The sequence below is a fragment of the Lentzea sp. NPDC058436 genome (assembly GCF_042721515.1).
Taxonomy (GTDB): domain Bacteria; phylum Actinomycetota; class Actinomycetes; order Mycobacteriales; family Pseudonocardiaceae; genus Lentzea.
In genome coordinates this window covers 1-56277 of record NZ_JBHXLF010000024.1, presented here as the reverse complement: position 1 = coordinate 56277, position 56277 = coordinate 1, and the positions used below count along the sequence as shown (strand labels likewise).

The 56277-nt window shown below is 68.9% G+C and carries 57 protein-coding genes and 1 pseudogene (1 of these 58 only partly in view); 16 read left to right on the top strand and 42 right to left on the bottom strand.

Going from position 1 to position 56277, the window contains the following annotated elements:
- The 4 genes from ACFWN2_RS40705 to ACFWN2_RS40690 form a co-directional block, all read right to left on the bottom strand.
- On the bottom strand, positions 1-485 hold the 5' portion of the coding sequence (locus ACFWN2_RS40705) for an ESX secretion-associated protein EspG (protein ID WP_382435919.1). The gene continues 322 nt to the left of window position 1, outside the view; the window shows 485 of its 807 coding nt (coding positions 1-485); it begins with the start codon at positions 483-485; its stop codon lies off the left edge, out of view.
- Positions 482-1747, bottom strand: coding sequence for a PPE domain-containing protein (locus ACFWN2_RS40700; protein ID WP_382435918.1), 1266 nt, complete (start codon positions 1745-1747; stop codon positions 482-484). The genes ACFWN2_RS40705 and ACFWN2_RS40700 overlap by 4 nt, the downstream gene beginning before the upstream one ends.
- Before the next feature lie 15 nt (positions 1748-1762).
- Entirely contained in the window at positions 1763-2134 is a 372-nt protein-coding gene (locus ACFWN2_RS40695; RefSeq protein WP_382435917.1) for a transcriptional regulator, read from the bottom strand.
- Positions 2135-2257: 123 nt separating this feature from the next.
- Positions 2258-2851, bottom strand: coding sequence for a DUF3558 domain-containing protein (locus ACFWN2_RS40690; protein WP_382435916.1), 594 nt, complete (start codon positions 2849-2851; stop codon positions 2258-2260).
- Positions 2852-3001: 150 nt separating this feature from the next.
- Between ACFWN2_RS40690 and ACFWN2_RS40685 the strand changes: the two genes are divergently transcribed.
- On the top strand, positions 3002-5641 hold the full coding sequence (locus ACFWN2_RS40685; RefSeq protein ID WP_382435914.1) for a glycoside hydrolase family 2 TIM barrel-domain containing protein: 2640 nt from the start codon (positions 3002-3004) through the stop codon (positions 5639-5641).
- Here the strand turns inward: ACFWN2_RS40685 and ACFWN2_RS40680 are convergent.
- The 3 genes from ACFWN2_RS40680 to ACFWN2_RS40670 are packed head-to-tail and all read right to left on the bottom strand — an operon-like array spanning position 5638 to position 10496.
- A complete protein-coding gene (locus tag ACFWN2_RS40680; protein ID WP_382435913.1) occupies positions 5638-7434 on the bottom strand; it encodes a glycoside hydrolase family 15 protein in 1797 nt (598 codons plus the stop codon). The genes ACFWN2_RS40685 and ACFWN2_RS40680 overlap by 4 nt on opposite strands.
- 20 nt (positions 7435-7454) lie before the next feature.
- Positions 7455-9620 carry a putative bifunctional diguanylate cyclase/phosphodiesterase gene (locus ACFWN2_RS40675; protein ID WP_382435912.1) on the bottom strand — a complete coding sequence of 722 codons (2166 nt, stop codon included), beginning with the start codon at positions 9618-9620 and terminating at the stop codon, positions 7455-7457.
- A gap of 60 nt (positions 9621-9680) precedes the next feature.
- Entirely contained in the window at positions 9681-10496 is an 816-nt protein-coding gene (locus ACFWN2_RS40670; RefSeq protein WP_382435911.1) for an SAM-dependent methyltransferase, read from the bottom strand.
- A gap of 73 nt (positions 10497-10569) precedes the next feature.
- Between ACFWN2_RS40670 and ACFWN2_RS40665 the strand changes: the two genes are divergently transcribed.
- Together ACFWN2_RS40665 and ACFWN2_RS40660 are read left to right on the top strand one after the other, a co-directional pair.
- Positions 10570-11442 (top strand): pentapeptide repeat-containing protein, encoded by an 873-nt coding sequence (locus ACFWN2_RS40665; RefSeq protein ID WP_382435910.1) that lies wholly within the window; start codon positions 10570-10572, stop codon positions 11440-11442.
- Positions 11443-11698: 256 nt separating this feature from the next.
- A pseudogene (locus tag ACFWN2_RS40660) lies at positions 11699-12151 on the top strand (hypothetical protein); the annotation flags it as partial.
- Positions 12152-12301: 150 nt separating this feature from the next.
- Here the strand turns inward: ACFWN2_RS40660 and ACFWN2_RS40655 are convergent.
- Complete coding sequence (locus ACFWN2_RS40655) at positions 12302-13201, bottom strand: LysR substrate-binding domain-containing protein (protein WP_382435909.1); 900 nt, start codon at positions 13199-13201, stop codon at positions 12302-12304.
- Positions 13202-13276: 75 nt separating this feature from the next.
- Here ACFWN2_RS40655 and ACFWN2_RS40650 point away from each other — a divergent pair, with 75 nt between their 5' ends.
- Positions 13277-14116, top strand: coding sequence for an aldo/keto reductase (locus tag ACFWN2_RS40650; RefSeq protein ID WP_382435908.1), 840 nt, complete (start codon positions 13277-13279; stop codon positions 14114-14116).
- A 35-nt stretch (positions 14117-14151) separates the two neighbouring features.
- Here the strand turns inward: ACFWN2_RS40650 and ACFWN2_RS40645 are convergent, their stop codons facing one another.
- Entirely contained in the window at positions 14152-14274 is a 123-nt protein-coding gene (locus ACFWN2_RS40645; RefSeq protein ID WP_382435983.1) for a hypothetical protein, read from the bottom strand.
- Between ACFWN2_RS40645 and ACFWN2_RS40640 the strand changes: the two genes are divergently transcribed.
- The gene (locus tag ACFWN2_RS40640; RefSeq protein ID WP_382435978.1) at positions 14228-14947 is read left to right on the top strand and encodes a lysozyme; all 720 of its coding nucleotides are present in this window, start codon (positions 14228-14230) and stop codon (positions 14945-14947) included. The genes ACFWN2_RS40645 and ACFWN2_RS40640 overlap by 47 nt on opposite strands.
- Before the next feature lie 35 nt (positions 14948-14982).
- Here the strand turns inward: ACFWN2_RS40640 and purL are convergent, their stop codons facing one another.
- The 4 genes from purL to ACFWN2_RS40620 form a co-directional block, all read right to left on the bottom strand.
- Positions 14983-17241, bottom strand: a complete 2259-nt coding sequence (gene purL / locus ACFWN2_RS40635; RefSeq protein WP_382435907.1) for a phosphoribosylformylglycinamidine synthase subunit PurL — start codon at positions 17239-17241, stop codon at positions 14983-14985.
- Positions 17238-17909: a phosphoribosylformylglycinamidine synthase subunit PurQ gene (gene purQ / locus ACFWN2_RS40630; protein ID WP_382435906.1), complete on the bottom strand. Its 672-nt coding sequence runs from the start codon at positions 17907-17909 to the stop codon at positions 17238-17240. The genes purL and purQ overlap by 4 nt, the downstream gene beginning before the upstream one ends.
- Positions 17906-18145 carry a phosphoribosylformylglycinamidine synthase subunit PurS gene (purS, locus tag ACFWN2_RS40625; protein ID WP_382435905.1) on the bottom strand — a complete coding sequence of 80 codons (240 nt, stop codon included), beginning with the start codon at positions 18143-18145 and terminating at the stop codon, positions 17906-17908. Before purS ends, purQ begins: the two co-directional genes overlap by 4 nt.
- Positions 18146-18376: 231 nt before the next feature.
- Positions 18377-18604: a hypothetical protein gene (locus ACFWN2_RS40620; RefSeq protein ID WP_382435904.1), complete on the bottom strand. Its 228-nt coding sequence runs from the start codon at positions 18602-18604 to the stop codon at positions 18377-18379.
- A gap of 355 nt (positions 18605-18959) precedes the next feature.
- On the opposite strand from ACFWN2_RS40620, the gene ACFWN2_RS40615 reads away from it, so the two are divergent.
- Positions 18960-19940 carry an NAD-dependent epimerase/dehydratase family protein gene (locus tag ACFWN2_RS40615; protein ID WP_382435903.1) on the top strand — a complete coding sequence of 327 codons (981 nt, stop codon included), beginning with the start codon at positions 18960-18962 and terminating at the stop codon, positions 19938-19940.
- Here ACFWN2_RS40615 and ACFWN2_RS40610 read toward each other — a convergent pair.
- On the bottom strand, positions 19924-20877 hold the full coding sequence (locus tag ACFWN2_RS40610; RefSeq protein ID WP_382435902.1) for a trypsin-like serine peptidase: 954 nt from the start codon (positions 20875-20877) through the stop codon (positions 19924-19926). The two genes, ACFWN2_RS40615 and ACFWN2_RS40610, sit on opposite strands and share 17 nt — an antisense overlap.
- Positions 20878-21114: 237 nt before the next feature.
- Between ACFWN2_RS40610 and ACFWN2_RS40605 the strand changes: the two genes are divergently transcribed.
- Complete coding sequence (locus ACFWN2_RS40605; protein ID WP_382435901.1) at positions 21115-21738, top strand: MBL fold metallo-hydrolase; 624 nt, start codon at positions 21115-21117, stop codon at positions 21736-21738.
- Here ACFWN2_RS40605 and ACFWN2_RS40600 read toward each other — a convergent pair.
- Together ACFWN2_RS40600 and ACFWN2_RS40595 are read right to left on the bottom strand one after the other, a co-directional pair.
- The gene (locus ACFWN2_RS40600; protein ID WP_382435900.1) at positions 21701-22336 is read right to left on the bottom strand and encodes a DUF2334 domain-containing protein; all 636 of its coding nucleotides are present in this window, start codon (positions 22334-22336) and stop codon (positions 21701-21703) included. The genes ACFWN2_RS40605 and ACFWN2_RS40600 overlap by 38 nt on opposite strands.
- Before the next feature lie 65 nt (positions 22337-22401).
- Positions 22402-23277 (bottom strand): phosphoribosylaminoimidazolesuccinocarboxamide synthase, encoded by an 876-nt coding sequence (locus tag ACFWN2_RS40595; protein WP_382435899.1) that lies wholly within the window; start codon positions 23275-23277, stop codon positions 22402-22404.
- 88 nt (positions 23278-23365) lie between these two features.
- On the opposite strand from ACFWN2_RS40595, the gene ACFWN2_RS40590 reads away from it, so the two are divergent.
- Positions 23366-23809, top strand: coding sequence for a hypothetical protein (locus ACFWN2_RS40590; RefSeq protein ID WP_382435897.1), 444 nt, complete (start codon positions 23366-23368; stop codon positions 23807-23809).
- On the opposite strand, the gene ACFWN2_RS40585 is transcribed toward ACFWN2_RS40590, so the two are convergent.
- From ACFWN2_RS40585 to ACFWN2_RS40555, 7 genes are read right to left on the bottom strand one after another with little or no spacing between them, the layout of a single operon-like run.
- Positions 23806-24591 carry an MOSC domain-containing protein gene (locus ACFWN2_RS40585; RefSeq protein WP_382435896.1) on the bottom strand — a complete coding sequence of 262 codons (786 nt, stop codon included), beginning with the start codon at positions 24589-24591 and terminating at the stop codon, positions 23806-23808. The two genes, ACFWN2_RS40590 and ACFWN2_RS40585, sit on opposite strands and share 4 nt — an antisense overlap.
- A gap of 2 nt (positions 24592-24593) precedes the next feature.
- Positions 24594-26012, bottom strand: a complete 1419-nt coding sequence (gene purB, locus ACFWN2_RS40580) for an adenylosuccinate lyase (RefSeq protein ID WP_382435895.1) — start codon at positions 26010-26012, stop codon at positions 24594-24596.
- Positions 26013-26037: 25 nt separating this feature from the next.
- Entirely contained in the window at positions 26038-26805 is a 768-nt protein-coding gene (locus ACFWN2_RS40575; protein WP_382435894.1) for a hypothetical protein, read from the bottom strand.
- Positions 26802-27335, bottom strand: coding sequence for a SigE family RNA polymerase sigma factor (locus ACFWN2_RS40570; RefSeq protein WP_089918696.1), 534 nt, complete (start codon positions 27333-27335; stop codon positions 26802-26804). Before ACFWN2_RS40570 ends, ACFWN2_RS40575 begins: the two co-directional genes overlap by 4 nt.
- A gap of 57 nt (positions 27336-27392) precedes the next feature.
- Positions 27393-27974 carry a TetR/AcrR family transcriptional regulator gene (locus tag ACFWN2_RS40565; RefSeq protein WP_382435892.1) on the bottom strand — a complete coding sequence of 194 codons (582 nt, stop codon included), beginning with the start codon at positions 27972-27974 and terminating at the stop codon, positions 27393-27395.
- A 27-nt stretch (positions 27975-28001) separates the two neighbouring features.
- Positions 28002-28694, bottom strand: a complete 693-nt coding sequence (locus ACFWN2_RS40560) for a hypothetical protein (protein WP_382435891.1) — start codon at positions 28692-28694, stop codon at positions 28002-28004.
- Positions 28695-28714: 20 nt separating this feature from the next.
- Positions 28715-29233: a SigE family RNA polymerase sigma factor gene (locus tag ACFWN2_RS40555; RefSeq protein ID WP_382435890.1), complete on the bottom strand. Its 519-nt coding sequence runs from the start codon at positions 29231-29233 to the stop codon at positions 28715-28717.
- 182 nt (positions 29234-29415) lie between these two features.
- Here ACFWN2_RS40555 and ACFWN2_RS40550 point away from each other — a divergent pair, with 182 nt between their 5' ends.
- Complete coding sequence (locus ACFWN2_RS40550; RefSeq protein WP_382435977.1) at positions 29416-30357, top strand: threonine aldolase family protein; 942 nt, start codon at positions 29416-29418, stop codon at positions 30355-30357.
- Entirely contained in the window at positions 30357-30953 is a 597-nt protein-coding gene (locus ACFWN2_RS40545) for an HAD-IA family hydrolase (RefSeq protein ID WP_382435888.1), read from the top strand. The genes ACFWN2_RS40550 and ACFWN2_RS40545 overlap by 1 nt, the downstream gene beginning before the upstream one ends.
- Here the strand turns inward: ACFWN2_RS40545 and ACFWN2_RS40540 are convergent.
- The 9 genes from ACFWN2_RS40540 to ACFWN2_RS40500 form a co-directional block, all read right to left on the bottom strand.
- Positions 30897-31622: a potassium channel family protein gene (locus ACFWN2_RS40540; RefSeq protein ID WP_382435887.1), complete on the bottom strand. Its 726-nt coding sequence runs from the start codon at positions 31620-31622 to the stop codon at positions 30897-30899. The two genes, ACFWN2_RS40545 and ACFWN2_RS40540, sit on opposite strands and share 57 nt — an antisense overlap.
- A gap of 39 nt (positions 31623-31661) precedes the next feature.
- Entirely contained in the window at positions 31662-31811 is a 150-nt protein-coding gene (locus ACFWN2_RS40535; RefSeq protein ID WP_030465871.1) for a hypothetical protein, read from the bottom strand.
- 53 nt (positions 31812-31864) lie between these two features.
- Positions 31865-32995, bottom strand: a complete 1131-nt coding sequence (locus tag ACFWN2_RS40530; RefSeq protein ID WP_382435885.1) for a pyridoxal phosphate-dependent aminotransferase — start codon at positions 32993-32995, stop codon at positions 31865-31867.
- A gap of 9 nt (positions 32996-33004) precedes the next feature.
- Entirely contained in the window at positions 33005-34174 is a 1170-nt protein-coding gene (locus ACFWN2_RS40525) for a transglycosylase SLT domain-containing protein (protein WP_382435884.1), read from the bottom strand.
- Between the two features lie 10 nt (positions 34175-34184).
- On the bottom strand, positions 34185-34439 hold the full coding sequence (locus ACFWN2_RS40520; RefSeq protein ID WP_382435883.1) for a hypothetical protein: 255 nt from the start codon (positions 34437-34439) through the stop codon (positions 34185-34187).
- Between the two features lie 185 nt (positions 34440-34624).
- A complete protein-coding gene (locus ACFWN2_RS40515; protein ID WP_382435882.1) occupies positions 34625-35380 on the bottom strand; it encodes an ESX secretion-associated protein EspG in 756 nt (251 codons plus the stop codon).
- Positions 35381-35385: 5 nt separating this feature from the next.
- Entirely contained in the window at positions 35386-36513 is a 1128-nt protein-coding gene (locus tag ACFWN2_RS40510; protein ID WP_382435881.1) for a hypothetical protein, read from the bottom strand.
- Between the two features lie 168 nt (positions 36514-36681).
- On the bottom strand, positions 36682-37281 hold the full coding sequence (locus ACFWN2_RS40505) for a DUF3558 domain-containing protein (protein ID WP_382435879.1): 600 nt from the start codon (positions 37279-37281) through the stop codon (positions 36682-36684).
- Positions 37278-37685 carry a hypothetical protein gene (locus tag ACFWN2_RS40500; RefSeq protein ID WP_382435878.1) on the bottom strand — a complete coding sequence of 136 codons (408 nt, stop codon included), beginning with the start codon at positions 37683-37685 and terminating at the stop codon, positions 37278-37280. Before ACFWN2_RS40500 ends, ACFWN2_RS40505 begins: the two co-directional genes overlap by 4 nt.
- A 364-nt stretch (positions 37686-38049) precedes the next feature.
- On the opposite strand from ACFWN2_RS40500, the gene ACFWN2_RS40495 reads away from it, so the two are divergent.
- Positions 38050-39243, top strand: coding sequence for a hypothetical protein (locus tag ACFWN2_RS40495; protein ID WP_382435877.1), 1194 nt, complete (start codon positions 38050-38052; stop codon positions 39241-39243).
- Between the two features lie 49 nt (positions 39244-39292).
- Positions 39293-40141, top strand: a complete 849-nt coding sequence (locus ACFWN2_RS40490) for a GyrI-like domain-containing protein (protein WP_382435876.1) — start codon at positions 39293-39295, stop codon at positions 40139-40141.
- Here the strand turns inward: ACFWN2_RS40490 and ACFWN2_RS40485 are convergent.
- Genes ACFWN2_RS40485 through ACFWN2_RS40470 form a run of 4 tightly spaced genes read right to left on the bottom strand, consistent with a single transcriptional unit; the run spans position 40131 to position 45165 of the window.
- A complete protein-coding gene (locus ACFWN2_RS40485) occupies positions 40131-41039 on the bottom strand; it encodes an ADP-ribosylglycohydrolase family protein (protein ID WP_382435875.1) in 909 nt (302 codons plus the stop codon). The genes ACFWN2_RS40490 and ACFWN2_RS40485 overlap by 11 nt on opposite strands.
- A complete protein-coding gene (gene purD, locus ACFWN2_RS40480) occupies positions 41036-42292 on the bottom strand; it encodes a phosphoribosylamine--glycine ligase (protein WP_382435874.1) in 1257 nt (418 codons plus the stop codon). Before purD ends, ACFWN2_RS40485 begins: the two co-directional genes overlap by 4 nt.
- Before the next feature lie 16 nt (positions 42293-42308).
- Positions 42309-43289, bottom strand: coding sequence for a TAXI family TRAP transporter solute-binding subunit (locus tag ACFWN2_RS40475; protein WP_382435873.1), 981 nt, complete (start codon positions 43287-43289; stop codon positions 42309-42311).
- A complete protein-coding gene (locus ACFWN2_RS40470; RefSeq protein WP_382435976.1) occupies positions 43276-45165 on the bottom strand; it encodes a TRAP transporter permease in 1890 nt (629 codons plus the stop codon). The genes ACFWN2_RS40475 and ACFWN2_RS40470 overlap by 14 nt, the downstream gene beginning before the upstream one ends.
- Positions 45166-45384: 219 nt before the next feature.
- On the opposite strand from ACFWN2_RS40470, the gene ACFWN2_RS40465 reads away from it, so the two are divergent.
- Both ACFWN2_RS40465 and ACFWN2_RS40460 read left to right on the top strand, forming a co-directional pair.
- Positions 45385-46932: a Na+/H+ antiporter gene (locus ACFWN2_RS40465; RefSeq protein ID WP_382435872.1), complete on the top strand. Its 1548-nt coding sequence runs from the start codon at positions 45385-45387 to the stop codon at positions 46930-46932.
- A 66-nt stretch (positions 46933-46998) separates the two neighbouring features.
- A complete protein-coding gene (locus ACFWN2_RS40460; protein WP_382435871.1) occupies positions 46999-48081 on the top strand; it encodes a glycerophosphodiester phosphodiesterase in 1083 nt (360 codons plus the stop codon).
- Here ACFWN2_RS40460 and ACFWN2_RS40455 read toward each other — a convergent pair.
- The 5 genes from ACFWN2_RS40455 to ACFWN2_RS40435 all read right to left on the bottom strand — a co-directional run bounded on the left by ACFWN2_RS40455 (position 48071) and on the right by ACFWN2_RS40435 (position 53063).
- Positions 48071-49195 carry an LLM class flavin-dependent oxidoreductase gene (locus ACFWN2_RS40455; protein ID WP_382435870.1) on the bottom strand — a complete coding sequence of 375 codons (1125 nt, stop codon included), beginning with the start codon at positions 49193-49195 and terminating at the stop codon, positions 48071-48073. The two genes, ACFWN2_RS40460 and ACFWN2_RS40455, sit on opposite strands and share 11 nt — an antisense overlap.
- The gene (locus ACFWN2_RS40450; protein ID WP_382435975.1) at positions 49192-50157 is read right to left on the bottom strand and encodes an ABC transporter substrate-binding protein; all 966 of its coding nucleotides are present in this window, start codon (positions 50155-50157) and stop codon (positions 49192-49194) included. The genes ACFWN2_RS40455 and ACFWN2_RS40450 overlap by 4 nt, the downstream gene beginning before the upstream one ends.
- A complete protein-coding gene (locus ACFWN2_RS40445; RefSeq protein ID WP_382435869.1) occupies positions 50150-50851 on the bottom strand; it encodes an ABC transporter ATP-binding protein in 702 nt (233 codons plus the stop codon). The genes ACFWN2_RS40450 and ACFWN2_RS40445 overlap by 8 nt, the downstream gene beginning before the upstream one ends.
- On the bottom strand, positions 50836-51645 hold the full coding sequence (locus tag ACFWN2_RS40440) for an ABC transporter permease (RefSeq protein WP_382435868.1): 810 nt from the start codon (positions 51643-51645) through the stop codon (positions 50836-50838). Before ACFWN2_RS40440 ends, ACFWN2_RS40445 begins: the two co-directional genes overlap by 16 nt.
- Before the next feature lie 128 nt (positions 51646-51773).
- Positions 51774-53063, bottom strand: coding sequence for an adenylosuccinate synthase (locus ACFWN2_RS40435; RefSeq protein WP_382435867.1), 1290 nt, complete (start codon positions 53061-53063; stop codon positions 51774-51776).
- 110 nt (positions 53064-53173) lie between these two features.
- Between ACFWN2_RS40435 and ACFWN2_RS40430 the strand changes: the two genes are divergently transcribed.
- Positions 53174-53782: a hypothetical protein gene (locus ACFWN2_RS40430; protein WP_382435866.1), complete on the top strand. Its 609-nt coding sequence runs from the start codon at positions 53174-53176 to the stop codon at positions 53780-53782.
- Between the two features lie 104 nt (positions 53783-53886).
- Positions 53887-54516: an HNH endonuclease family protein gene (locus tag ACFWN2_RS40425; RefSeq protein WP_382435865.1), complete on the top strand. Its 630-nt coding sequence runs from the start codon at positions 53887-53889 to the stop codon at positions 54514-54516.
- 159 nt (positions 54517-54675) lie between these two features.
- Here ACFWN2_RS40425 and ACFWN2_RS40420 read toward each other — a convergent pair whose 3' ends face one another.
- A complete protein-coding gene (locus ACFWN2_RS40420) occupies positions 54676-55836 on the bottom strand; it encodes an aromatic acid exporter family protein (RefSeq protein WP_382435863.1) in 1161 nt (386 codons plus the stop codon).
- Positions 55837-56277: the final 441 nt, after the last annotated feature.

The window sequence follows — 56277 nt, the reverse complement described above, 5'->3', positions numbered from 1 at the left end:
GTCCGCGCGATCGCCTTCTCGATGTCCTCGCTCGGCAGCGTCACGGAGATGCCCGTGCCGGCGGGGTGCGCGGGCAGCATCGACAGCACCGCCGAGGCGAGCCCTGAGCCCGCCCACGGCTGGAACGTCAGCTGGTCGTCCCGCAACGTCGCCAGCGCGCCGTGGTCGCCGTTGCCGACGGCCAGGACGCGCAGGCTGTGGCCGAGCCAGAGACGGCCGTCCGCCTCCCGCTCGGGCTTCACGAACATGCGCAGGAGCCCGTCCAGTGCGGACGAGAGCCCACGCGAGTTGCCCAGGCGCCGGTGGTCCAACTGCTGGTAGACGCGGTTCTCGAGCTGGATGCGCTCGTCCCGCGTCCTGCCGGGGGTGGGAACCTTCAGCACGAGCGGCATGGGGCCGACGTTCATCCGTTCCCACAGCACGTCGAACTCCTCGGCGGAGAGAGTGATCGGCTCTCTCTCCGCCGGAGCGCCGAACAGGCTCACTCTGACGCGCCGCCGATGACCGGCGGAGCGACCATGCGCTCGTCGCCGAACACGTCGTCGGTCTCGACCAGGTAGTCGGCCGCCTTGTGCTCGATGTCGTCCTCGCCCTCGCCCTTCTGGCCGTGGGCACCGCCGCCGCCCATGCCGGCACCGGCAGCGCCGCCCTTGCCCGCGCCCGCACCGGAGCCCATGGCACCGCCGCGCATCGCGTCAGGACCGGAGCCCATCGCGCCGGACAGACCGCCGGGCATGCCGCCGGGCTTCATCGCGCCCTGCTGGCCCGCCGCGCCGAGCGAGCCGGACATCGGCCCGAACGCCTTGCCGCCGCCGGCGCCACCGACCTGACCACCGCGAACACCACTCGTTCCGCCGGGACCACCGAGACCGGTGTTGCCGGGCCGGGTGAACACCGGGCCACCGGGGGTGACCGTCGGGTTGTGGGTCTGGCCGGGGTTCGGCAGCGTCGTGGGAGGCGGGGTGTGCGTGGGAGGCGGCGTCGTCGTCGGAGGCTGCGTCCACGAGGTGTGCGTGGTGTCGGTCGGCGGAGGCGTCCAGCCGGTCGAGACCTGCTGCTGCGGCGTCGTCGAGACCGGCGTGGCCCACGACGGCGTGGTCGTGCCGTGGCTCGACGGGCCGGGCGCACCGGTCGACGAGTAACCGACGCGCGAACTGCCGGTGCCCGTGTCGGCGGGCGGCGGCGTGTCGATCACGACCTGCGGCGGCGTCGGGAACTCGCCGAGCGTGGAGGAGTTCCAGCGGCTGTCCGACTGGTAGTCCTCCATGACCTGGACGGCCTTCGCGGCGGCGTTGTCCGCGGCGGCTTCCTGGCGCTCGTGGTCCTGCTGCTGGCCGATCACGTGCGCCATGCCGACCGGACCGGTCAGCGCGCCCGCGGCGATGTCGAGGAAGCCGGGCTTCTCGGTCGTGATCGGAACGACCTCGGGCATCTTCTTGCGCGCGTCGGCGATGTACTCGCCCTGCAGGCGCGCGGAGGACTCCATGGTCGTCGCGCCGGTCTCGGCGAAGCCGGCCCACTCGGCCAGCGGCGACAGCGCGCTCTGGGCGGTGTCGGAGGCGTCGGACTCCCAGTCCGCGCCCATCTTCGCCAGACCGGTGTGCAGGTCGGCGTCGATCTGCGCGAGCGTCGCGGCGATGGTCTTCCAGCCCTGCTCCACCGGGATGGAGGCGGAGACGCCGGGACCGGAGTTGATCATCTTGTACAGCTCGGGGTGTCCGTACCCCTGGAAGCGGTGGTCAGTCATCGGTCAGTCCCCCTCTCAGCCCTGGTCCCGCAGGTGCTTGCCCCACATGGCCGCGTTGTCGCCCTCGGTCAGGATGTACTGCTGCTCAATGGCCTTGAGCTGGTCGATCACGCCGACGAGCTGCTTCTTGTAGAAGGTCAGCGCGGCGAGCGCCTTCTCGGAGGTCTGGTCGTTGAACGCCTTCGAGGTCTCACTGGAGATCGGGTCTTCCGCCCACGGCCTGGTGGGCAGGTCGCGCACGGAGCTCTCGATCTTGCCCTCGAACTCCGCCAGCGCCTGTTCGAAGGCCTTCCTCGCCTGAGGAATGGCTGACGGGTCCACCTTCAGCTTGCGCTGACCGAACTCGGGGGGCGACGAAGCGCCACCTCCACCATCCGCGAGAAACACGGCACACCCTCCTCAGTACGGCCCGCGGGAGATGGGCCGTGTGTGCATTTGGGACGACTTTAGCTCTGATGCATTACGCGAGTGAGCGGTTCCCGGTATAAGGCGGGTACTTCTACTCAACTCTCACTTGGCCGCCAGCACGGCGCCGACAGCCCCTGCGATCGCCTTGGCCCGCTCGCACGCGCCGTCCGGGGTCGCCTTGTCCTCGCCGAGACCACCGAAGGCGTCTACCAGCAACAACTGGCCGTCGTTGGCGTCGAGGTAGACCTCGCAGCCTCCGGCAGACCCTGGCGATTCCCTCGGCGTGAGGTAGGAGGGATAACCCGCTACCTGGAGGGAGGTGAGCTTCGACTCACCCGTTGTCCTCTTCAGCCTGTCCGCACCGCCGTTGACCAGCGTGTGAATGGTTCCGAGATACGTGCGGTCCTCGTAGGCCAGATTGCACCGCTTGCTCCCCTCCCCGTAGTCGGGCAGCGGGGTACCCGCATTCGCGGTCTTCAAACCCAATGCGGTCTTCTGTTCCGGCGTGATCAGCGCGCAGGGGTCGATCGTCTTCAGGTCGACGGCCTTCGGCCTGTTCACCGGGGCGTTCCCGGCCGAAGATCCGGTCGTCGGCGCGGAGCCCGTCTGGTTCCCCGCGGAGGGCGTGCCGGGCTCTGTCGAAGAACACCCGGTCAGGACCGCTGCCAGCAGGAACGGGACGGCAAGTCGACGCATGACGGCCAAGCTATCGGATCACCGGGCACGCAGTGTGGCTATTGATGTGGCCCGCGTCACCCGGAAGGCGCATTGCCGCCGACCTCACTAAAAGGAAACCTTCTTTACGATACCCCGAAGCGCCGCCGCCCCGATGCGTCGAGGAGCGACATGCTGCGCAACCGACCACTACCGACACTGGTCGTGGCGGCGGTGGGTCTGGCCCTGCTGGTGCCAGGCGCCTCAGCCAACGCGGGCCCGGTGCCCGGCACCGGAGCGGCGCTGAAGGCGGCCGCCGTCCCCGGACAGACCTCCACCGTCCCCGACTGGCGCATGCAGAGCAGCGCCGCGGCCCCGCAGGCCGGCAGCGTGATCTCCGGGCCCGCCTACTCCGACGTCGGCTGGCTGACCGTGCCGGCTCGTTCGACCGTGATGGCCGGGCTGATCGCCAACAACAAGTACGGCGACGTCGGCTACTCGGAGAACCTGAAGCGGGCGAACGTCAACGACTTCAAGGTGCCGTGGTGGTACCGCAAGGTCTTCCAGGCCGACCCGCAGCCGGGCGTCAACACGTTCCTCAAGCTCAACGGCGGCGTGATCTCGCGCGGTGAGGTGTGGCTGAACGGCACGAAGGTCGCCGGCACGGACACGGTCATCGGCGCGTACCCGACGTTCGAGTTCAACGTCACCGCCCTGCTGCGCAAGGGTGACAACGCGCTCGCGATCAAGGCGTCGCCGTCCGACCCCGCCAAGGACCTGGTGATCCACTTCATCGACTGGGCGCAGCTCCCGCCCGACCGCAACCAGGGCCTGTTCCGCGACGTCGACCTGACCGCGAGCGGTCCCGTCTCGGTGCGCGACCTGCACGTCCTGACCGACCTGCCGCTGCCGAACCTCACCAGCGCCACCGTCACCGTGAAGGTCGACGCGCGCAACAACACCGGCAGCCCGGTCACCACGACCGTCGCCGGCAGTGCGGCGGGCCAGAACTACAGCCAGGACGTGAGCCTCGCGGCCAACGAGACCAGGACCGTCACGTTCCCGCTCACCGTCACGAACCCGCAGGTCTGGTGGCCGTTCCAGATGGGCGCGCAGCCGCTGTACGACGCGACGGCCGCCGCGACCGTCTCCGGCGTGAAGTCCGACGAGCAGCGGACGACGTTCGGCATCCGCGAGGTCACCTCGAAGATGATCAGCGGCAACGTCCAGTACCAGATCAACGGCAAGCCGATCCTGATCCGCGGCGGCGGCTGGGCGTCCGACCTCTTCCTGCGCACCGACACGCAGAAGATCGCCGACGAGATCCGGCTGACGAAGTCCCTGGGGCTCAACACGATCCGGCTGGAGGGCAAGCCGGAGAACGACGAGATCTACGACCTCGCCGACCGCGCGGGCGTCCTGCTCATGACCGGCTGGGAGTGCTGCTCGAAGTGGCAGAACACCGGCGGGTTCACCGCGGAGGACAAGAGGGTCGCGAGCGCGTCCGCCGAGGGCGAGGCCAAGCGGATCCGCAACCACCCCAGCGTGTTCACGTTCCTGATCGGCTCGGACGAGGCCCCGGTGGCCGACGTCGAGAAGATCTACCTGGACGCCCTGAAGCGCGCCGACTGGCAGACGCCGATCATCAACGCGGCCGCCCGCCGCAGCTCACCGCAGCTCGGTGACTCGGGCATGAAGATGGACGGCCCGTACTGGTGGGAGCCGCCGGTCTACTGGTACAACAACCAGAAGGGCGGCTCGGCGGGCTTCGCGTCGGAGATCGGCCCCGGCCTCGCGATCCCCGAGATGGACGAGCTGAAGAAGTTCCTCAGCCAGGCCGAGATCAACAAGCTCACGGACTACAACGCGCAGCAGTACCACCTGTCGCCGTCCGGCAACTTCAGCAAGATCGGGTTCTGGGGCACCGCGCTCGACAACCGCTACGGCAAGCCTTCCAACGTCGACGACTTCGTCAAGAAGGCGCAGCTGCAGCAGTACGAGACGAACCGCGCGCAGTTCGAGGCGTTCGGCCGCGACTTCTCCGACACCGGCGCGAACCAGGCGCAGGGCGTCATCTACTGGATGCAGAACGACCCGTGGCCCAAGCTCTTCTGGCACCTCTACAACTACAACCTCGCCACCGCGGGCTCGTACTTCGGCGCCAAGACGGCCAACAAGGCGTTGCACGCGCAGTACTCCTACGACGACAAGTCGCTCGCCGTCGTCAACATGGGCCTGGAAGCCAAGCAGGGGCTGCAACTCCAGGTCACCGTCTTCAACTCCGACGGCACGCAGAAGGCGAACGAGACGCGCCCGGTGCCGGCCAAGGCCAACGGGTCCGTGCGGGTCGGGAACCTGCCGCAGCCGTCCGGGCTGTCGACGGCGTACTTCGTGCGGCTGCTGCTCAAGGACGCGAGCGGCAAGGAGGTCGACCGCAACGTCTACTGGCTGTCCACCAAGGCGGACACGCTGAACTACAACGCGGGCGACTGGTGGTACACGCCGCAGGCCCAGTACACGGACCTGAAGTCGTTGAGCTCGCTGCGACCCGGCCAGGTGTCGGTGACCTCCACGACGACGCCGGGTGCGGACGGCAGGCAGGCCACGAGCGTGACGGTGAAGAACACCGGCACGTCCGTCGCGTTCTTCCTGCGGGCGTCGCTGCGCAAGGGCCAGGGCGGCGGCGAGGTGCTGCCGGTGGACTGGAGCGACAACTACATCACGCTGTTCCCCGGTGAGTCGCAGACGATCAGGGCCGAGTACCGGACGTCCGACCTGGGCGGCACGGCACCGGTCGTCGAGCTCTCCGGGCACAACGTGTCGAAGCGCTAGCTGCCGTAACGGTTCGCGACGACGTCGGGTCGTTCCACGGGACGGCCCGCGTCGAGCGACCACGCCAGCCGCACGTACTGCGCGTGCGTCCAGGCGAGTGGAGTGGCCGCGCCGGTGCCGCGGCCGTTCCAGACCTGTTCGGGCAGCATGAGTCCGCTGTTCGCGGTCGCGGCGATCTCCTTCAACCGCTTGGCCGCGCCGGCCTTGTCGCCCGCGAGGAGTTCGTACTCGCCGCGTTCGCCGGTCAGCAACGGCCAGAGCCTGCCGTACGTGCGGGTCGGCGTCGGCCAGTTGATGCCCCACGGCCTGCCGTCGGCGGTCTCGCCGTAGCCGTCCTGCGTGAACCGGTGCCAGTAGCCCTGCTCCTTCAGCTGCTGGTCCACGACCTGCACGGTGTTGCGGACGACCGGGTCGTCGGCGCGCTTCACGCCGAGCCTGACCAGTTCCAGGAAGCTCGGGTCGACGACTGCGCGCTGGTCGATGTCGGTGGGGTTGTTGTCGCCCAGGTTGTACTTCGTCGGCGCGTCGGGCTGTCCGTCCTTGGTGAGCCGCAGGTAGTAGGGGTTCGGTGAGTACGGGCCGGTGTTCGTCGCCGTCCAGCCCTCGACCTTCCGCTGCCAGTCGTCGGCGGCCGCGAGGTACCTGTCGGCGTTCTGCCCGTTGCGCTGCAACAGATCTGCGAAGCACACCAGTCCGGCGACGGCCGAGGCGATCGTGGCGGGCGAGTAGCCGTCCTGGTTCTCCCAGCGCTCCTGCTCGCTGAACGGCGCGTTCGGGTAGGTCAGCAGGTAGTCGGCGGAGCGGCGCAGCGAGTCCAATGTGGACTTGTCCTGGCGGCCCAGATGCCACGCGAGGAGGAGCGGCGCCGCGACCTGGTCGAGCTGGACCTTGAGCCACACCGGCGTGCCGTCGACCCGCGTGTTCTGCGGCAGGTGGCCGTCCGGCTGCTGTTGCTCGGCCAGCATGAAGTCCAGCGACCGCTGGGCGAAACCGACGTCTCCGGCGGCGATCATGGCCGTGGACACGTGGTACAGGTCGCGCGGCCACACCAGCGCATATGGGCCGAGCTCCGGCGCCAGTTCGCGGTCGAAGCCGAACGCCCACGGGAAGCTCGGCGACGCGATCGACGCGCCGGGGTGGGTCTTGTCCTCGGTCGCCGCCAGCACCATCACGGACATGTCGTAGAGCCGCCGGTCCGCGGACTTCGGCCGGCGCAGGCCGTCCAGGTACGTGTGCCAGCCCTGCGCGTACTCCTTTGCGGCGTCACGGAATCCCCGGTCCAGTGCGGCCTTCGCGACCCCCTGGCCGAAGCCGACCGCGAACGTGCCGTGCGCGCGTCGCACCGGTTCGGTGGGCAACGAGCTGACGACCTCGCTCGACCCCTTCAACGGCACGTGCTCGACCGACAGCCGGACAGGGCGCTGCGCCTTGAGGTCCACCTCCGCGAGCACCGCCGCGCGCTGCGGATCGGTGACGTAGGTGATCTCGGCCTGCCAGCCGTCGCCGCGCAGCCGTTGCCGGAACGTCAGCGACCTGTCGTCAGCCGGTTCGGTGTGCGCCCGACCGGGCTTTCCGTCCACCAGCAGGCGCGTCTCACGGGTGGCGGGCGTGCTCAGGTCGGGGAAGAAGCTCTCCGAAAGCCCCTGGTGGCCGAGGGTGAACCAGACCGGGCTCGCCGCGGACCTCGCCGTGCCGAACGCCTGCTTGTCCGCGGGCAGGGGAACCACCTCGGCCGCGCGGGCGACCGGTGCCGACATGACGAGCAGGAGCACGACGAGCGCCAGGGGCTTCATGCCCACTGGGGTGCCCCGGCCTAGAGATCACCACGCAACAGGCTGTCGATGTTCTCCGGCGGTCCCGGCCGCGCGAAGAACCAGCCCTGACCGGTGTCGCAGCCCAGACGCAGCAGCCGGGCGGCCTGAGCAGGCGTCTCCACGCCCTCGGCCGTCACGCCCAACGACAGCGCGTGCGCGAGCTGCACCAGCGTCGCGACGATCTGCGAGTCGACCGGGTCTTCCTCGTTCTCGGCGCGCAGGCCCTCCATGAACGAGCCGGCGATCTTCAGCTCGTGCACGGGCAGGTGCTTGAGGTACGCGAGGTTCGAGTAGCCGGTGCCGAAGTCGTCGATCGCGATGCGCACACCCATGTCGCACAACGCCCGCAGCGCCTCCAGCGGCTCGTCGGCGGTGCCCATGATCGCCGACTCCGTCAGCTCCAGCTGCAGGTGGTGCGGCGGCAACGCGCACTCGTCGAGGATCTGCTTGACGTCGCGGACCAGTTCGGGGTCGCGGGACTGCCGCACGGCGAGGTTCACCGACACGAACGGCGCGGCGTCGCCGAACTCCTCCAGCCAGCGCCGGGCCTCCTCGCAGGCCTTGCGCAGCACCCACCGTCCCAAGGGGACGATCAGGCCGGTCTCCTCCGCCAGTTCGATGAACCTGTCCGGCGCGAGCCGCCCGAACTCCGGGTGCTGCCAGCGGACCAGTGCCTCGACGCCGATGACCTTCGAGTCCTCCAGGCGCACGAGCGGCTGGTACTCGACGTAGAACTCGCCGCGTTCCAACGCGCGCGGCATGGTGGCGGAGAGCGTGAAGCGGGCGACCTCGCGGGCGTTGCGCTCCGGGTCGTACAACGCCCAGCGCGCCTTGCCGTCCGCCTTCGCCCAGTACAGCGTGATGTCCGCGTCGCGCATCAGGTCCGCGGACGTCGTGCCGGACAGCTGCCGTTCGACGATGCCGATCGACGCCGACACGGACAGCTCGTGGCCCGCGATGCGGATCGGCGCCTCCAGCGCGGTCAGCACCCGGTCCGCGACCTCGACGATGTCCTGCTCGCCGGACGAGCCCTCGACGAGGATCACGAACTCGTCGCCGCCCATGCGCGCGACCAGCTTGCCCTCGCCGGACACCGACTGGTCGAGCCTGCGGCCGACCTCGACCAGCAGCTGGTCGCCCGTGTCGTGGCCCAGCGAGTCGTTGATGACCTTGAAGCCGTCGAGGTCGAGGTAGCAGAGGCCGGCCCGCACGTGCTTGGCGCGGTTGTTGAAGACGCGGCCGAGGCGTTCGAGGAACAGCGCCCGGTTCGGCAGGCCGGTCAGCGGGTCGTGCAGCGCCTGGTAGCGCAGGCGGTTCTGCAGCAGGTGGCGGTCGGTGACGTCCTCGATCATCGCGACCTGGTACTGCGGCTCGCCGTGGTCGTCGCGGACCAGCGACAACGTCAGGTGCGTCCACACCTGCTCGCCGTCGGCCCGGTGGAACCGCTTCTCGGCGCGGTAGTGGTCGCACTCGCCCGCGATGAGCTGGTCGTAGAGCCGCCACACGCTGCCGGCGTCCTCGGGATGCATGAGGTCGCGCACGTTGTACTGGCGCATCTCGTCGACGCTGAACCCGAGCATGTCCTGCAGCGCCTGGTTGACGTCGAGGATCCGGCCGTCGATGTCCGCGATGCCGATACCGATCGCGGCCTCGGTGAACATGGCGCGGAACCGGGCCTCGGACGCGCGCAGCATCGACTCGGCCTGGTCGCGGGCGTCCAGCACGGCCGCCCTGATCGCCTCCTGCTCGGCCAGCGTGCGTTCGCGCAGCGCGCGGGCGTACCCGGCGGCCAGCGCGCCCTGCAGCGCGGCCAGGCGGGACGTCAGCCTGTCGTCGCCGGGGAAGCCCAAGTCGGCCAGCAGGTCGTCGCCGAGCAGCTGGACGGTGCGGCCCAGCGTGTCGGTGCCGGTGAAGTGCGCGTCGACCAGCCGCGAGCCGATCTCGTAGCCGGGCGCGGTGCGGAACGGGCTCGCGAACAGCGCGGCGACCAGCAGCTCGGTGAGGTCCTGCAGGTGCTGCGCGACCTCGGCCCTGGTCATCGGCACGTAGCTCGACCCGATGACGGCAGTGGCCCAGCTGCGCGCGAACGCCTCGGCACCGGCCAAAACGGCCGGGTCCAAAGGAGAGCGGTCTGCACGCACTCGCTGGTCAACCCGTTCGGTCATCTGCTCGGCCCTAACGCCACGAACGCGCAGCATACGGCCGGTTGCCGTCCGCAGTCATCTCTACGCCTTCCGGCCCAGCGCGGCGAACCCCGGGAAGCGGTGTCCCGCCTCTTCGACGTCGGCCGGTGACTCAGGGTGCCAGGCGGGCACCCGCACGACCCCCGGCTCGACCAACGCGAACCCGTCGAACAGCTCGCCGAACTCGGCCCTGTTCCGGAACGTCGACTGCGTGACCTGGCGGTTGTAGATCCGGCGCGCCTCGGCGTAGGCGGACGACTCCACGTCGCCCTCGTCGTAGCCGGCCTGCGAGATCGCGAGGTAGCTGCCGGACGCCAGCCGGTCGCGATAGCGGCCGATGATGCCCCACGGGTCTTCGTCGTCCGAGATGAAGTGCAGCAGCGCGATCATCAGCACGCCGACGGGCTCGTCGAAGTCGAGCTGCTTGGTCACCTCGGGCGAGGCCAGCACGCCCAGCGCGTCGCGGACGTCGGCCTGCAGCACGCCGACCCGGCTGTTGTCGCCCAGCAGCGAACGGCTGTGCGCGACGGCGACCGGGTCCAGGTCGACGTAGACGATCCGGACCTCGGGGTCGGCGGCCTGCGCGATCTCGTGCACGTTGCCGACGGTCGGGATGCCGGAACCGAGGTCGAGGAACTGCCGGACGCCCTGGTCGAGCAGGTAGCGGACGGCGCGGCGCAGGAAGGCGCGGTGGTTGAGCACCACGTTGCGGATCTCGGGCATCGCCGCGAGCGCGTTCTCGGCGGCCGCGCGGTCGGCCGCGAAGTTGTGCGCACCGCCCAGCCAGTAGTCGTACACGCGCGCGACGCTCGGCCGTTCCAGGTCGATGTCCCCTGGGGCCCAGTTCGGCCGCTCCACTCGCTCCACCCCACCCGCGTTCCGGACCGTTCCAGCCCATCATGCACCCGCCGCTTGGCAGAATGCCGACCTCGTGAGGAAAAGTTTGCTGCTGTCGACCATTCTCGCGTCCATCGGCGCGTTTCTGCTGGTCGGCGGCGCGCTGCTGCTCGTCGACCCCGGCGCGCCGAAGCACGAGGCGATCAAGACGGGCGGTCTCGCGGGCGGTGCGATCGTCGCGCTGTACGCGTTGTGGCTGAACGACCGGCGCCGCAAGGTCGAGGAAGCCCGTCAGGAGCTCGAGAGCCAGCGCATCGAGCACGACCGGTCGCGGGTGGCCGACGAACGGTTCGCGCGCGCCGTGGAGCTGCTGGGGCACGAGACCGCGCAGGTGCGGGTGGGCGCGATGCACGCGCTCGCCGGCCTCGCCAAGTCCAGGGTCGAGTACACCCAGACCGTGCTCGACATCCTCTGCGCGTACCTGCGGCGGCCGTTCAAGCGGAAGCCGGACGACGAGGACGCCGGTGAGATCGAGCTGGAGGTCCGCCTCACCTCGCAGCGGCTGATCGAGGACCTGCTGCCGCGACTGGAGGAGAAGGACCCCGCCCGCTACGACCTCAACCTCACCAAGGCGCACCTGGAGTACATGGACCTGTCGTACCGGCAGGTCGGCGACCTGATCATGCGGGTCGCGCACCTCAACGAGTCCAACGCGTTCCACCACATGGTGGTCCACGGCGACGTCTACCTCACCGACGCCGAGGTGACCGGCCGGTTGTACATGCACCACAACGACTTCCGCCGCAAGGCGTGGTTCAGCAGGGTCAAGGCGCGCGGCCTCGCCGTCTTCACGGAGACGAGGTTCGGCGGCGAGACCAAGTTCGCGAACTCCGAGTGGGCCGACGTGAAGGTGGACGGCTGTACTTTCGCCGTGGAAGCCGATCTCCCCGAAGCGTGGAGGAACTGACGTGAGGTGGCTGATCGCCGTCGTCCTGGCCGCCGTGGCCGTCGCCGTGACCGCGGTGCTGCTCGCGGTGTTCAAGGCACCCCCGGTCGAGATCGTGAAGACCGCCGGGGTCGCGGGAGGTGCCGTCGTCGCGCTGTACGCGTTGTACCTCAACGACCGCAAGCACAACCTGGAGAGCGAGAAGGTCGCCGACGAACGGTTCGCGCGCTCGGTCGAGCTGCTCGGCAACGAGGCCGACCAGGTGCGCGTGGGCGCGATGCACTCGCTGGTGTGGCTGGCGAACTCGACGCCGCGCTACAAGCAGACGGTCCTCGACGTGCTGTGCGCCTACCTGCGCCGCCCGTTCCACCACCCGTCCTGGGACGAGAACGGCGCCGACCCCGACACCGTGCTCGTGAAGGACATCGACGCGGCGGTGCAGCAGGAACAGCAGGTCCGGCGCACCGCGCAACGCCTGATCCGCGACCTGCTGTCGTGGGGCAACGACAGGAAGAAGATCCACTACGACCTCGACCTGACCGGTGCCGCGCTGGAGTACTTCCAGCTCGACGGCAGGCGGGTGCAGAGGTTCACCGCCCGCAGGGCCCACTTCTACGGCATCACCCAGTTCCGGCAGCTGCACGTGACGAAGCCCGCGCTGTTCTCCGGCGGCACCTTCCACGGCCGGCTGACCCTCGCGCAGGCGAGGTTCGCCGGCGGGGTCGCGTTCAGCGAGGTCACGTTCCTGCGCGAGGTCGACCTCCGCGCCGCGTCCGTCGGCACGTTCCTGGCGCTCACCGACCCTGCGCCGGCGACGCAGCTCGGTGAGCTGGAGCTGTTGCCCGGCACCGCGATGCGCACCGAGCACGAGGGCTGGAAGCTATCCGGCAGCCCTGAGCCTGCCCGCCCGCGCCTCGAAGACCATGTCGAGAAGAACCCCGGCGGCCGCACCGGGGGTGTTCCCGGTGACGACGACCGTTTCCGCGAAGGGGACAGCTACCTCGCCGCGGAGCCCGATGCAGCGGACCAGCTCCGACTTGTGCGAGAACGACTGGGGAACGAGCGCGACCCCGAGGCCGAACCCGACGAAGTCAAGAAGTGAGTGCACGTCGTTGACCTCGACGGCGACGTGCCGCTCGACCCCGGCGGCCGCCAGCGTGCGGTCGACCTCGTCGCGCGTGCCCCAGTCGGCGTTGAAGTCCACGAACGACTGACCGGCCAGCTCCTCCAGCGCGACTGACTCCCTTGCGGCGAAAGGACTTTCCGGCGCGCACGCGAGCACCAGCGGTTCACTGGCCAAAGTGGACACCCGCAGGTCGTCGGCGATCCGGTGCTGCCGCGTGACGAACGCGAGGTCGAGCCGGCCCGCGCGCACGTCCTCGACCAGTTCGGCGTTGCCGGACTGGCGCATCCGGATCTCCACGCCGGGGTGCAGCTCGTGGAACCGCGACAGCACCGCGGGCAGGTGCACCACGTGCAGGCACTGCAGGCTGCCGACGGACAACGTGCCGCGCAGCAGCCCCTGCACGGCGGCGACGGCGTCCCTGGCCGACGAGACGCTGCTCAACGCCCGGCGTGCCTCGGGCAGCAACGCCCGTCCGGCCTGGGTCAGTTCCACCTGGCGGGTGGTGCGCAGGAACAGCGGCGCGCCCAGTTCGACCTCCAGCGCCCTGATCGACGCGGAGAGACCCGACTGGGCGACGTGCAGGCGTTTGGCGGCCCTGGTGAAGTGGCACTCCTCGGCCACCGCCACGAAGTATTCGAGCTGTCTGAGTTCCATTCATCACCCAAGCTGCTGAATGAGATCACATCCTTGCGTTGGACAGCTTAATCAGAAGGGTCCAAGGTGGAACACATGCAGAAGCGTCGTATCGGAGACACGGAAGTCAGCGCCATCGGCCTGGGCGGCATGCCCATCTCCGTGCAGGGGAGGCCGGACCGCGCCCAGGCGATCGAGACCATCCACGCCGCACTGGACGCGGGCGTGACGTTCATCGACACCGCCGACGCCTACTCGCTCGACGACAGCGACTTCGGGCACAACGAGGAGCTGATCGCGGAAGGCCTGCGCGGCCGTTCCGAAGAGGTGTTCGTCGCGACCAAGGGCGGCCACACGCGCGTCGCGGGCGGTGGCTGGGAGCTCGACGGACGGCCCGAGTACCTGCGCAAGGCGGTCGACGGGTCGTTGCGGCGGCTCGGCGTGGACCAGATCTTCCTCTACCAGTTCCACCGGCCGGACCCGAAGACGCCGATCGCCGACTCGGTCGGGGCGCTGAAGGAGCTGCTCGACAACGGCAAGATCCGCTACGCCGGCGTCTCGAACTTCAACCCGGACGAGATCGTGCTCGCCAACGACATCCTCGGCGGACGGCTCGCGGCGGTGCAGAACCAGTTCTCGCCGTTGTTCCGATCGAGCGAACCCGAACTGGAGCTGTGCGCGAAGCTCGGCATCGCGTTCCTGCCCTGGAGCCCTTTCGGTGGCATCGGCAAGGCGGGCGCGCTGAGCGGTCCCTTCAAGGAGGTCGGTGACGCCCACGGCGTGAGCGCTCACCAGGTCTGTCTTGCGTGGATGCTGGCGAAGTCGGAAGTGGTAGTCCCCATTCCGGGTGCTTCTCGACCGGCGAGCATCCAGGATTCGGCCTCGGCCACCCACGTGGAGTTGACCGCCGAGGAGCTCTCCCGCCTGGACGGGTGACCCTAGTAGCAAATTGCGACAAATGGTCGCACGATCTACTCCATGCGGACCTTGATCAGCATCGTGGCGATCGTCGCCGGCATGACGCCGGCACCCGCGTCCGCGGCGCCCTTGCCCGAGGGCTCCGCGGACCACACGGCGGGCTCCCAGATCCTCAAACACGAAGGCTCGGGCACCCTTCGTGCGGAATCACCGCCCACCGAGGGCAAGGTGCCCGGCATGGACGTCAGCAGCCACCAGGGCGACGTCGACTGGAAGTCCTCGTGGGACAAGGGCGCCCGGTTCTCCTACGTCAAGGCGACCGAGGGCACCCACTACAAGAACCCGAAGTTCACCCAGCAGTACAACGGTTCCCTGAACGTCGGCATGATCCGCGGCGCGTACCACTTCGCACTGCCGGACCGCGCGAACGGCGTGGCGCAGGCGAACTTCTTCGTCGACAACGGCGGCGGCTGGTCGCCCGACGGCAAGACGCTGCCGCCCGCGCTCGACATGGAGTACAACCCGTACGGCGACACCTGCTACAACATGAACCAGACGGCGATGACCGCGTGGGTCAAGGAGTTCAGCGACACCGTCTTCGCGCGCACCAAGCGCCATCCGACGATCTACACGTCCACGAGCTGGTGGAACAAGTGCGTCGGCGGCTCGGTGAAGTTCGGCGACAACAACCCGTTGTGGATCGCGCACTACAACTCGACGCTCGGGGCCCTGCCCAAGGGGTTCGACTTCCACACGATCTGGCAGTGGCAGGCGGCCGGGCTCTTCCCCGGTGACCAGAACCTGTTCAACGGCAGGTTCGAGCAGCTGCAACGCATCGCCGCGAGCTGAAGAAAGGGCCCCGGTGCCGGGGCCCTTCTCCCGTTCTAGTCGAACAGCGCGGGAAGGGTGCCCTCCCAGGCCTCGCGGAGCTCGTCGAGCGGGAGTTCGCCCAGGCCCTGGACCTCCAGGGCGTTCGACTCCGGGTCGACGACGCCGACCTTGCGCCACGGCAGCCTGCGCGCGGTGCACATGTCGACGAACCGCTGCTCCTCGGTGCGTGGCACGGCGACGAGCACGCGGCCGGCCGACTCGCTGAACAGCGCGGTGAACAGGTCGCCCTCAGGGAAGACCCGCGCACCCACCTCGCCGACCAGGCACGTCTCGACCAGCGCCTGCGCCAGACCGCCCTCGGAGAGGTCGTGCGCGGCGGAGATCATGCCGTCGCGGGAGCCCGCGACGAGGATCTCGCCGAGCAGCTTCTCGCGCTTCAGGTCAGCCTTCGGAGGCAGTCCGCCCAGGTGGCCGTGGACGTGGTGCGCCCACTCCGACCCGCCGAACTCGTCGCGCGTCTCGCCGAGCAGCAGCAGCGTCTCGCCGGCCTCGGCCCCGATCCCGGTGGGGATGCGGCGCCGCACGTCGTCGATCACGCCCAGCACGCCCACGACCGGCGTCGGCAGGATCGCCGTGGTGCCGGTCTGGTTGTAGAAGCTGACGTTGCCGCCGGTCACCGGGATGCCGAGCTCCGCGCAGCCGTCCGCGAGGCCCTTCACGGCCTGCTCGAACTGCCACATGACCGCCGGGTCCTCCGGCGAGCCGAAGTTGAGGCAGTTGGTGACGGCGACGGGCGTGGCACCGGTGGTCGCGACGTTGCGGTAGGCCTCGGCCAGCGCGAGCTTCGCGCCCTCGTACGGGTCGAGCCTGGTGTAGCGGCCGTTGCAGTCCGTGGAGAGCGCGACACCGCGGCCGGTCTCCTCGTCGATGCGGATCATGCCGCCGTCGCTCGGCTGCGCGAGGACCGTGCCGCCGCGGACGTAGCGGTCGTACTGCTGCGTGACCCACTTCTTCGAGGCCAGGTTGGGGCTGGCCGCCATGGTCTTGATGAGCGCGAGCAGCTCATCCTTGGCCGGCCTCGGAAGGCTGTCCGGCGTGTTCGCCTGCAGCTCGTCCTGGTCGGCAGGGCGCTCGATCGGCCTGGTGTAGACCGGGCCCTCGTGCGCGACCGTGCGCGGAGGCACGTCCACGACGACCTCGTCGTGGTAGGTGATGACCAGCCGGTCGCCTTCCGTCACCTCACCGATCTCGGTGGCGATGACGTCCCACTTCGCGCAGACCTCCAGGAACGCCTCGACGTCACCCGGTTCGACGACCGCGCACATGCGTTCCTGGGACTCGCTGGAGAGGATCTCGGCGGGCGTCATGTTCGCGGCCCGCAGCGGCACCCGGTCCAGGTAGACGTGCATGCCGCCGTCACCCGCGGACGCCAGTTCGCTCGTCGCGCAGGACAGGCCCGCGCCGCCGAGGTCCTGGATGCCGACGACGACGCCCTTCTCGAAGAGCTCCAGGGAGCACTCGATCAGCACCTTCTCGGCGAACGGGTCGCCGACCTGGACGCTCGGCAGCTTCTTGCGCTTGCCGGCCGTGTCGTCGAACGTCTCGCTGGCGAGGACTGACACGCCGCCGATGCCGTCGAGGCCCGTGCGCGCGCCGTAGAGGATGACCTTGTTGCCGGTGCCGCTCGCGTGCGCGAGGTGCAGGTCCTCCGTGCGCATCGCACCGACGCACAGCGCGTTGACCAGCGGATTGCCCTGGTACGACTCGTCGAACACGACCTCGCCGCCGATGTTCGGCAGGCCGAGGCAGTTCCCGTAGCCGCCGACACCCGCGACGATGCCGGGCAGCACCCGCTTCGTGTCCTCGGCGTCCGGCTTGCCGAACCGCAGCGGGTCCATGACCGCGAGCGGCCGCGCGCCCATCGCGAGGATGTCCCTGACGATGCCGCCCACGCCCGTCGCGGCGCCCTGGTAGGGCTCGACGTACGACGGGTGGTTGTGGCTCTCGACCTTGAACGTGACGGCCCAGCCGTCGCCGATGTCGACGACGCCGGCGTTCTCACCGATGCCCGCGAGCATCTTGCCGCGCATCTCGTCGGTCGTGGTGTCGCCGAAGTACTTCAGGTGCACCTTGGACGACTTGTAGGAGCAGTGCTCGCTCCACATGACCGAGTACATGGCCAGTTCGGCTTCGGTCGGCCTGCGCTGGAGGATCTCCTTGATGCGCGCGTACTCGTCGTCCTTGAGGCCCAGCTCCCTGTAGGGCTGCTCCTGGTCGGGCGTCGCCTCGGCGTTCTTGACGGTGTCGATCACGCCTTCACCACCGTGTCGAGCAGGGACAGGAACACGCCCAGTCCGTCGTCCGTGGGCCCCGTGAGCGCGTCGATGGCGTGCTCGGGGTGCGGCATGAGGCCGACGACGTTGCCCCTGGCGTTGGTGATGCCGGCGATGTCGTTGCGGCTGCCGTTGGGATTGCCGCCGACGTACCGGAAGACCACCCTGCCGCCGTCTTCCAGCTCCTTGAGGGTGTCCTCGTCGGCCTGGTAGCTGCCCTCGCCGGACTTCAGCGGGATGAGGATCTCGGCCTGCGCGTCGTACCGACCGGTCCACGCCGTGGTGTTGTTCTCGACGCGGAGCCACTGGTCGCGGCACACGAAGTGCAGCTTCTCGTTGCGGGTCAACGCACCCGGCAGCAGATGGGCCTCGGCGAGGATCTGGAACCCGTTGCAGATGCCGAGAACCGGCATCCCCTTGTTCGCGGCCTCGACCACTTCCTGCATGACGGGCGCGAACCGCGCGATGGCGCCGCACCGCAGGTAGTCGCCGTAGCTGAACCCACCGGGCACGACGACCGCGTCAACGCCCTTGAGGTCGTGGTCCCCGTGCCAGAGCGGCACGGCCTCACCGTCGGCGTATCTCACCGCCCGCTGGGCGTCGACGTCGTCGAGGGTGCCGGGGAAGGTGATGACACCGACCCTCATGCCTCGACCCTGCGCACGGTCCAGTCCTCGATCACGGGGTTGGCGAGGAAGGTCTCGGCGATCTTGGCGAGCGTGGCGTCGTCGACGTCGTCGGCGACCTCCAGCTCGAAGTGCTTGCCCTGACGGACGGCCGTGACCCCTTCGAAGCCGAGACGGGGCAGCGCGTTCGCCACCGCCTGGCCTTGGGGGTCGAGGATCTCGGGCTTCGGCATGACGTCGACGACGACTCGGGCCACGACAGACTGCTCCTGGGAATGGGGAGGGCTGGCGGTACCTTGTGACCCTACCTGAGCTGCGAGTTCATCCTCCCGACACGTGTTCGGGGGCACATCGGTGGTGATCCACCTTCGGGTGAACGAGCTTGCCTCGGCGGGGCCGTTTGGTAATCTGTTGCCAGCTTCGGCCCGTAAGCCGGAGAAGTGAGCACGGTGCCCGTCCGGACGGTCGGCCGCCGTGCTTCGCGCTTTCTAGGGCTTCCTCGTGTCGACGACGTTGCCGATCAGCGGCCGCACGCGGCGCAACCAGTCGTCGCCGGCGCCGTAGCACCACGCGACGATGTCGGGAATCCACAGCAGCGGATCGCTCTCGCTGGGTAGGTGTTCGTAGACGAGGCCGGTGGTCCGCGCGTACTTGCCGAGGCGGGTCCTGATGGTCAGGAGGTCGTGCTCGTCGCGGGCCTCACGGCTGTCGAGCACGAGCCGGGCCGCCCCTGCGTCGAGCAGGTCGCCCGTCAGGTGGGAGACGCAGACCTGACGCGCTCGTTCCTCACCCTTCCGGCAACAGGCCAGGTAGAGGTCTACCTGGATGGGAGTACGCGTCAGGGCCGACAGGATCTGCTTGCGCCGGCCAGCAGGTACGTGTTGTTTCGCCGCGACTCGTCGACGAAGGCGTGCAGACTCACGGAACGTCCATCGGCACGCACCGAACACCAGTTCACCAACTCCAGCCGATCGGGTCCGAACGACCTGACCTCGGACCTATTCCAACCGGCTATTTCGCCGAAAGCGAGACCACTGGCACCGCGGCCCGATCGGACGGATGCTGGAGATCATGAAGATCCTCGTGCTCGGTGGAACCGTGTTCCTCAGCAAAGCCATCACGGCGGAGGCGGTTCGCCGTGGCCACGAAGTGTTCTGCGCCGCCCGCGGCGCCTCCGGCGGGGTGCCTGAGGGCGCCACGCTCGTCCAGGTCGACAGGGACAGGCCCGGTGCGTTCGACCAGCTGGCCGGGGAGCAGTTCGACGCCGTGATCGACGTGTCGAAGTACTCGGTGAACTGGGTGCGGGACGCGCTGGAGGCGTTCGGGGCGACCACGCCGCACTGGACGTTCGTGTCCAGCATCTCGGTCTACGCGGACCACCTGACCGGTAGCGACGAGCTCCTGCCGCCGTTGGAGGACGACCCGGCCGAGGAGTTCACGGCCGAGCGGTACGGCAGCATCAAGGTGGCCAGTGAGATCGCGGTCCGCGAGGCCGTGGCCGGCCGGGAGTTCATCGTCAGGGCCGGGCTGATCACCGGGCCCGACGACCCGAGTGACCGGTTCGGGTACTGGCCCGCGCGGATGGCGCAGGGTGGGCGCGTGGTCGTGCCGGACAGCCCTGACCTCGGGTTCCAGCACATCGACGCGCGGGATCTGGCTCAGTGGATCGTGTTCGCGGCCGAGGAGCGGGTCACCGGCACCTACGACGCGACCGGGCCCGTCATGCCGTTCCAGATGGCCATCGGCGAGATCGCGGGGGCCACGGCGCCTGCCGGGACGCAGCTCGTGCCGGTCAAGGAGGCCGTTCTCAAGGAGCTCGGCATCAACCCGTGGTCCGGGCCCCGGTCGCTGCCGATGTGGCTGCCGGAGGCGTGGGCCAAGATGGTCGGCCGCGACGTCAGCAACGCGCTGGCCAACGGGTTGCGGGTCAGGCCGCTGGCCGAGACCGCGCTCGACTCGCTGGAGTACGAGCGCGGCCTCGGGCTGGACCGGCCCCGCAAGGCCGGTCTCAGTCATGACGAGGAGCAGGAGATCCTCACAGCAGTGAGTTGACCTGCGCCGCGACGAGGTCGATGCGCACGCCCTGGTTCGGGCAGCCGCCGAAGTGGTGGAGCCCGATCACCTTGTTCGTGCGCCTCGACAGCACGGGTGAGCCGGACGAGCCGCCCTCGGTGTCGCACATGTAGCTGATGTCGGACTGCGACGAGCTGCCGTTCACGCGTACGGCGCGCACGGAGCAGTAGCCGCCGCCGTTGGTGTTGTCGCGCAACGACAGCTTCTTCAGCTTCCCGGCCGGGTGGCCGACGATGTACATCTCCTCACCCACGGCCGGAACGCGCGCGTCCAGTTCGAGGTAGCCGAACGAGCTGATGGCCGCGAAGTTGTTCACGGTGAAGAGGGTGTAGTCGAGGGCGGCGCTGTACTTCAGGACCTGTGCTGCCAGCACCTTCGTGACGGTGGCCGAGTTCGTGCCGCCGCAGGTCGGGCACTGGTAGTTGAACCACACCTCGATGCCGGTGGTGCTCGTGAAGCAGTGCTCGTTGGTCAGCATGCGGTTGTTGGGGCCGACGCGCCACGCCGTGCAGAGCGAGCTGCCGTTGCGCAGCAGCTTCGCCACGGCCGGCGTCTTGCCCCACTCCGTCGGGTTGCTGGACTGGTAGCAGACCGCGTCCTTGTAGTCGTTCGTGCCGCAGATGCTCTGCACGGACGGCTGCGAGGACATCTCGGCCTCGGTGTAGCCCCGCGTCAGCTTGTCGACCCGGACGCGCGACGCCGGGTTCGTCACCGACACGACGGCGGACGAGCCCGTGATCGACATGGCCCAGAAGCCGGTCGCGTCGGGCGTCGCGGTCAGCGAGGTCTTCAGATCTCTGGTGTACGTGTACTTCTCGGTGCCGTCAGGGTTCGACACCGTGAGCACGTCTCCAGGCAGGATCCGCAGGTCCGTGAAATGCAGCTTCACGTAACCCGAGCCCGGTCGTTCGATCACCGTCGAACGATTCGCGCCACCCACGCGAACTGAGACGTTTTCCTCAGTTCCGATTTCCTGCGACTGCGGCGACGCAGCCTGAGCAGGTGTAGAGGTGGTGGTAGCAGGGATGATGGTCGTCATCGGCAGGGCAAGCGCCAGTGCCGTGAGGAGATGCAGGGTTTTCCTCATGCCTTTTGATACTTCCGACGTCACCTCACCGTGTCAGCCCGCCAAACGTCGGTAATGGAGGTTTCCGTGAAAGTTGTCCATTTCGGTCATGCCTGCGTGCTTCTCGACACGGGAACCACCCGCATCCTGATCGACCCCGGCACGTTCTCGGCGGGGTTCGAGGACCTCACCGACCTGGACGCGGTGCTGGTCACGCACCAGCACTTCGACCACGTCGACGCCGAACGGCTGCCGGCGCTGCTCAAGGCCAACCCGCAGGCGCAGCTCGTCGTCGACGAGGGCACGGCGCCCGACGTCGAGAACGCGACCGTCGCCCGTCCGGGTGACACCTTCAAGATCGGCGACCAGTCCGTCAGGGTCGTCGGCGGGCAGCACGCGACGATCCACGCGGACATCCCGATCGTCCCGAACGCCGCCTACGTGATCGGCGACGGCGCGTTCTACCACCCCGGCGACTCGCTGTTCGTGCCGGACGAGGACGTCGACGTGCTCGGACTGCCCGCGGGCGCGCCGTGGCTGAAGACCGGCGAGGCCGTCGACTTCCTGCGCGCCGTGAAGCCGCGCGTCGCCGTGCCGATCCACGAGAAGACGCTGGCGAGCCCGCAGATGGCCGTCCGGTTCTTCGACATGCTGAAGCCGGACGGCACCGAGGTCAGGCTGCTGACGCCTGGCGAGGAGACGGCAGTCTGACGTACGTGGTCGGCGTGGCGTCGTGGGCGAGTGCGATGTCCACGGCGTCGAGCACGGCCTGCCGCGCACCGGGCCGGTGTAGGTCGCGGGCGTCGACGGTGATCCGGGTCAGCCCGCCGCGGCGCGCGGACCTGGCCGTCGCGTAGACCAGCGCCAGCGAGCGCAGCTCACCGAAGCTGCTGCGTTCGGTCAGCGCGTGCAGGCGGCCCAGCGTCGCGAGCCCGCTGTGGACCTCGCGGACGGCGTGCGCGTCGGCGCAGCGGAGGAACCGGTGCTTGGCCAGCGCCATCAACGTCCCCGGCGACGCCACGCACCTCCGTGGGGCGAACGTGTCGGCGTTGAGGCCGATGGCGTCCATCTGCAGACGGGCGCCCATCAACAGCAACCCGGCTTCATAGGCCGGCAGCCGCCGTTGGCCGAGGCCGTGCAGCACGACGGCGTCACCGAGAGAGGCGCGCTGCCGCACCCATTCCTGCGCCCTGCCGAGCTCGCGAGGTACTACGAGCAGCGACAACGGCACCTGCCGCGGGTCGAGGGCCGCGGCGAGATCAGCGCATCGGTCGAGGTTCTGCGGACCGATGCCGGACAGAGAGACCACGAGCTGTGAGTGCACCGTATGAGTGCGCCACGCCGTGGTGACATCCGCGTGAAACCAGAGCTAACTCACGCGAGCCAGTCAGCGAAAGACCGGCCCGTGAGGCGCTCGTACGCCTCGATGTACCGCGCACGGGTGGCCTCGATGACGTCCGCGGGCAGCGGAGGCGGCGGCACGTCCGACTTGCGGTCCCAGCCCGACTCCGCCGAGGTCAGCCAGTCGCGCACGAACTGCTTGTCGAACGACGGCTGCACGCGACCGGGCTCGTAGCCCTCGGCCGGCCAGTAGCGCGACGAGTCCGGCGTGAACACCTCGTCCGCGAGGATCAGCTCACCGTCCGAGGAGAGCCCGAACTCGAACTTCGTGTCAGCGAGGATCAGGCCGCGCGTCAACGCGTACGCGCGCGCCTCGCTGTACAGCTCGATCGTGCGGTCGCGCAGCTTCGACGCCAGCTCGACGCCGTGCTTCTCGGCGATGACGTCGAACGACACGTTCTCGTCGTGCGCGCCGATCTCGGCCTTCGACGCGGGGGTGAAGATCGGCGGGTCCAGTTCGGACGCCTCGACCAGGCCGGCCGGCAGCTCGATGCCGCACACCGCGCCCGTCGCCGTGTAGTCGGCCATGCCCGAGCCCGTCAGGTACCCGCGCGCCACGCACTCGACGTCGACCATCTTCAGCTTGCGCACCAGCAACGCGCGGCCGCGGACCTCGGCGGGGATGCGCGGGTCGTCGTGCGCGACCAGGTGGTTCGGGGCGAGCCGCTCGAACCAGAACACGCTCATCGCGGTGAGCACGCGCCCCTTGTCGGGGATCTCCGAGCTCAGGATGTGGTCGTACGCCGAGATGCGGTCGGACGCGACGAAGAGCAGCAGCTCGTCGTCGACGTCGTACAGATCGCGAACCTTGCCGCGGGCGACGTGCTGGTAGTCAGCGAGCGTAGGCACGCTGGTCAGCCTACGTGCCCCTGTTTCGGCGACCGATGTACACCCCGCACCTCTACAGATCAAGGGCGAAGAAGCTTAAGGTGCACCCGTGCTCACCAGAAAGGCCCTGTGGATCCCGGCATTGGCCAGTGCGGCATTGCTGATCATCCTGGGCGTCGCCGGGTGGAGCTTCGACTCCAGCCCCATCTCGTCTCCCGCTCCTGGCGGCTCGCAGACCACGAGCGGGAACCAGTCGGTCAGCATCGTGCCGACTCCGGACGTCGCCGACATCTCGGTGAAGACATCGTCGTCATCGACGTCGACCACGACCACCACGAAGACCACGCAGCCGAAACCACCGCCCGCACAGCCGCCGGCGGCCACGCAGCAGCCCCCGGCGACGACCACCGAACCCCCGCAGCAGGGGTTGCTGGTCAACGAGGGCGCGCGGTGCGACCCGGAGGGCGCGAGCGGCATCGGCCTGCTCGGCGAGAAGCTGGTGTGCCGCAAGGATCCCAGCCGCGGTGACCGGCTGCGCTGGCAGAAGGCCTAAGCCCAGTCCAGCACGTCGACCTTGTCGCCGACCGAGATCGTGCCGGTGCGCGTGACCTGGGCCTTCATCCCGAACGTCACCCCGCCGTCGGGGTCGCGGCGGTAGGTCGCCAGCGTCCGGATCGGCTCGGGACCGGCTTTCACACCGGTCTCCTGGTCGACCATCGGCACGGCGCACCGCACGCAGTCCTTGGCGTAGGCCAGTTCCACGTCACCGACCGCCGCACGCCGCACCCGGTCCTCCGTGTGCGGTTCCGGCCAGCCTGACACGACCACGTTGGGGCGGAAGCGATTCATCGGAACGGGCTCCCCGCCGTGTTCGAGGATGCGCTCGTTCAACCCGTCCAACGAGGACAGCGAGAGCACCAGCAACGCGTTGCCGTCGGCGTACCCGACGAGCCCGGTGGTCTCGCCCGTCGTCACGCGGCGCAGGTCCGGTGGCGTCCGCACGAGCCGCACGGACCTGCCCAGCGCGGCGGAGAAGTACTCCGCCACGGCGTCGCCCTGGTCCACTCCGGACCCGTGCCAGACGTGCACGACGACCGGGACCCGCGGCCCGTCGAGCACGACCGGGAAGGATTCTCCGCCGATCGACAGGGCCGAGTCCACGAGGGACGGACGCAGTGCGGCCATCTCAGGAACCTTGCGCTGCGACAGGAAAACACCGTCGTCGTCGACCAGCATCATCATCCGGTCGTCGCGCAGGCCGGTCGCCTCCACGGCGCAGGACGCGACGGAGTACCCGCCGCATCCCTTCACCGGGTAGACGACCAGGTCGGACACGATCACAGAATCGGCTCCGGCTCGTACGCCGGGTACTTGTCGACGACCGCGGCGACCTGCTCCACGACGGACGCGACCTGTGCCGAGGCCACGCCGGTGAACGACAGGCGGTCGGCCAGCAGCGCCTCCAGGGCGGCCTTGTCGAGCGGCAGGCGGTCGTCCGCGCCGAGGCGGTCCAACAGGTCGTTGCCCGCGAGACCCTGCTCGCGCATCGCCAGCGCGACGGCCACCGCGTTCTCCTTGATGGCCTCGTGCGCGGTCTCACGGCCGACACCCGCGCGCACGGCCTCCATCAGCACCTTCGTCGTGCCGAGGAACGGCAGGTAGCGGTCCAGCTCGCGGGCGACGACGGCCGGGTACGCGCCGAACTCGTCCAGCACCGTCAGGAACGTCTCCAGCAGGCCGTCGAACGCGAAGAACGCGTCGGGCAGCGCGACCCTGCGGACCACCGAGCACGACACGTCGCCCTCGTTCCACTGGTCGCCCGCGAGCTCGCCGACCATCGACAGGTAGCCGCGCAGGATCACCGCGAAGCCGTTCACGCGCTCGCACGAGCGGGTGTTCATCTTGTGCGGCATGGCGCTGGAGCCGACCTGGCCGGGCTTGAAGCCCTCGGTGACGAGCTCGTGGCCCGCCATCAGCCGGATGGTCTTCGCGACCGACGACGGCGCCGCGGCGAGCTGCACGAGCGTCGAGACGACGTCGAAGTCGAGCGAGCGCGGGTAGACCTGGCCGACCGACGTCAGCACGCGCTCGAAGCCGAGGTGGCCCGCGACCGTCTGCTCCAGTTCCTGCAGCTTCTCGGGGGAGCCGAGCAGGTCGAGCATGTCCTGGGCCGTGCCGACCGGGCCCTTGATGCCGCGCAACGGGTAGCGCGAGATCAGCTCGTCGAGGCGGGAGAACGCCACCAGGAGTTCGTCGGCGCCCGTCGCGAACCGCTTGCCGAGCGTCGTGGCCTGCGCGGCCACGTTGTGCGAACGGCCTGCCATCACGAGGTCGGAGTGCTCGGCGGCGAGGCGCGCGAGGCGACCGAGCACGGCGGCGGCCTTGGAGCGGATCAGCTCCAGCGAGCGCAGCACCTGCAGCTGCTCGACGTTCTCGGTCAGGTCGCGCGAGGTCATTCCCTTGTGGACCTGCTCGTGGCCCGCGAGCGCGTTGAACTCCTCGATGCGCGCCTTCACGTCGTGCCGCGTGACCCGTTCGCGCGCGGCGATCGACTCCAGGTCGACCTGCTCCAGCACGCGCTCGTAGTCGGCCACCGCGGTCGCCGGCACGTCGATGCCCGCCGCCGCCTGCGCCTTCAGCACGGCGAGCCACAGCTGGCGCTCCAGCACGATCTTGTGCTCGGCCGACCAGAGCGTCGCGAGCGACGTGGAGGCGTACCGACCTGCGAGGACGTTGGCGATGCGGGGCTTCGTCACGCCCTCAGGCTAGTGCACCGCAGCGTCACTCCCAGTTCACGGCGGGGTCCGTGGCCAGCGCTGTGAGCACGTCCACACCCACCGGGATGTTCTGGCGGGCGCCCAGACCGGTCACCGGGTTGCGCGAGTAGCTGGAGACGACGACCGACCTCTTGCCGTCCCCGATCGTGCGCATCGACACCGCCTTCACGATCTCCGAGCCGTAGCGGAACTCGGCCTCGACGACGGTCGAGCCGTCGTTCTGCCGGACGCTCCGGCAGAAGATCGCATCGCCGGTGGCGCACAGCTGGCCGGACGAGATCGCCGAACCGGTGGTGACCAGCAGAGCCGTCGGTCCGAGCGAGTCCGTGAAGTAGACGAACCCGTACACGTCACGCGAGTCCTGGGAGGTGCTGACGGGCTGCAGCGGCATCTCCGGCTTGATCCCCGGCCCGTTCCACTCGAAGCTGCCGTAGAGGTCCGTGAACTCCGGCCGCTCCTTGCTCAGCCTCTCCACCAGCAGGTCGCCCATCTGCTGCTTGCGCTTGCGGTCCGACACCGTCGAGGACGCCGACGGCGGCGCGCTCGTCTGGGTCTCCGCGCCCAGCTGGCTGTCCCGGTCGCGCGGCAGCAGGCCCGGCAGCGCGAACGAGGTCACGGCGATCACCGCCGTAGCCACTCCCACAGCGACCAGCGCTCGGCGACGACTTTTTTTCTGCTCGACCCGCCTGATCAGGGTGTCGGGGTCGAAGTCGAGCGGCGGCTCGTCCCAGACGGCCAGCAGCATTCCCTCGCGGATCTCCTGCTCACTCACGACGCGACCCTCCCCGAACTGTTGTCGAGCTTCTCCACGATGGTGCGCAGTGTCGCGAGACCGCGCGCCGTCTGGCTTTTGACCGTTCCCTCGGTGCACCCCATGGCCACCGCCACCTCGGCGACCGACAGGTCCTCGAAATAACGCAGCACGAGCACCGCCCGTTGCCTCGGAGGCACCTGCAGCAGCGCGGTGTGCACGAGCTCACGTGCCCACAGCTTCGCGCTTGTGGTGTCCGGGTCCACGGTGGCGTCCGCGGCGTCGGGCAGCTCCCCGTCCCGCTGCTCGGCTCTGCGCCACGGCCTGCGCTTCTCGTCCAGCCACGTGCGCAGCAGCACCTTGCGGGCGTACGCGATCAGGTTGTCGAGGTCCTTGATGCGCTTCCAGGCCAGGTACATCTTCATGAGGCTCGACTGCATCAGGTCTTCCGCTGTGTGCCAGTCGCCGCAGAAGAGATACGCAGTACGTCGCAAAGACGCGGCATTGGCTGCCGCGAACTCACGAAAGCCCTGTTCATCGGCCTTGCGCATGCGATCCCCTCTCGCGTCCTCAACCAGGGGAACGCATCGGAGGAACGCGAGGTTGCATCACGCGTGACGCGAAAGGGCCGAACGGAGCATCCTGCCCGCCACGCCCCTCGGGTCCGACTTCAGCTCGATGAACGAGTTGACCACCGAACCGTCGACCAGCGCGATCAGCTCCTCGACCCGGTCGCTGTCGACCTCACGTCCCGAACGGGCGAAGACGTCGGTGACCAGCACCCGCAGCTCGGTCGACAGCTCGCGCATCAACGGCCGCAGGTACGGGCGGCGGCCGGTCGCGACGAGGCGTTCGTAGCGCAGCAGCACGGCCTCGATGTCGGTCGCGTCCTCCCCGACCAGCAGGTCGAGGACGAACTCGACGAGCTCGTCGTCGGACATCCGCTCCTGGATCGACGACAGCCTGCGCCGGAAGCTCGCGAGCTCGCTGCGGCCGTGGAGCTCGACGGCGGCGGTGATCAGCTCGTCCAGCGAGTCGAAGTAGTACGTGGTCGACGCGAGCGGCAGACCTGCGCGTTCGGCGACGGCGCGGTGCCTGACCGCGTCGAAACCGCCGTCCGCGAACAGGCCGGACGCGGCCTCCACGAGCGCCTGCCGCCTGCGCTCACCCTTGGGTGTTGCTGCCGTCATAGTCGCGCCAGGGTACTCGGCGAACGATCAGAACTTCGGGCCCAGTGCGTCGGCGAACCGCTTGGCCTGGCCCTTGAACTCGCCGTCGCCCTGCGTGAAGACGTAGAGGTCCTGCCCCTGACCGGTCGTGACCTTCTCCGCTCCGGCGGGCGCCTCGAACGGCTGCGGCGTGACGATCGCGGTGATCGTCAGCCCGTCGATCTTGAACGCGGCCGAGCGGGAGTCGGGCGAACAGGTGACCGTCGGCGCGATGGCGTCGTTCGGCGAGACGGGCGGACCCGGTGAGACCGAAAGCTCGACGGCGAGGGCGTCGGCGAGCTCTCGGTCCACACCTGCGCAGCCCTGCACTGCGCTTTCACTGACCGAAGGGCCAGTGCTTCCCGGCGCCTGCGCGTCCCCCTGCGTGGACTTGCCTTCACCGGAGAAGACAGTGGGTGGTGCTTCCAGCGCGGTCATCGGCGATTGTGCACCGTCGTCCCGGTTCTGCCCAGAACCCGCGCTGTTCATGGTGCTGGTCTCGCCGGGGCTCATCCAGCCGTTGGCGGCGAAGACCCCGCCGAAGCCGAGCACGACCACCAGGGTGGTGCCCGCCGCGATCGAGTTGCGCCTGCGCAGCGTGGCCTTGCGCGAGGCCGTCCGCACGTCGCCCGCGTCGAAGGACGGCGGTGGTGCGTCGTGCGCCGCGTCGCGGAACAGGTCCGCGAGCTTCTGCTCGTCCATCTACGCCCTCCTCTCGCTGGTCACGACGCCGGTCGCAGGTCGTCGATGGCGTCGCCCAGTGCTTCCCTGAGCGCCGCCAGCCCGCGGGCCGTCTGACTCTTCACAGTTCCTTCCGAGCACTTCAAGGTCTCCGCCGTCGCCGTGACGTCCAGGCCTTCGAGGAACCTGAGCACGAGCACGGCCCGTTGCCTCGGCGGGACTCTGCGCAGGCCCTTCATCAACGCCTCGCGCGTCGCGACGGTCTCACCGATCTCGGTGTCCACCGCCGGTGCCTCGGGCATCTCGTCGGTGAACTTCTCGCGCCGCCACGGACGGCGCGACTCGTCGATCACCGCGCGCACGACGCTGCGCCGGACGTAGGCGTCCAGAGCCTGCTTGTCCCTGATCTTCCGCCACCTCCTGTGCAGTGCCACGAACGCGGTCTGCGCGAAGTCGTCAGCGCGGTGCCAGTCGCCGCACAGCAGGTATGCCGTTCGGCGCACGGCCTCACGGCGAGCCACGAAGTACTCCGCGAACTCCTGCTCGTCGCGCTGATCCACGCGGACTGCTCTCCGCTCGTTCCTCGGTTGCACTGACAGGACGGAAACTGCGGCACCAACGGTTGCACGAACCTCCGGGGAGAGCTACATCACCCCCTCTGTCGTTCACCGGATGTGATGTGATCGAGGTCGTGACCCCCATCGACCTGCGCTCGGACACCGTCACCAAGCCCGGCGAGGCCATGCGCCGCGCGATGGCGGAGGCCGAGGTCGGCGACGACGTCCTGGACCACGACCCGACCATGGCCGCGCTGGAGGAGCGCGTCGCCTCGTTGCTCGGCGTCGAGGCGGCCCTGTGGGTTCCGTCCGGCTCCATGGGCAACCTGATCGCCCTGTTCCTGCACCTGGCCCGCGGTGACAGGTTCCTGGCCCCGCTCGGCGCGCACGTGCTGGACGCCGAGCTCGGGACCGCCGCGTGGCTGGCCGGCGGGATGCCGCACGCGCTCACCTCGGTGACGCCCGAGGCCGTGATCGCGGCCGGTGGTGGCGAGTCCCCCTACTACGGGCTGCGCACGACGTTGCTGAGCCTGGAGAACACCCACAACGCCTCCGGTGGCACGGTGACGTCGGTCGACGAGCACGCCGCGCTGGTGGCGGCGGCCCGGTCGATCGGGCTGGCCGTGCACCTCGACGGGGCCCGGCTGTGGCACGCGGCCGCCGCTCTCGGGGTGCCGCTGACGGCGTTGACCGCCGGGGTGGACACCGTGCAGGTGTGCCTGTCGAAGGCGCTGGGCGCGCCGGTCGGGTCGGTGGTGGCCGGGTCCGCGTCGTTCGTCGTCGAGGCGCGGCGGGTGCGCAAGATGTTGGGCGGAGGCGTGCGGCAGGGCGGTGTGCTCGCCGCTGCCGGACTGGTGGCGCTGGACCGGATCCCGCGGCTCGCCGAGGACCACGCCCACGCGTCCGAGCTGGCCGCCGGGTTGCGCTCGCTGGGGTGGGACGTGGCCGAGCCGGCGACGAACATCGTGCTGGCGTCGGTGCCCGACCTGGACAAGACGCTGCTGTCGCTGGCCGAGGCCGGGGTGCTCGCGAGTCCGATGTCCGGCAAGGTCCGCTTCGTGACGCACGGCGACGTCGGCCCGTCCGACATCACCGAGGTGCTGCGCCGGGTTCGGGAGGCAGACTGATGCGCTGGATCGTGTTCGACTTCGGCGAGGTCATCAGCCCTCGCAACCCGGCTCTGCCCGCGATCGCCACGCGGCTCGGGGTGTCGCTGGAGGCCTTCGAGGCCGCCTACTGGAACCGTGACGCGTACGACCGCGGCGGGCCGGACGCCGCGTACTGGGCGTTGATCGGGTCGTCGCTGGGGCTGACGTTCGACGACGACCAGGTGCGGGAGCTGACCGCGCTCGACAACGCCGGGTGGCTGGACGACCCGGTGGTGGAGACGGTGGCGCTGATCGAGGACCTGGCGGCGCTCGGAGTGCCGCTGGCGCTGCTGTCGAACGCGCCCGCGACGTTCGCGCGACTGGCGGAGAAGATGCCGTGGGCCGAACACTTCCAGCACCTGGTGTTCTCCGGCGACCTGGGCTCGGCGAAGCCCGACGAGTCGATCTGGAGGCACGTGGAGTCCGTGATCGGCTCGTCGGACGTGATCTTCTTCGACGACCGGCAGTCCAACGTGGACGGTGCGCTGGCCGCGGGCTGGGACGCGCGGCTGTGGACGTCAGCCCTGGCTGCGCGTGCCGAGCTCCGCGCGGAGTTCCGCGATCTCGGCGCGTAGGTTCCGGAGCTCCTGCGCGGTTTCGAGCTCGGCGTTCTCGACACCGCGCAGCTTCTCCACCAGCCAGCTGGCGATCGTGCCGGTGATGACACCGAGCAGTGCGATGCCGCCGACCATCAGCAACCCCGCGACCAGCCTGCCCTCGCCCGTGACGGGGTAGCGGTCGCCGTAGCCGACCGTCGACATGGTGGTCAGCGTCCACCACAGCGCGTCGCCGAACGTGGTGATGCTGGCGTTTTCCGCGTGCCTTTCCGCGTCCAGCACGGCGAGGCTCGCACAAAACGCGACGATTGCCGTCACGCCCGCCACGTAAATGCTGACCCGTTGCCTGATCTTGTGCTGGAACTTCTTGTTCAGCAACGTCATGACGGTGATCAGCCTGAGCACCCTGAGCTGGCGCACCATGGGCAGAACGACCGCGGCAAGATCGAAAACATGTGTTCTGAGGAACTTCAGCTTGTGCTGCGCCAGGGTCAGTCTCGTGACGAAGCCGGCCGCGAACAGCGCCCAGACCAGCCACAACGCGATCTCCAGTGGCACGTGCATGGCCCCGTGATCGTCGAGGACCTGCCACGCGTAGGCGGCGAGGAACACTCCGGCGAGTGCCGTCAACGGCCACTCGACCTTTCGCTCCCACCGTTCGAGGCGGGCCTCGTTGGCTAGCAACACCGCCTCATGGTGAGTGGTGCGATCTCATTTATCCAGGGGTCAGCGCCTGGATTTGATCGCACCGTAAGCCGCGGTGCCTGCGAGGAGTAGTCCTCCAATCACAGCGAGCCAGAAAAGGCCTTTCACAACGGCTCCGACGACGGCCAGCACGATCCAGATCGCCACCAGCCACCCGATGATCGCCCACATGGGACTCCCCTTCCTCCGCTCTGTGAACGTCCCGCTGCCCGGTTTTGTTGCGGTCAGAGCCAGGCCTTGAGGCGGCGGAGGGCCTCCTCGACGTCCTGGGTGGAGCCCGCGAACGACATCCGCACGAAGTGGTGCCCGTCGACGGGGTCGAAGTCGATGCCGGGCACGATCGCGACCCCGGTGTCGTCCAGCAGCTTCTTGCAGAACGCCATCGAGTCGTCCGTGAGGTGCCGGACGTCCGCGTAGACGTAGAACGCGCCGTCCGCCGGTGCGAGCTTGGTGATGCCGAGGTCCGTGAGGCCTTCGAGCAGCAGGTCGCGGTTGGCCCGGTAGCGCTTGAGGTGCTCGGCCGTCTCGGCGTACGAGTCCTCGTGGAACGCCTCGACCGCCGCGTACTGCGCGAGCGCCGGCGGGCACAGCGTGAAGTTGCCGGTCAGGCAGTCCACGGCCCTGCGCAGCCGTTCCGGCAGCAACATCCAGCCCAGGCGCCACCCGGTCATCGCGAACGCCTTGGAGAAGGAGTTGACGACGATCGCGTCCCTGCTGGTCTCCCAGGCGCAGTGGAGCGGTTCGCCGTAGCTGATCCCGTGGTAGATCTCGTCGCTGATCAGCTGGACGCCGTTGCGCTCGCACCACAGCGCGATCGGCTCGACGTCGGCCGTCGTGCCGGTCGGGTTGGCGGGGCTGGCGACGATCACGCCCTTGAGGCTCGGGTCGAGCATCTCGACCGTGGGCTGGAACCGCGTCTCCGGCCCGCACGGCAGCTCGACGACCTCACACCCCAGCGCCTTGAGGATGTTGCGGTAGGCGGGATATCCCGGCCGTGCCAGCGCGACCCGGTCACCGGCGTCGAACGCCGCCAGGAACGCGAGCGTGAACGCGCCCGACGACCCCGTGGTCACCACGACGTCGTCCGCCGACACGTCGAGGTCGTACTGGCGCCGGTAGTGGCCCGCGATGGCTTGGCGCAGCTCGGGAATCCCGAGCTGCTCGGTGTAGCCCAGCGCGTGCGCGTCGAGGGCCTGGACCGCGGCCTCGCGCACAGGGCGTGGCGCGGGGCTCGACGGCTGCCCGGCGGCCAGTGAGATCACGTCGCCGTGCGTCCGCTGCCTCTGCGCGGCGGCGGACAGCACGTCCATGACGTGGAAGGGCGGTACGTCGGCGCGGGCGGCCACGGTCAGCATGCCGCCAGGCTAATACCCCTGGTACCCGCCGCCCTGTGACATCGCCTTCAGTCCGGGGTGGCCCTCGAAGCCGCCGTAGCGCGAGAACGTGTAGCGGACGCCGGCGATGATGTTGTCGATCGGGTTCCAGATGTCGTCGTGGCCGGGCAGCTTGTGGGCGTTGAACGTCGAGTCGATGCACTGCATCAGGCCCTTCGAGGGCGTTCCCGCCTGGGCGTTGGAGTCCCAGAGGTTGATGGCGTGCGGGTTGCCGCTCGACTCCTTCTCGATGATCTTCCAGATCTCGTCGATGTTCTCCTCGGTGACCGGGATCCCGTTGGCCTGCAGGATCTTGATGGCCTCGCGGATCCACTCCTCGACGTTGCCGGGAGGCGGGCTGCCCGAGGGCGGGCCGCCGCTGGAGCCGAGGCCGCCCATGCCGCCGCCCTCACCTCCGCCGCCACCACCGCCGCCTCCGCCTCCGGAAGCGCTGCCGCCACCACCGCCGCCGCCTCCTCCGTGGTTGGAGGTCGCGGGTGCGGGTGCGGGCTGCTGGTCCGTTGTGGACGATGCCTTGGTCGAGTCGTCGGGTGGCGCAGCCGGCGCCCACTCGACGGGCTTGCCGGGCGCGGGCGTGAACGACTGGGTGTTCGGGTCCTCGACCGCCGAGAACTTCGGGGTGAGCGCGCCGGGACGGCCCTTCAGCGTTCCGGCGGCGGCGTTCACGGCACTTTCGGCTTGGGAGACAACGGGTTGGGCGTCGCTGACGGCCTCGGCGCAGTAGCCGCGGATGACGCTGTCGACGTCCTCCTGCGGCTGGCCGTGGAGCTGCTGCCGGGTCTGGCGGGCGCGGCTCAGCAGGGTCTCGCAGATGCGGCTCATCGAGGTCTTGGCGGTCTCCAACGCCGTCGCGGCCGTCTCCAGGTCGGCCGCGGCACCGTCGAGCGCCTCGGCCATCGAGGTGCCGCACTTCGTCACGTTGGTCATGTAGGCGACGAACCCGTCGGAGGACTTGCCCTCCCACGCGCCGTCGAGCTGCGTGACCGAGCGCTGCAGGACGTTCGTCTGGTCACCGCACTTGCCCGCGGCCTGCTTCCAGCGGTTCGCGATGTCGCGCACGGCCTGCGGTTGCGCGGTCTCGACCTTGTCCGCGAGCGCGGCCAGTGCGGCACCGCCGGGCAACGCCGCGACCTCGTCCATCGCGCTCACGTCAGACCGCCCTCATGGAGTTCTTGTTGACCTCTTCGACGTTCGCGACGTTGGTCTGGATCGCGTCGAGCGCACCCTCGACCTTGCGCAGCACCTTCTCGGCCGCCTCGAACTCGCGCGCACCGGCCTGGTCCATTGCGGACACAGCGCCGGAGATCGCACCGGACGACCCGAGTTTTCCAAATATGTCCGGATTGCCGTACTGGCCGGAAAAGCCGTCGCCGATGGCGCCGAATTGCCCGGCCTGACTGCTCACGGTAGTTCGGCACTGTTCCATGGCTTCAGCGTTGAACTTCGTAGGAGCCACGCGCCTTACCCCCTCAACGTCTACTCGCCGACCTTAGAACGAATCGCGCCAGGTGGTGCGCCGATTCGCTCGTTCGAACGACAATGCCCGCCCGTCGAAAGTTCGACGGGCGGGCACGCGCGGAGGTTCCGTGATCAGACTTCTTGGAGCAGCTCCCAGATCGACCCGGCGAGCCGGTGGTTGTCGACCGGCGTGATCGTGCACCAGCTGCGCCCGTCGCTGCTCGGCTTGAGCTGACGGAGGTACCGCCCGTTGTGCGTGTCGTGGAAGGAAACGACGCGATTGGCCCGCCGCCCACCCCGCTGCACACCGAACTGCCCACGCGTGGACATGCCGTCGAGCATCCCGGCGAGCTCCTGCGCGTCCCCGAGCCGCATGCCCCGCCGCTCCAGCGTGGTGATCATCCGCTGGGCGTCGAGCCCGACGTCCTTGGCGGCGGTCACCAACTCGTCGTACGGCGCGCTGATGGACCGCCCGAACCCGGCGGGCATCTCCCCGGCGACCGACACAGCAGCCTCGGCGAGAGCCGTGCCACGAGCCTCGATCAACCACATCTCGTCGCGGTCCTGAACAGCCAGGATCGCCTCGTCCCCGATCGCCGCGGCCAGCCCGCTGATCTGCCGGTCGGCCCAGATCCACACGTCGATGGCCACCTGGTGGTTGCCCAGCAAGGCGAACCCGTCAGCCAGCTCGGGCACGACCCGCCCGTTGCGGGCAAGTCCGCGCGCCTCCAACGACTCCCAGGCCCGCTTCACCACCTCGGCCTTCTCCGTGTGGGTCACGGAGGGGATCCGAGTGTCGAGCGCGACGTGCGCGGCCGGGAGGCGTTGCGCCTCCCAGACCACGGCGAACTCCACTGTGGACAGAACCACAGAACCCGGTGCGCTCAAGGGATCTACTTGTCCTTCGGGTCTTCGCCGATGACGGACTGAACCACCATGCGGTCATCACCGAACATCTCGTCGGAGTCGACGCCGTACTTGCGCACGTGCTCGCCGTCCTCCTCGCCCTCACCCCTGGCACCACTGGCGGCAGGCGACATGAGCGACCCCGACCCCTTGCCGGCCACCCCGCCCTTGCCCGCTGCCGCAGCACCGCGGTTCGCGTCGGGCCCGACACCGGTGGCACCACCAGGCGTCATCGCGCCGCCGATGCCCTTCCCGGCGGCAGCGCCGGTACCACCAGCACCACCACCCGCGCCTGCCTTGCCGCCACCGATCGTGCTCGGGGCGCCCTTCGGGCCGGCGGGCGCGATCGGGGTCTTCGGGGCCTGGCTCGGCCCACGTCCACCGCCGACGACCTGCGCGCCGCGTGCACCGGCCGTGCCGCCGGCGAGACCAGCGGCCGCAGCCGCTGCCGCGGCCACGCCGATCGGTGGGGTGCCGATCGCCTTGGGCAGGCCCACGCCTCCGGCGATCGGGGTGCCGGGGGACGTGCCCGGGATGACTCCCGTGGCGTTGCCGGGGATGCCTGGGGTCGGAGCGCCTGGGGTGCCGGTGAAGCCCGGGGTGCCTGGGCTGCCGGGCGAGCCGGTGAAGCCCGGGCCGCCGGGAACGCCTGGGGTACCGGCCGTTGGGGTGCCCACCGGAGTTCCGACGGGGGTGGCGACGGCGCCACTAGTGACCACGATGTCCGGCGGCGGGTTGGGCGTGCGATACGAATCGATCGCGCCCTGACTGCTGGAGTGATACCCGTTGAGGCTGTCGATAGCCTGTTGACGGGCCGCGTTGGTCGCTGCGACCTCTTGGGCGTGGTCGGTCTCGATGCCGAAGAAGCCGCCGACCTTGTCCCCGAAGTTCTGTTCCGTGTCGCCACGCAGGGTCTGCGCTTCGGGAGAGCTGTTGCGTGCGGTGGTGGAGCTCTCGCCCTGGCGCGCGATCGCATCCGAGTTCACGTCGGTGATGTCACGAGCAGCGTCGAAGCTCTCAGAGGTGACCTTGGTCGTCTGCTTCCCCGCCTCGCCGGCTGCCCCACCCCAATCGATGCCCAGATCCCTCAGCTGCCTGCGCAGCTCGTTGTCCACATCTTGCAGGCTCCCCGAGAGGCCGCGAAGAACGTCAGAAGCAGCCGCGAACTGCCGAGCCAGCTCGCCGTTGCCGGCAGAGATCTTTTGGACCTCGTCCGACAACTGCTGGTTGCTCCAGCCTCCGAAATTCCAGTCCCTGAGCTGTCCACCCGACATTGTTCCGCCTCACTTCAAGGTCTTGAGAGTCGCAACAGCGAACTCGGCAGCCTTCGCCGCATTGGCGCACATCTGGTCCTGCGAGACGCCTTTTTCCGTCACCGGGTCGTATCCCACTTCGAGCTGCTGCCCGTCGGCCACGTCAACCGTGACAGAGCAGTCCACACCCTCCGCACCGGTGAGTGTGAGCTGAGCGGCGCCGTATCCCGCGACGGTCACCACTTTCACATCAACGTTCCCAGAACCAGTGAGCCAGAACGGCACACCCTTGTCCTTCACCAGGATTATGCTGTACGCATATTTGGTTCCTTTGGTGTACGAACAGCCGGGCTGCTTTCCGAGACTCGGCGAATTGAACTCGTACGACTGCCCTTCAAGAATCTTGATCTCAGACATCTGAGCCGGGGTCAGCAGCTTGCACGCATCCACACCGTCGAGTTTCAGCTCGGCCGGCCGCTTCGGCAGCTCCTTGGCAGCGCTGGACGTTCCCGAGGTAGGACCATCGCTCGTGACAGGATTCGGCTTGCCGGGCTCACCACCGTTGGTGCATGCGGCGACAAGGGACAGCGCGGATGCCGCCGCAAGGATCTTGAGAAAAGCTTTGCTCACGTCGTCTTCCCGAACACAGCCGTGATCTCTTCCTCGGTGAGGCCGTACTGCTTGGCGGACTGCTGGAGCTGCTCCGCCAACTTGTCGAGGTTGTCGACGTACTGAACGATTCGCTCCAGGTATGAATCAGCGTCAGTGGTGAGACGCTTGTTCCACAGACCTGCGATGTCCGCGCTCACCTTTCCCGCTGCCTCACCGTCGACGTGGACTTTGAGCGTGCGTTTGGCCGCGACCACTTCCGGACGCAACCTGTCAGCCTGATCCTGAATGATCTTGCCGGCCTTGAGCACCGTGTCCTTGTTGACGTGGAACTTCTGGCTCGACGGACCAGAACTCATGCTGTCCAACGCCGACGATGCCGCCTGAAACGCGCTGACCGCAGCCCCGACCACACCCCCGGCCATGGCTCCAACGGCACCGAGAGCGGCACCCGCCCCCGCGCTCTCCTGTGTCACGTCCTACCCCCGTACGGTTGGTAACGGTTCGGTCCCGCTTCGCAGGCTACCAACGCCTGCGTAAGACGTACCTGTGGTTGGACGAAGACCACCCCTCGTTGGTTCCACGTCACTCTGCGTCCCGTTTCCACTGGCGACGTGCCGCGATTCCGGTAGCTTCCGCGAGTTGGGGGAGGAACGCACACGACCACCTGGGGGAATGCGAGTGCACGGCCCACAACAGCCTTACCCGCCGCGGCAGCCACACCCGTATCCGCAGCCTTATCCGTTTCAGCAGCATCCGCAGGGGCCGCCGAGGAAACGTCGCACCGGATTGATCATTACCGCCGTCCTCGCCGCAGTGCTGCTGCTCGTCGGTGGCGGGATCACCACGGCGATCCTGGTCAAGGGGGACGGCGAACGGGCTGCACCGGAACGCGAGGCGGCCGACAGCAGCGTGATCGCGCAGAAGAGCGCTGAGGCGGTGAAGTACGGAGACGTCGCGGTGATCGACGCCTGCACGGTCATGCCGGGCACGCTGCTGGAGGAGATCGGCTTCCGGGACGCCGCCCACGGCTGGCACAGCCAGGTCGACGTGCCGCGGTCGGTGCCGGTGGACGACGCGACGGTCGAAGGCCAGAGCGACGCGATCTCCACCTGCCTGTACGAGTCGACGGCGGAGGGCGGGATCGAGCGCTTCACGCTCTCCGTTCGCCAGCGGCCGTTCAACCACATGGCCACGGCCGGCTACCAGGGGAAGAACGACACCCCGGTGACCGCTGCCGGGCTCAAGGGGTTCATGAGTCCTGGCCTCTCGCCGGACAGCTTCGACGCCAGGCTCGTCAGTGCGGACGGCAACGCGCAGGTGAACCTGGGCGCGTCGCGCATGAGCAACGTCAAGGAGATCACCGATCCCGAGGCGACGTTCATGAAGTTGCTGGAAGGGGTCGCGGCGAACCTCGCGAAGGGTGCGCAGGGCCGGACGGTGCACGTGCACACCGGGCGGTACGAGAGCGTGCCGAACGCCTGCGACATCCTGAGCACCGAACGCTTCCAGGAGATCACGAACGGCAAGGACTCCGGAGTGGTCGAGGCGGACTACTACGAGCGGGAGAGCTTCGACAGCGCCCAGAACAAGGACTTCTACTCCAACCTGCAGGAGTGCCGGCGGCTGTCCCCCGAGTGGTTCGCAGCGGGGAAGCGCAGCCAGGGCAAGGCTTTGAAGATCAGCCTGAGGACGTACCGCGACGCCGGGATGGCCGTCGGGGACGCGCAGGACTGCGACCCGGACTCTCCGTCGCGCACCATCACCGGTGAGGCCGTGATGAGCGCGGAGAAGATCGGTGACGTCGCTGCCTGCGGCTATCTGCAGGGTGACTCGCCGACCATCTCCTTCGTCGCCGGGCGCACGCAGGTCAAGCTCACTGGCTACGGCGACTGGGCGCCGGACGATCTCCGTGCGTACGTCCGGGACTTCACGCCGGTCGCCCAGAAGATGGCGGACGACGTACGGAAGGCGATCGGATAGGGCACAGCTAGTCGGGTGAGAACGCGAAGAGCGCCATAACGTTGTGGACGTGCTGGAACGACTCAACGAGGCCATGGCCCGCATCGAGGACGACCTCGAAGGCGAGGTGGACGTCAAGCTGCTCGCACGCATCGCGGGCACCAGCGAGTACCACCTCAGAAGGATGTTCAGCGCGCTGGCGGGGATTCCGCTGAGCGAGTACATCCGGCGGCGCCGGCTCACGAAGGCGGCGAACGAGGTCCTCAGTGGACAGAGTTCGTTGCTCGACATCGCCGTCAGGTGGGGTTACGGGTCCAACGAGGCCTTTGCGCGTGCCTTCAAGGCCATGCACAAGGTGGGGCCTCAGGAGGCCCGTGCCTCGAAGAAGGCGTTGCAGTCGCAGCAGATTCTCACGTTCAGACTGGTTGTCGAGGGGAGTGCGAACATGGAGTACCGGGTCGTCGAGAAGGACGCGTTCCAGGTCGTCGGACGGGGGACGCGGGTGCCATTGGTGCACCTCGGGATGAACCCCGCGATCGTCGAGTTCGTCAAGGGCATCGGGATGCCGACGCTGGAGCGGATGAAGGCGCTCAGTGACGGGGAACCACAAGGGATGCTGGCGCTCACCTACAACCAGGAGGGGGTCGAGGAGGGCTCGATGCTCGACTACTTCCAGGGTGTGGTGACGAGCCAGGACGCGCCGGAGGACATGGAGACCCTGACCGTTCCCAAGGGCACGTGGGCGGTGTTCACGGTCGAGGGGCCTTACCCCGAGACCATCCAGCACATGTGGCGTGACGTGTACACGCAGTGGTTCCCGTCCAACAGCTACGAGAGCGCGGAAGGGCCGTCGATCCTCAAGACGCAGATCAACGGCGATCAGGCCGCAGCGGAGTTGTGGATTCCCGTCACCAGCTGAGGACGAGGCGTTCCATCACGTCTCGCAGTTCCAGCACGGAAAGCCACGACTCGGGGATCACGTCGGCACCGTCCCGGGCGCCCAGGACGTTGCCGCAGATCGAACCCGTCGAGTCGCTGTCGCCCGAGTGGTTCACGGACAGGCGCAGAGCCGACGGGAAGTCCGGCGCCACCAGTGCGGCGTGCAGGCCGATGGCGAGGGCTTCCTCGCCCACCCAGCCGCCGCCCAGTTCGGAGGCGATCTCCTCCGGGGTCAGCGGGCCGAGGCCCATCACCTTGTCCAGCAACGAGGTCTGCTCCTCGTGGCCGTCCCAGCGGACGAGTTCCGCACGGGCGACGCCCACGGCGGTCACCAGGTCCGCGCCGGCCAGCAGCGACTGGACGATCACGGCCAGGGCTCCCGCTGACAGGTAGCCGCTGGGGTGGTGGTGCGTCATCTGGGCCGTGCCCACGGCCAACGAGAACACCTCGCGCACGTCGGTCGACCAGACGGCGACCGGGGCTGCGCGCATCACGCCTCCGCAGCCCTTCGAGTTGTTCTTCTCGTTGTGCTTCAACGCGGTGATGCACGTGTGGCCCGGCGCCCGCCGCGAGTGCAGGCGCCGGTCCGCCATCAGCCAGCCGTCGGAGGCGACGAGCGGGCCGCCCTGCGTGTGCAGCCAGCGCCCGTAGGCGGCCCGCACGGTCAGCAGGGGGTCGACGCCGTGTTCCCTTGCCAGCAGGAGACCTTCGAGCGTGAACAGCACCATCTGGGTGTCGTCGGTGATCTCCAGCGTCGGGAGGTCGACCACGCCGGCCGGGCCGTGCTGGTGACGGATCGTGTCGATCGACGAGAACTCGATCGGCGCGCCCAGGCCGTCACCCACGGCCCCGCCGAGCACGCACCCGAGGAGGCTCACGGCAGGACGATCTTGCCGTCGACCGCCTTCGACGCGATGTCCGAACGGTGGTGCGAGCCGGTGAGGTGGATGTCCGCGACGCGCTTGTAGGCGCGCTCGCGGGCCTTCGACAGCGACTTGCCGGTGCCCACGACCGACAGCACGCGGCCGCCCGCCGAGACCACGGCGCCGTCCTCACGGCGGCGCGTGCCCGCGTGCAGGACGCCTTCCACCTCGGAGCCGGTGATCACGTCACCGGTGCGCGGGCGGTTCGGGTAGCCCTCGGCCGCGACCACGATCGTCACGGCGTAGCCGTTCTCCCACTCCAGGGCCGGAAGCTCTGCGAGAGCGCCGGTCGACGCCGCCAGGAACAGCGCGGAGATCGGCGACTTCAGCAGGGCCAGAACCGACTGCGTCTCCGGGTCGCCGAAGCGGCAGTTGAACTCGATCACCTGCACGCCGGACGACGTCAGCGCCAGGCCCGCGTAGAGCAGGCCGACGAACGGCGTCTCACGGGCACGCAGCTCGTCCACGACGGGCTGCACGCACCGCGTCACGATCTCCGACACCAGGCCCTCCGGCGCCCACGGCAGCGGCGCGTAGGCGCCCATGCCGCCGGTGTTCGGGCCGGCGTCGCCGTCGCCCACGCGCTTGAAGTCCTGCGCCGGGATCAGCGGCACCACGGTCTCGCCGTCGGTGACGCAGAACAGCGACACCTCCGGACCGTCCAGGAACGACTCCAGCAGCACCGGGTGGCCGCCGTCGAGCAACGTCATGGCGTGCGCGCGGGCGGCGGCCAGGTCGGACGTCACCACGACGCCCTTGCCGGCCGCCAGGCCGTCGTCCTTCACGACCCACGTCGGGCCGAAGCGCCCGAGTGCGGCGTCCAGACGGGCCGGGTTGTCCACGACCTCGCTGTGCGCGGTCGGCACCCCCGCGGCGTTCATGACGTCCTTGGCGAACGCCTTGGACCCCTCGATGCAGGCAGCGGCCTTGGACGGGCCGAAGCACGGGATGCCGAGGGCGCGGACCGCATCAGCGGCCCCGACCACCAGCGGTTGTTCGGGGCCGATGACGACGAGGTCGGCCTTCCACTCCTTCGCGAGACCGGCGACGGCCGCAGCGTCGGACACCTCCACGCCGTAGATCTCGGCGTGCCCGGCTATGCCTGCGTTGCCCGGCGCGCACGCCAGGGCAGTCAGCTGCGGGTCGCGCGACAACGCGAGGACAAGGGCATGCTCACGGGCTCCAGACCCGATGACCAGGACGCGCACGAGGCCCCAGAGTAGTTCAGCCCAGCGCCTGCTTCGCCCCTGGGTGCAGCGGGACCGGGTCGGAGGCCGATGCCTTGTCCTTCGAGATGTCCTTCACGGCCGGGTGGACCTTCTCCAGGTCAGCCTTCTTGTCGAAGATCAGCTTCGTGACGGCGCAGGCGTTGTTGGCCGCGAAGTCCTCACGGACGAGGAGCAGGTTCGGCACCACGATCGTGGGAACCTCGGCCACCCCGTAGGTCGCCGCCGGGATCGGCGCCGTGTCGTACACCGGGCTGATCTTCTTCAGCTCCGGCAGCTGCGGGGTGATGTCGATGAACTTGACCCGGTCCTTCAGCGACGTCGTGATGTCGGTGATCTGAGGCGTCGGCAGACCGCCCGACCAGATGAGGCCGTCGATGCTGCCGTCCTTCATGCCGTCGGCGGTCTTGGTCAGGTCGAGGCGCTGCGCCTGCACGTCCGAGTCGATGCTGAGCCCCGCCGACTTCAGCAGGCGCCCCGCGATGACCTCGGTGCCGGACTTGGGCGAGCCGGTCGAGATCCGCTTGCCCTTCATGTCCGCCACGGAGTTGATGCCGGAGTCCGCGCGCACGAGCACCTGCGTGTAGTTCGGGTAGATCCGCGACAGCGCCGCGATCTTCTCCTTCTTGCCCTCGAACGCGCCGGTGCCGTTGACGGCGTCCGCGGCGGTGTCGGCCAGCGAGAACGCGATGTCGTACGTCCCGGACACGAGCTGCTGGATGTTCTGCACCGACGCGCCGGTCTCGGCGGACGACGCCTTCAGCTTCGAGTTGTCGGAGATCAGCTTGGCCAGACCGCCGCCGACCACGAAGTACACACCACCGGAGTTGCCGGTCGCGATCGTGATCCGGCCGTCGGACGCCTCGCAGGACGCGCCGCCACCGGAGGCGTCCGGCGTGGTGGGTGTGCGCTTGCCACCACACCCGGAGACCACGAGCGCCAATGCGATCGCACCGACCGCGTACTTATGCAGCTTCACGAACCCTCCCACGGGTCACCAGGTGTACCGCCACGGCCACCACGAGGAATCCGGCCCCGATGGCGATCGTCAACGGCTGCAGGTAGAGCAGGAACAACGCGGCCGGCACGCACAGGATCCGTTCCGGCCAGCGCGCGGGACCGAACAACCAGCCGCCCGTCAGCACGGCCAGGGCGGCCACCCCCAGCGCGGACGCCCCGAACGCCCACACCGAGTCGAGCAACGGCCCGCGCAGCAGCAGTGAGGAACCGGCGTCGGTCAGCACGAACGCCAGCGGCACGAGGAACGCGGGCAGCGTGTACTTCCACGTCTGCCACATGGTCTTCATCACGTCGCCGCCGGTCAGCGCCGCCGCCGCGACGGCAGCGAGAGCCGTCGGCGGGGTCACCTCGGACAGCACCGCGTAGTAGAAGATGAACATCGCGGTCTCGGCGGGCTCGACGCCCAGCGTGATCAACGCCGGCCCGATCACGACCCACGAGATGATGAACGACGCCGTCACCGGCACGGCGAGCCCGAGCACGGACACCGCCACGGCCGCGAGCACCGCCGTCAGCATCAGGATCACGACGGGTTCGGACGTCAACGCCGACGCCAGGTCCACCAGCGAGCTCGCAAGCGCTTGCCCCAGCCCGGTCTTGGTGATCGTCGAGGTCACCACACCGGCCGCCGCACACACCGCGATCACCGGGAACGCCGACCGCACGCCGACCGACAGCGCGTCCGCGATCAGCCGAAGCCACTCACGCCGGTGGTTGATCAACGCGAACAGCGCGGCCACGCCCGTCGCGTACACGACGGCCTTGTAGACCGGGATGTCCAGCGCCAGGAACACGATGATGATCCCGAGCGACAGGAAGTGGTACCAGCCGAGCTTCAGCACGTCCCAGAAGCGGGGCGCGTCCACGTCGACCGGCCTGGCTCCGAACCGCCGCGCGTCGGCCTCGACGGCCAGCGCGATGCCCAGGTAGTAGAGCAGCGTCGGGATGATCGCCCAGACCAGCACGTCGAGGTACGAGACCTGCAGGTACTCGGCGATGATGAACGCCGCCGCGCCCAGCGTGGGCGGCGACAGGATCGCGCCGATGCCGGACGCCGCAAGCAGCCCGCCCGCGTTCTCCTTGGGATATCCGGCCTTCTGCAGCATCGGCCACGTCACGGCGCCCAGCGACACGGTGGTCGCGGTACCGGAACCCGACACCGTGCCGAGCAGGAAGCCCGCCGTGGCAGCGGTGCGGCCGGGAGCGGTCCGCGACTTGCGGAACGCGGCGAAGCTGACGTCCACGAAGAACTTGCCCGCACCGGAGGCGTTCAGCACGGCGCCGTAGATCGTGAACAGCACGATGTAGGTCGCCGCCACGTCCAGCGGCGTGCCGTAGAACCCGCTGGCGTCGTTGAAGAAACCGTTGATGATCTGCGGGAAGTCGACGCCGGAGTGCGCGATCGACCACGACGGCGGCAGGAACCCGCCGTAGTAGGCGTAGACGATGAACGCGAGGCACACCACCGGGAGCACCCAGCCGGTCGTGCGCCGGCAGGCCTCCAGGATCAGCACCAGCAGCACCGAGCCCGCGATCACGTCGAGCGTCGTGAGCTGGCCCTGGCGGTTCAGGAACTCGTCGAAGCCGCCGAACAGCGGGTACGCGCCGACGACGAAGGCCAGCGCGGCCAGGATCCAGTCCCACCACGGCGGCGTGTGCCCGCGGCCGTACGCGAGGAACACCAGCGGCAGCGTCACCGCCAGGAAGATGATCAGGTAGTACTGGCTTCCCTTGGCGAACGGGAAGAACACCTGCTTGAGCACCAGGAGGGCGATCAGCAGGCCTGCGATCCACAGCGCCCGCTCCCACCTGGGTGAGAGCGAACGCGACGGCATCTCCTCGTCGTGCTCCGCGACGATGCGGGCGAGGTCCGGGTTGGCCACGAACCGACCGTACTGTGGGGCCGATCACAGCCCCAGGGGATCAATCCAAAGGAACTGCAAAGAAGCGGCGGAGGGCCGGGACACGCCCCAGGACGGCGGCACCGTCCACATGGCACCCGGTGCCGGTCCTCACCTCGCCGTGAGCTTCCCCCAAGACGCAAGATAGGCGGCATGGTCGGGCCTGAACTCCTGCTGCTGCTCCTCGGTGCGTTGGTCGTCACGGCCATCGCGCGCCGCTTCAACTGGTCGGCGCCGCTGGTGCTGGTCGCCGTCGGCCTGGTGGTCTCGTTCATACCGGGCGTGCCGGAGTTCGAGCTCGATCCGCACCTGATCCTGCTGGTGGTGCTGCCACCGCTGCTCTACAGCGCCGCGCTGGACAGCTCGTACCTCAACATCCGCGCGAACCTGCGGCCGATCGGCCTGCTCGCGGTCGGGCTGGTGCTGTTCACGACGCTGGTGGTCGGGGTCGTGGCGAAGCTGGTCTTCCCGGACCTGCCGTTCGCGGCGGCGCTGGTGCTGGGCGCGGTCGTGGCGCCGCCGGACGCCGTCGCCGCCGTCGCGATCGGGCGCAAGCTCGGCCTGCAGCGGCGGGCGATGACGTTGCTGGTCGGCGAGAGCCTGATCAACGACGCCACGGCGCTGACGGCGTTCAAGGTCGCGGTGGCGGCCGCGGCGGGCGCGGCGATGCACCCCGTCGAGGGTGTCGGGTTGTTCCTGCTGGTCACGGCCGGTGGTATCGCGGTCGGGCTGGTCGTGGGCGTGGTGGTCAGGTTCCTGCGCAAGCGGCTCTGCGAGGGCGTGCTGGAGAGCGCGCTCGGGATGCTGGTGCCGTTCGGCGCCTACCTGATCGCCGAGGAGGTCGCGCACGTCTCCGGTGTGCTGGCGGTCGTCGTCGCGGGCCTGTACGTCGGCCACCACTCCCCGCGCGGCAAGTACACGACCCGGTTGCAGGACGCGGCGGTCTGGAAGGCGCTGGACGCGCTGCTGGAGGCGTTCGTCTTCGCGCTCATCGGACTGCAGGTGTCGGCGATCATCCGGGACGTCGAGCTCGACGGCGCCCTGCTGCTCGGCGCCGGGGCGGTGCTGCTCGCCGCGATCCTCGCGCGGTTCGTCTGGATGTACCCGGCCACCTACATCCCGAGGTACCTGTCGAAACGCCTGCGCGAGCGCGAACGTCCGCCGCACCTCGGCCAGGTGACGGTGATCGCGTGGGCCGGCATGCGCGGCGTGGTGACGCTGGCCGCGGCGGCCGCGGTGCCGGAGAACGTCCCCGGCCGCGACATCATCCTGTTCTGCGCCTTCGTGGTCACGGTCGCGACCCTGCTGCTGCAGGGCCTGACGCTGCCGTGGGTGATCAACAAGATCGGCTTCGAGGGCGACGACGCCCGCCAGGACGCGCTGGCCGAGGCGCAGGTGCAGCACCGGGCCGCGCAGGCGGCCGTGACCAGGCTGGACGAGGAGATCAGCGACGTCCCCGACCACGTCCGGGACCAGCTGCGCTCGCTCGCCGAGCACAGGGGCAACGCCGCGTGGGAACGGCTCGGGCGCCAGGAGGAGGAGAGCCCGGCGGCCGCTTACCGCAGGCTGCGCCGGGTGATGCTGACCGCCGAACGTGACGAGTTCGTCAAGGCCAGGGACAAGGGCGAGATCGACGACGAGGTGCTGTTCCGGGTGCTGCGCGAACTGGACCTGGAGGAAGCCGCACTCTCCCGTGAGTAACCGTTCACCTGCATTTCGTGTTGCGATGCTTGGGTGCGCTCTCAACACAAAACGGGAGGTCGAACGATGTACCGGAGAGGTCTTGCCGCCGTAGTTCTCGTGTTCGCGGGTGCGGTGGTGGCGTCCCTGCCCTCCGCCTCCGCACACGACGACAAGGGCCCGATCGTCATCGGGCACCGCGGCGCGTCGGCGTACCGGCCGGAGCACACGCTGGCGGCGTACGAGCTCGCGGCACGGATGGGCGCGGACTTCATCGAGCCCGACCTGGTGCCGACCAAGGACGGCAAGCTCGTCGCCCGGCACGAGAACGAGATCGGCGGCACGACCAACGTCGACACGAAGACGCAGTTCGCCGACCGCAAGAAGACCAAGACCATCGACGGCGTCGCGGTCACCGGCTGGTTCACGGAGGACTTCACGCTCGCCGAGCTGAAGACGTTGCGCGCCAAGGAACGCATCCCCGCGATCCGCCCGCGCAACACGCTCTACGACGGCCGCTTCGAGATCCCGACGCTGCAGGAGGTCATCGACCTCTCCAAGCGCCTGTCCCGCGAACTGCACCGCGAGATCGGCATCTACCCGGAGACCAAGCACCCGACGTACTTCAAGTCGATCGGTCTCGCGCTGGAGCCGAAGCTCGTGGACACGTTGAACCGCAGCGGTCTCAACCGGAGCAGCGCCAAGGTCTACGTGCAGTCGTTCGAGGTCGCGAACCTCAAGGAGCTCAACCGGTCCCTGCGGGTGCCGATCGTGCAGCTGATCAACGCCTCGGGCGCGCCGTACGACTTCGTCGCGGGCGGCGACAAGCGCACGTACGCCGACCTCGTCACCCCGGCCGGTCTGCGCGAGGTCCGCAGCTACGCGGACGGTGTCGGGCTGACCAAGGACGTCATCATCCCGCGTGACGCCAACGGTTTCCTCAAGGCGCCGACCACCGTCGTGAAGGACGCCCACAGGGTCGGCCTGATCGTGCACTCGTGGACGTTCCGCAACGAGAACTCGTTCCTGCCGGCGGACTTCCGGTCCTCGACCGACCCGGCCGCGTACGGCCGGGCCTTCGAGGAGTACGACCTGTTCTTCAAGCAGGGCATCGACGGGGTGTTCGCGGACAACCCCGACACGGCCGTGGAGGCCAAGGTCAAGCGTTAGCCAGTGCGAGCGTGCGGTCCCCGTCGAGCAATCCTCGTTGCTTGAGCAGGGGCCGCACGCCCTCGCCGAACCAGTACGCCTCTTCGAGGTGCGGGTAGCCCGACAGCACGAACTCGTCGATGCCGATCGAGTGGTACTCCTCGATCAGGTCGGCGACCTCCGCGTGAGACCCGACCAACGCCGTTCCCGCGCCACCGCGCACGAGCCCGACGCCGGCCCACAGGTTCGGGTAGATCTCCAGACCCCGCACACCCCGGCTCAGGTCACCGCCGTGCAGCGCCAGCATCCGTTGCTGGCCAACGGATTCCGACGCGCCCAGCTGCGCCTGCGCCTTCGCGACGACCTCCGGGTCGAGCGCGTCGAGCAGCTTCGAGGCCACCGCCCACGCCTCCGCGGACGTGTCGCGGCTGATCGTGTGCAGGCGGACGCCGAACCGGATCGGCCGGTCCGTCAGCGCCCGCACCCGCGCGATCTTCTCCGCCACGTCGGCGGGCGGCTCGCCCCACGTCAGGTAGACGTCGGCACGTGCCGCGGCCACCGGCAGAGCGGCGTCGGACGAACCGCCGAAGTAGATCGGCGGCACCGGGTCCGGCGCGGCCAGCAGCGTGGCGTCCTGCACCTGGTAGTGCTTGCCCTGCAACGTGTACGGCTTGCCGGTCCAGATGCCGCGCACGACCTGGAGGAACTCGTCGGTGCGCTCGTAGCGCTGGTCCTTGTCGAGCCAGTCGCCGAACCGTTGCTGCTCGACGGCGTCACCACCGGTCACCACGTTGAGCAACAGCCGCCCACGCGAGATCCGCTGGTACGTCGAGGCCATCTGCGCGGCCAGCGTCGGTGACAGCACGCCCGGCCGGAACGCCACGAGGAACTTCAGCGTCTTCGTCTGCGCGATCAACGCGGCCGTGGTCAGCCACGCGTCCTCGCACCACGTGCCGGTCGGCGTGAGCACGCCGGTGAACCCGACCTGCTCGGCCGTGCGCGCGATCTGCGCCAGGTAGTCGATGTCGGGGTCGCGACGGGCTCCGGCAGCCGGTGCGCGGTTGGCGTGGAAGTGCTCCACGACCGTGCGGCCGTCACCGGACGTCGGCAGGAACCAGTGCAGCGTGATGCTCATGCGAGATCTCCCTGGAACCGCGTGTCCACGAACTTCGCGAAGTCGACCTTGCCGGGCAACGTCTTGTCCTCGGTGAACGCGTCCGCGAGCTCCTGCTCCGACTTGATCACGGTGTCGTCCAGCTTCACCACCGTGTCGCCGTTGCGGTTCACGGCGGCCAGCGCGACCTCGTACTTGAGACCGGTCTCGGCCGACCACGCCTTCGCCCACTCCTCACGGTGCGTGTCGGCCCACTTCTGCGCCTTGTAGTACCGGATCAGGTACTCCTTGAGCGCCGGGTTCTTCCCCTTGTCGTCCAACGCCTTGCGGCCCGCGACCTGGAAGCCGTACCCGTTCGACTTGCCCTCGCCCGTCGTCAGCACACGGGCCTTGGCCTCCTGCTGCGCCTGCGCGGTGTAGGGGTCCCAGACCGCCCACGCGTCGACCTTGCCCTGCGTGAACGCGCCGTACGCGTCGGCGGGCTGCAGGAAGTTGAGCGTGACGTCCTTGGTCGTGAGACCTGCCGCGCGCAACGTCAGCAGGATCTGCCCGTGGGCCGAACTCCCCTTGGCCACGGCGATGTTCTTGCCCCTGAGGTCGCTGACCGACCGCAGCGGCGAGTTCTCCGGCACCAGGATCGCGTCGGCCTCGACCTCACCCTTGGACACGCCGACGGCGGCGATCTTGGCGTTCGCCGCGGCGGCGAAGATCGGCGGTGTGTTGCCGACCGCGCCGACGTCGATCGCGCCGGCGGACGCCGCTTCGAGCAGGGGCGGGCCGGAGGTGAACGTCGACCACTCGATCTTGTACGGGAAGTCGTTGAGCAGACCGGCCGCGGCCAGCACCGACTTCGCGCCGCCCTTCTGGTCACCGACCTTGAGCACGACGTCGCCGGGCGGCGTGTCCTGCGGCTGCGCGGCCGTCGAGCATCCGGTCGCGAAGAGGATCGCGGCGAGGAGAGCCAGGAGCTTTCGATTAGGCAGCTTCTTCAACGTCCACTCCCAGATCGGCGAGCACGCGGGTGCGTTGCTCCACAACGGAGGCCCGGCGGCGCGGGCGGGGCAGGTCGACGTGGTGCGTGGCGACGATCCGGCCCTCGTCGATCACGAGGACGCGGTCGGCGAGCAGCAACGCCTCGTCGACGTCGTGCGTCACGAGCAGCACGGCGGGCTTGTGCCTGATCCACAGGTCTTCCACCAGGTGGTGCATGGCGAGCCTGGTCAACGCGTCGAGCGCGCCGAACGGTTCGTCGAGCAGCAGCACGTCCGGCTCGCGCACCAACGCCCGTGCGAGCGAGACCCGTTGCGCCTCTCCGCCGGACAGCGTCAGCGGCCACGCGTCGGCGTGGTCGGTCAGCCGCACCTCCTCCAGCGCCTTCAGGGCGACCGCGCGCCCGTCCGGCCTGTGCAGGCCCAGCGCGATGTTCTTCCAGACCCTGCGCCACGGCAGCAGGCGCGGCTGCTGGAACGCGATCGACACCGTGCCGGGGACCTCCGCAGTGCCCGCGACCTCGCGGTCGAGGCCGGCGAGGATCCGCAGCAACGTCGACTTGCCGCAACCGCTGCGTCCGAGCAGTGCCACGAACTCTCCGGGCTCGACCTCCAGGTCGATGCCGTCCAGCACCGTCCGGGGGCCGAAAGCCTTGGTCAGGCCGCGCACGTTCACCGCTTTTGCCATCGCAGGACCCTCCTCTCCAGCAGCCGCACCAGGGCGTCCGTCGTGAGGCCGAGCAGCGCGTAGACCACGAGGCCGACGACCACGACGTCGGTGCGGAGGAACTCACGGGCGTTGTTGATCAGGAAGCCGAGACCGGCGTCGGCGTTGATCTGCTCGGCGACGATCAGCGACAGCCAGGCGGTGCCGAACGCGATCCGCAGTCCCACCAGGGTCTGCGGCACGGCGGACGGCAGCACGACGTGCACGATCCGTTCGAAACGGCTGTAGCCCAGCACCTTCGCGGCCTCGACCAGGCCGGGATCGGTCTGCCGGATGCCCGCGTGCAGGTTGAGGTAGAGCGGGAACGCGACACCGGACGCGACGAGCGCGAGCTTGGGTTCCTCGCCGATCCCGAACCACAGGATGAACAGCGGGATCAGGCCGAGGTGCGGCAGCGTGCGCAACATCTGGACGGGAGGGTCCAGCAGTGTTTCGCCCCAGCGGGAAAGGCCGGAGGCGAGTCCCAGAACAACACCCGCGAGACCACCGATGAGAAATCCGAAGAAAACGCGCGTGATCGACACGGCGAACGCTTCGCCCAATTGGCCGTCCGCGATGAGCTCACCGGCGGATTCGGCGATGGTGACGGGAGAGGCGAGTTTGTCGGGTGACAACACACCCGTTGAGCTGGCCAGTTGCCACAGCAGGACCAGCGCGATCGGGCTGATCCAGCGCAGTGGCAGCTTCAGTTTTCGCGCCGGTTTCGGCGGCGCGGATTCAGCCCGCGCGGCTACGCCTGCTATGGACAAGGTCATAGGCAGGAAGTACAGGCGAGTGGAACAAGTGAGTCAACGACGCCCAAATCCTGAAAACGCGTCGGACGTAGAGCTAATCGGACGTGGGTGGTTTCCCAGATTCCGGAAACCACCCACGCCGTGTGCTATCAGCCGAGCACGTCGTGGCGCACGATCGTCTGGTCGCGGCCGGGGCCGACGCCGATCGCGGAGACGCGGGCGCCGATGATGCTCTCCAGGTGCTCCACGTACGCCTTGGCGTTCGCGGGCAGCTCGTCGAACGTGCGGCAGTGCGAGATGTCCTCGAACCAGCCGGGGAGCTCCTCGTAGACCGGGACGGCGTGGTGCACGTCGGTCTGCGTCATCGGCATCTCGTCGACGCGGCGACCGTCCACTTCGTACGCGACGCAGACCGGCACCTTCTCCAGGCCCGACAGCACGTCGAGCTTGGTGAGGAAGTAGTCGGTGATGCCGTTGACGCGGCTCGCGTACCGGGCGATCACGGCGTCGAACCAGCCGGTGCGCCTGCTGCGACCGGTCGTGACGCCGAACTCGCCGCCCTGCTTGCGCAGGTACTCGCCCTGGTCGTCGTTGAGCTCCGTCGGGAAGGGACCGGAGCCGACGCGGGTCGTGTACGCCTTCAGGATGCCGATCACGGTGCTGATGCGCGTCGGGCCGACACCGGAGCCGACCGTCGCGCCACCGGACGTCGGGTTCGAGGACGTGACGAACGGGTAGGTGCCGTGGTCGACGTCGAGCAGCGTGCCCTGCGAGCCCTCCAGCACGACGATCTCGTCGCGGTCGAGGGCCTGGTTGAGCAGCAGGCGCGTGTCGGCGATGCGGTGCACGAAGTGCTGGCCGTGCTCCAGGACCTGGTCGACGACCTGGTCCGCGTCGAGCGCCTTGCGGTTGTAGACCTTGACCAGCACCTGGTTCTTGAAGTCCAGGGCGGCCTCGACCTTCTGGCGCAGGATCTTCTCGTCCAGCAGGTCCTGCACGCGGACGCCGACGCGGGCGAGCTTGTCCTGGTAGGCGGGGCCGATGCCACGACCGGTCGTGCCGATCTTCGCCTTGCCCAGGTAGCGCTCGGTCACCTTGTCGATGGCCACGTGGTACGGCATGATCAAGTGCGCGTCCGACGAGATCAGCAGCCCGCTGGTGTCGACGCCCTTCTCCTCCAGGCCCGCGAGCTCCGTGAGCAGCACGCCGGGGTCGACCACGACACCGTTGCCGATCACGTTCTTCACGCCGGGCGTGAGGATGCCGGACGGGATGAGGTGCAGGGCGAACTTCTGACCGTCCGGGAGGACGACGGTGTGACCCGCGTTGTTGCCGCCCTGGTAGCGAACGATCCACTGGACACGCTCACCGAGGATGTCGGTGGCCTTGCCCTTGCCCTCATCGCCCCACTGGGCACCGATCAGCACGACGGCCGGCATGTGAAACTCCAAGCACTTGGACTGGTTCGAGCGAATGCCGGTAAGTGAGGGTAGACCAGGAGATGACCGTGCGCGGAATCGTGTTGGCCTGCGGAAACACGCAGTCGCCAATGATCGCTCAACGTGACGACGTGGTGGCCGTCCCCGCACGCCCCGGCAAGGACCACGTTGATCAACATCTGGACGCTCCGCGACTCGTCGTGGTGGGCACCGACGCCGACCTCGCCGCGGTGGCGTTGAGGTTGCTGCGCAAGGAAAAGCTCGACTCGGTGGCACTCGGCTACGTGCCCGTCGCCGATTCGTCCGTTGCCGCGCTTTGGGGGCTTTCGACCGATCCCGGCCGCGCCCTCGACGTCGCCCTGAACGGTGACGTGGATCCCGTTCCGCTCGTCCGCGACGACGTCGGAGGAGTGCTGGTGGGTCTCGGCGTGTTGTCACCGGTTCGTGGCGTTGGTTACAGCGACGCGGACAACGTGCTGCGCGGCCAGGCCTCCCGGATCGAGTGCACGCCCGACCCCGAGGGCGGTCTCGGGCTCCGGATCCGGATCGTGAACAAGCGCCTGCTCGGCTCGAAGGTCCGGGAGAGCCACCCGCGCGCGTTCCAGCTCGGGTGCCTGCCCACGACCGCGGTCCAGGACGGCCACAAGCACCCGCGCCCGGTCGACAAGTGGACCTGGTACCGGCACACCGAGGACTTGAGGCTCGTCCGAGGCGTCTAGCCGTCCGCTAGTCATTCACTTGAGTGTCACTCAAAGGTATTGCGTGATTTCATAATGTGACTGAGGGTAGGCCCGATCACTTTCCAACAAGGAAGGTCGGGCCGATGTCAAAAGTTAACCGAACCATTGGTGTTTTAGTTGCCACCGCAGCTCTCACCTTCGGTTTTGTTTCCCCTGCACTCGCGACACCGCCGAACATCCCCAGCACCGCCACCGCGAAGTCGGAACTGGCCGGCCTCACGGTCCGCGCCGACGGCTCGATGACGGGCTATTCGCGCGACAAGTTCCCGCACTGGATCACCCAGTCGGGCACCTGCAACACCCGCGAGGCCGTGCTGAAGCGCGACGGCACGAACGTCGTGACGGACTCCGCCTGCGCCGCCACCTCGGGCCGCTGGTTCTCCCCCTACGACGGCGCCACGTGGTCCGCGGCCTCCGACGTGGACATCGACCACATCGTCCCTCTGGCGGCCGCCTGGAGGTCAGGAGCGGCGTCCTGGACCACCGCGCAGCGCCAGTCGTTCGCGAACGACATGTCCGGCCCGCAGCTGATCGCCGTCACGGACAACGTGAACCAGGCGAAGGGCGACCAGACTCCGGCCACGTGGAAGCCGCCGCTGACGTCCTACTGGTGCACCTACGCCAAGATGTGGGTACACACCAAGTACCGCTGGAGCCTCAGCGTGAACTCGGCGGAGAAGACCGAACTGACGGGCATGCTCGGAAGGTGCTGATGGCGTCCCACTCCACGCTTTTCGTAGCGGGCCCCGGTGGCGTGATGACCGACGAGGTCGGCGTCGTCACCGGAGACCTGGAACTGTGCACGGACCTTTCCGACGACGGAAAGCTGCGCGCGCTGGTCCGTTACGAGGGCGCGGAGGAGTGGTACGCGATCACGGGCGCTTCGTGCGTCCTCGTTGATCCTCGCGATCACGAGCAGGTGCATTCTCTTCTCGTGGGCCTTCTGAACCGGCCGGAGGGCTGAGAGGCGGCAACGCCTCCATCGCCTCACTCCGGCTCAGCCCCGTCGCCTGCAGCAGGTCCACCGCCACACTCCGGATCTGCGCCAGCACGACCTTGGACGAGAACCCGTCCCCACCGAGACGCCGCGCGGTGAGAGCCCGCGCGGCGTCCCGCACGGCCTCCCTGGTTCGTTTGGGCTCTTGGCCCTTCTCCAACTCGCCCTTCAGGCAGTCCACGGCGTCCGCGTACTCCTTGAGCACGTCAGGCACCCCGTCCGGAATCCGCTCGTCGGCCTTCAACGCGGCCATGGTGCGTCGGGCGAGCACGCGGGTGTTCCGGATCGCGTAGTCAACCGGCCCGGCCGCCGCCTGGTACCTGCTCAACTCGTCTTTCGACCGCCACCGGATGGGCGCGATCTTCGCGATCTCACTACCGGTCTGCAGCGCGGCCTTGTAGTCGTCGATGGTCGTCTGGCTGGTCCGCAGCTCGGCCAGCACCCCGGCGGCCTTGACCGCGTCCTTCTCGTCGAGCGCCTGGGCGATGTTCCGCAACGCCCCGCTGAGCGTGTTCGTGAGCGCCTTGAGCTGCCGCTGCGCCACCGTCACAGGATTGGCGGGGATGAGCGCCGCCACCGCAAGCCCGACAAGCCCACCGGTCAACGCGTCGATCATCCGGTCGAACCCACCACCAGCACTGGGCGGCAACAACGTCGCCACCAGCACCGCACTGCTCCCGGCCTGCAACGCGATGACCGACCCGCCGTCCAGCAACACGGCCGCCGACATGGCCAACGCCACGACCAGCGCGATCTGCCAGGGCCCGCTCCCGATCCAACTGATCAGCGCGTCCCCGACCCCCACACCGACAGACACGCCGACAACCAGCTCACCAACCCGCCGCAACCGCTGCCCGAGCGAAACCCCAAGGCACACCACAGCAGCAATGGGCGCGAAGAACGGGTGCGCGTGCCCGATGAGCATGGTCGCCACCACCCAGGCCAACCCGGCGGACAGGGCACTTTGGACGATCGGCAACGCGGCCCCGCGCCACCGCCCGAGCCCACGCCCGACCGCTTCCTTGACCGCGCCCACCACTTCACTCCGCCCGCTAGTCCTCGGATGCCCGCCGCCAGTCTCGAACCAACGGCCACCGGTCACAACCGGCGGTCAGGCTTTTCCTTGCCGAAGGGCAAGCAAACTCACATGCGCCGCGAGGGGGCGAGGTGGTGGAGGGAGAGAGGTCGGGCGAGGTGGGCGCGCGGAGGCGAAGGCGGGAGGCGAAGGCGGGCGCGCGGAGAGGGGTAAGGGAGGCGAGGAGGAGGGCGGGCGCAGAGGGGAGGAGGGAGGGCGAGTTGGGACGGGAGGGTGGCGGTGGGCGGTGCGGGGACAGGCGGCGGTGCGATGCCGCAGGCGAGCCGTCTTTACCAAGAGGAACCGGCGGTGGGGTCCCATCACGAGTCGCGCCATAGCTCTTGCTGCATGTGAGAAGGGGGGTTGTGCGGGGTGAGCCAATTCCACAGTTGAGGCCCCACC

Bases quoted from the DNA above. Each gene is read 5' to 3' on its own strand.
- ACFWN2_RS40650 (WP_382435908.1), top strand. From the start codon at position 13,277: ATGCAGAAGCGTCGTATCGGAGACACGGAAGTCAGCGCCATCGGCCTG.
- ACFWN2_RS40560 (WP_382435891.1), bottom strand. From the start codon at position 28,694: ATGGACGAGCAGAAGCTCGCGGACCTGTTCCGCGACGCGGCGCACGAC.
- ACFWN2_RS40545 (WP_382435888.1), top strand. From the start codon at position 30,357: ATGCGCTGGATCGTGTTCGACTTCGGCGAGGTCATCAGCCCTCGCAAC.
- ACFWN2_RS40530 (WP_382435885.1), bottom strand. From the start codon at position 32,995: ATGCTGACCGTGGCCGCCCGCGCCGACGTACCGCCCTTCCACGTCATG.
- ACFWN2_RS40460 (WP_382435871.1), top strand. From the start codon at position 46,999: ATGTACCGGAGAGGTCTTGCCGCCGTAGTTCTCGTGTTCGCGGGTGCG.
- ACFWN2_RS40655 (WP_382435909.1), bottom strand. From the start codon at position 13,201: ATGGAACTCAGACAGCTCGAATACTTCGTGGCGGTGGCCGAGGAGTGC.
- ACFWN2_RS40565 (WP_382435892.1), bottom strand. From the start codon at position 27,974: ATGACGGCAGCAACACCCAAGGGTGAGCGCAGGCGGCAGGCGCTCGTG.
- ACFWN2_RS40425 (WP_382435865.1), top strand. From the start codon at position 53,887: ATGTCAAAAGTTAACCGAACCATTGGTGTTTTAGTTGCCACCGCAGCT.
- ACFWN2_RS40430 (WP_382435866.1), top strand. From the start codon at position 53,174: ATGATCGCTCAACGTGACGACGTGGTGGCCGTCCCCGCACGCCCCGGC.
- ACFWN2_RS40535 (WP_030465871.1), bottom strand. From the start codon at position 31,811: ATGTGGGCGATCATCGGGTGGCTGGTGGCGATCTGGATCGTGCTGGCC.
- ACFWN2_RS40525 (WP_382435884.1), bottom strand. From the start codon at position 34,174: ATGGACGAGGTCGCGGCGTTGCCCGGCGGTGCCGCACTGGCCGCGCTC.
- ACFWN2_RS40680 (WP_382435913.1), bottom strand. From the start codon at position 7,434: ATGAAGCCCCTGGCGCTCGTCGTGCTCCTGCTCGTCATGTCGGCACCG.
- ACFWN2_RS40440 (WP_382435868.1), bottom strand. From the start codon at position 51,645: ATGACCTTGTCCATAGCAGGCGTAGCCGCGCGGGCTGAATCCGCGCCG.
- ACFWN2_RS40470 (WP_382435976.1), bottom strand. From the start codon at position 45,165: ATGCCGTCGCGTTCGCTCTCACCCAGGTGGGAGCGGGCGCTGTGGATC.
- ACFWN2_RS40615 (WP_382435903.1), top strand. From the start codon at position 18,960: ATGAAGATCCTCGTGCTCGGTGGAACCGTGTTCCTCAGCAAAGCCATC.
- ACFWN2_RS40465 (WP_382435872.1), top strand. From the start codon at position 45,385: ATGGTCGGGCCTGAACTCCTGCTGCTGCTCCTCGGTGCGTTGGTCGTC.
- ACFWN2_RS40550 (WP_382435977.1), top strand. From the start codon at position 29,416: ATGCGCCGCGCGATGGCGGAGGCCGAGGTCGGCGACGACGTCCTGGAC.
- ACFWN2_RS40500 (WP_382435878.1), bottom strand. From the start codon at position 37,685: ATGGCCGGGGGTGTGGTCGGGGCTGCGGTCAGCGCGTTTCAGGCGGCA.
- ACFWN2_RS40455 (WP_382435870.1), bottom strand. From the start codon at position 49,195: ATGAGCATCACGCTGCACTGGTTCCTGCCGACGTCCGGTGACGGCCGC.
- ACFWN2_RS40675 (WP_382435912.1), bottom strand. From the start codon at position 9,620: ATGACCGAACGGGTTGACCAGCGAGTGCGTGCAGACCGCTCTCCTTTG.
- ACFWN2_RS40570 (WP_089918696.1), bottom strand. From the start codon at position 27,335: ATGCGCAAGGCCGATGAACAGGGCTTTCGTGAGTTCGCGGCAGCCAAT.
- purQ (WP_382435906.1), bottom strand. From the start codon at position 17,909: ATGAGGGTCGGTGTCATCACCTTCCCCGGCACCCTCGACGACGTCGAC.
- ACFWN2_RS40690 (WP_382435916.1), bottom strand. From the start codon at position 2,851: ATGCGTCGACTTGCCGTCCCGTTCCTGCTGGCAGCGGTCCTGACCGGG.
- ACFWN2_RS40445 (WP_382435869.1), bottom strand. From the start codon at position 50,851: ATGGCAAAAGCGGTGAACGTGCGCGGCCTGACCAAGGCTTTCGGCCCC.
- ACFWN2_RS40700 (WP_382435918.1), bottom strand. From the start codon at position 1,747: ATGACTGACCACCGCTTCCAGGGGTACGGACACCCCGAGCTGTACAAG.
- ACFWN2_RS40685 (WP_382435914.1), top strand. From the start codon at position 3,002: ATGCTGCGCAACCGACCACTACCGACACTGGTCGTGGCGGCGGTGGGT.
- ACFWN2_RS40435 (WP_382435867.1), bottom strand. From the start codon at position 53,063: ATGCCGGCCGTCGTGCTGATCGGTGCCCAGTGGGGCGATGAGGGCAAG.